Source organism: Thalassiella azotivora, from assembly GCF_054781695.1.
The window spans coordinates 1-42,720 of sequence record NZ_BAAGTX010000031.1; the positions used below are offsets into that span (position 1 = coordinate 1).

The window sequence follows — 42,720 nt, forward strand, 5'->3', positions numbered from 1 at the left end:
ACTTGGGGGACTGCACGCAGGAGGGGCAGCCGGTGTCGCACTCGCACGACGCGACGGCCCTCAGGGTCGCCCTCAGCCACGTGCCGGCCGCCTCCCAGCCGCGCTCGGCGAAGCCGGCGCCACCGGGGTGCCCGTCGTGGACGAAGACCGTCGGGACGCCCGTGTCCGGGTGCAGGGCGGTCGACATGCCCCCCACGTCCCACCGGTCGTTGGTCGCCACCAGCGGGAGCAGCCCGATGGCCGCGTGCTCGGCGGCGTGCGCGGCACCGGGGACGTCGGCCGGCTGCACCCCGTGGGCGAGGAGCAGGTCCTCGGGCAGCGTCCACCACACGGCCGTCGTGCGCAGCACCCGCGGTGGCAGGTCGAGCGGCTCCTCGCCGAGGACGTCGCCGCTGACCACGTCCCGCAGCAGGAAGGACGTGACCTGGCTGGTCACCTCCACGGTGCCCAGGTGCAGCCCGACCGGGCCCCAGTGACGCGACCGGGACGTCGCGAGGACCTGCACGTCGGTGACCTCGCGCGCCTGCGTCGTGTGGGTGACCTCGCCCGCCCGCACCAGGGCCACGTGGTCGTCGAGGTCGAGGTGCTCGACGACGAAGGTCGCGCCCTGGTGCAGGTAGACGGCGCCGTCGTGGGCGGTGTGGTGCGCGGCGGCGGCGTCGACGCTCCCGAGCACGCGCCCGGTCACGGCCTCCACCAGGCGGACGGGCGCCCCGCCCGTGCCCCTCAGGTCCGCGAGGTCGGACGCCCGCTGCTGCGCCGTCCAGTACCAGCCCGCCGGGCGACGGCGCAGCGTGCCGCGGGCGACCAGCGCGTCCAGCAGCTCGCGGGTGCCCGCGCCGAACGTCGGCAGGTCCGCCTCGGTGAGCGGCAGCTCGGCGGCGGCCGCGCACAGGTGGGGGGCCAGGACGTACGGGTTCTGCGGGTCGAGCACGGTCGCCTCGACGGGGCGGCCGAGCACCGCGTCGGGGTGGTGCACGAGGTAGGTGTCGAGCGGGTCGTCCCGGGCGACCAGCACGGCGAGCGCCTCGCCGCCGGCCCGGCCGGCGCGCCCGGCCTGCTGCCACATCGACGCCCGGGTGCCCGGCCACCCCGCCATCACGACGGCGTCCAGCCCCGCGACGTCCACGCCGAGCTCGAGCGCGTTGGTGGTGGCCAGCGCGAGCAGCGTGCCGTCCCGCAGCGCCCGCTCGAGCTCGCGTCGCTCCTCCGGCAGGTACCCGGACCGGTACGCGGCGACCCGCTGGGGCAGTGCCGGGTCGACCTCCTCGAGGAGCCGCCGGGCCGTCACCGCCACCACCTCCGCCCCGCGCCGCGAGCGGACGAACGCCAGGGTCCGCACCCCCGACACGACGAGGTCGGTGACCAGGTCGGCGGTCTCGGCCGTGGCGGACCGGCGGGTCGGTGCGTCGTGCTCGCCGCCGCCGGGCAGCAACGGCGGCTCCCAGAGGGCGAACGTGAGCGGTCCGCGCCGCGAGGTGTCCTCGTCCACCACCTCGACGGTGCGGCCGGTGAGCCGCTGCGCGGTCCCCGCGGGGTCGGACGCCGTGGCCGAGGCCAGGACGAGCACCGGCCGCGAGCCGTACCGCGCGGCGACCCGCAGCAGGCGGCGCAGCACCGCCGCGACGTGCGACCCGAACACCCCGCGGTAGTGGTGGGCCTCGTCGACGACCACGTACGCCAGCCCGCGCAGGAACGACGCCCACCGGGCGTGGCCCGGCAGCAGGGAGTGGTGCAGCAGGTCCGGGTTCGTCAGCACGTAGGAGGCGTGGTCGCGGACCCAGCGGCGCTCCTCGGCGGGGGTGTCGCCGTCGTAGGTCGCGGCTCGCACACCGGGGACGTCGAGGTCGGCCACCGACGCGAGCTGGTCGGCGGCCAGCGCCTTCGTCGGGGACAGGTACAGCGCGGTCGCCCCGCGGGCCCGTGGTGGGACGTCGGCCCGCCACGGGGGGACGCCCCCCCGCAGCGTCGTCAGCGCGGGCAGCAGGTACGCCAGCGACTTGCCGGACGCCGTCCCGGTGGCGACCACGACGTCCCGGCCGGCCCACGCGTGCTCGGCCGCCTCGACCTGGTGCGCCCACGGGCGCTGGACGCCGGACGCCTCGAGCGCCGCGACCACCGTGGGGTCCGCCCACCCCGGCCAGTCGGTGGTCCGCCCGGGGCGGGCGGGGACCTCGTGCACGTGCAGGACGCGCTCCGTGCGCCCTGGTGCCTGCAGCACCCGGCGCAGCGCTGAGGACCCCTCGACCGGCACGGTCGTCGAGTCTCGCACCGCCTGCCCCGGACGCCGGAACGCACCCGACCGGGGGACACCCTCGGGTGCCGCACGAGTGCCGACGCGGGGGGTCAGTGGTTGAATGCGGCGTACCGCAGAGCGGGTCGCCCGGGTCCACCGGGCGACGCGCCGGTCAGAGACGAAGCCCACCAGGGGAGACGCTGTGGATCTGTCCGTCACCAGCCGCGAGCAGGGTGGCCGCACCATCGTCGAGGTCGGCGGTGAGATCGACGTCTACACCGCCCCGGTGCTGCGCGAGCGCCTCAACGACCTCGTCGGCGACGGCCACCACCACCTGGTGGTCGACATGGAGCAGGTCGACTTCCTCGACTCCACCGGCCTCGGCGTCCTCGTCGGCGGCCTGAAGCGGGTGCGGTCCCACGACGGGTCGCTGCGCCTGGTGTGCACCCAGGAGAAGATCCTCAAGGTCTTCCGCATCACCGGCCTGACGAAGGTGTTCCCGATCCACGACACCGTCGAGGAGGCGGTCTCCGCCTCCGGTCCGGCGTCGTCCGGCGACAGCGAGGGCTGAGACCCGCCCGGATGGCCACGGTCGGCCTGTCCTTCACGGCGCTCCCGGAGCACGTCCGCACGGCGCGCCTGGTGGCCGTGGCGGTGGCGCGCCGGCAGGGTGCGTCGTCCGCGGTGCTGGAGAGCGTGCGGCTGGCCGTGGGCGAGGCGTGCGCCCGCGCCGTGGCCCGCAGCGTCGCCGCGCGCACCGGCCGGCCCGTCGAGGTCGAGCTGCTCGACGGTGACGACGGGCTGGAGATCCGCGTCCGCGACCACGCCCCGCCCCGTCCGCCGGACCACGTGGAGGAGCTGTCGCTGACGCTCGTGCAGGGGCTGGCGCACGACGCGGCGGTGGTCGAGGACGGTGGCAGCAGCGAGCTGCGCATGCACTGGCGGTTCTGAGCCGCCCGCGCCGGCGCGTCCGGCGGTGAGGGCCCGACACGACACGAGTGATGTGGGACGCGCCACAGACGTGTTCTCCGCCACATCCGTCTGAGTAGAGTGCGCGCAACCTCCTCCGCTGGCGGACGGGGACGCTCGGGACCGACCCCACCCGCCCGCTCCGGCCGGTGGGGAGCGTGCGCTCACCCGACGTCAAGGAGGACGGATGCTTCCGCAGTTCCCGCTCGGTGCGACGGGGCTGGCAGCCTCGATGGGCGCCGACGCCACGGTGGAGGGGGGCAACCTCACCCTCGTGGTCGTCGTGGCCGCCATCGCGCTCGTGGCCCTGGCGATGGGGGTGGTCTTCCGGCAGCAGGTGCTGTCGGCGGGCGAGGGCACCCCCGCCATGCAGACCATCGCCCGCGCGGTGCAGGAGGGCGCCAGCGCCTACCTCAACCGCCAGTTCCGCACGCTCGCCGTCTTCGTCGTCCTCGTCTTCGGCCTGCTGTTCCTGCTCCCCGGCGACGGTGACGTGCGGCTCGGCCGCAGCGTCTTCTTCGTCGTCGGCGCCGCGTTCTCCGCGGCCATCGGCTACCTCGGGATGTCCCTCGCCGTCCGGGCGAACGTTCGCGTGGCCGCGGCGGCCCGCGAGTCCGGCCGGGACGACGGCATGCGGATCGCGTTCCGGACCGGCGGCACCGTCGGCATGGCCACCGTCGGCCTCGGCCTGCTCGGCGCGTCGGTCGTGGTGCTGGTCTACCGGGGCGACGCACCCGCGGTGCTCGAGGGCTTCGGTTTCGGCGCCGCCCTGCTCGCCATGTTCATGCGGGTCGGCGGCGGCATCTTCACCAAGGCCGCGGACGTCGGCGCCGACCTCGTCGGCAAGGTCGAAGCGGGCATCCCCGAGGACGACCCGCGCAACGCCGCCACCATCGCCGACAACGTCGGCGACAACGTCGGCGACTGCGCCGGCATGGCCGCCGACCTGTTCGAGTCCTACGCGGTGACGCTCGTCGCCGCGCTCATCCTCGGCAAGGCGGCCTTCGGCGACGAGGGACTCGTCTTCCCGCTCATCGTCCCCGCCATCGGCGCGCTGACCGCCGTCCTCGGCGTGTACGTCACCCGCCCGCGGCCGGGTGAGTCCGGCCTGACCGCCATCAACCGGGGCTTCTACATCTCCGCGGCCGTCGCGGCGGTCGCGTGCGCCGTGGCCGCGTTCGTCTACCTGCCCGGCTCGTTCGCGGAGCTGACCGGCGTCGGCGAGGACGTCGCCGCCCTGGACGGCGACCCGCGGCTGGTCGCGACCGCGGCCGTCGCCCTCGGCATCGTGCTCGCTGCGGTGATCCTGTGGCTCACCGGGTACTTCACCGGCACCGACAAGCGGCCCACCCAGGACGTCGCCCGCACCTCCCTGACCGGGGCCGCGACCGTGGTGCTGTCGGGCATCGGCGTGGGCCTGGAGTCGGCCGTCTACACCGCCGTCATCATCAGCGGCGCCGTCTACGCGGCGTTCCTGCTCGGCGCCGGGTCCGTCGTCCTGTCCCTGTTCCTCATCGCGCTCGCGGGCTGCGGTCTGCTGACCACGGTCGGCGTCATCGTGGCGATGGACACCTTCGGGCCGGTCAGCGACAACGCCCAGGGCATCGCGGAGATGTCCGGGGACGTCGACGGCGAGGGCGCGCAGATCCTCACCGAGCTGGACGCGGTCGGGAACACCACCAAGGCCATCACCAAGGGCATCGCCATCGCCACGGCGGTGCTCGCCGCGACCGCCCTGTTCGGCTCGTACACCGACGCCGTCCAGGCCGCGTTGCGCGACGCGGGCGAGACCATCGACGGCATCGCCGGCGCCTACGAGGTCGTCTCGCCGAACACCCTGGTCGGCCTCATCATCGGCGGCTCCGTGGTGTTCCTGTTCTCCGGGCTGGCGATCGACGCGGTCACCAGGGCGGCGGGTGCCATCGTCTTCGAGGTGCGCAGGCAGTTCCGCGAGCACCCCGGGATCATGGACGGCACCGAGAAGCCGGAGTACGGGCGCGTCGTCGACATCTGCACCCGCGACTCGCTGAGGGAGCTGGCGACGCCCGGTCTGCTGGCCGTGATGGCGCCGATCGCGGTCGGGTTCGGGCTCGGGTTCAGCGCCCTGGCCGGGTACCTGGCGGGTGCGATCGGCACCGGCGTCCTCATGGCGGTGTTCCTGGCGAACTCCGGCGGGGCGTGGGACAACGCGAAGAAGCTCGTCGAGGATGGCCACCACGGCGGCAAGGGCTCCGAGGCCCACGCCGCCACCGTCATCGGCGACACCGTCGGCGACCCGTTCAAGGACACGGCCGGTCCGGCCATCAACCCGCTCATCAAGGTGATGAACCTCGTCGCGCTGCTGATCGCCCCCGCGGTCGTCGGCCTGTCCTACGGGGACGGCGCGAACGACGGCATCCGCCTGGCCATCGCCGGTGTCGCCGTCGTCGTCATCGTGGCGGCGGTGGTCATGTCGAAGAAGCGGACGCTGGCCGGGATGGACGACGAGCCGCCGTCCGTGCCCGGTGGCACGCCCGTCCGCGAGGCCGTCCGGGAGGCCTGACCCAGGGCCTCGCCGGGGACCCACCTCCCTGGCGGGCGTCCCTCCCTCCCTCCCTGCTCCACCACAAGATCGTCAGACGTTCCTGGTCGCCATCACGACCCGAACGGTCTGACGATCTTGTGGTTGGGGACCGGCTGGCCGGCGGGCGGACGCCGGTCGGCCCACCCGCCACGCACTGATCGTCAGACCGTTCTGGGGGTCATCACCCCCACGGGCGTCTGACGATCAGTCGCGCCCGGGGGTCGAGTGGCACGGCCCGGACGGCGGTGCGGTGACGGCGCTCGCCTAGCCTCGCGGGGTGAGCGCCGTCGACGTCCTGCTGCTGCTCGCGGCGGGTGTCGCGGCGGGGGTGGTGGGTGCCGGTGCGGGGCTGGCGTCGCTCGTCAGCTACCCGGCCCTGCTCGCGGTGGGCCTGCCCCCGCTGGCGGCGAACGTCACCAACACCGTCTCGCTCACCCTGACCGGTGCCGGCGCGATCACCGGGTCGCGGCCCGAGCTGGCCGGGCAGGCGTGGCGGGTCCGGCGGTTCGCGCTGATGGGCCTGCTCGGCGGGACGGCGGGTGCGGCGCTGCTGCTGACCACCCCGGCGGAGGCGTTCGAGGCCGTCGTCCCGGCGCTCGTCGGGTTCGCGTCCCTCGCGCTGCTGGCTCGGCCGTGGCTCGCCCGGTGGCACTCCGCCGAGCCGCGGGACCGGCACCCCGCCGTCTCCGCCGGCACCGCGCTGGTCGCGGTGTACGGCGGCTACTTCGGTGCCGCGGCGGGCGTCCTGCTGCTCGCGATGCTGGGGGCCGTCGTCCGCGAGCCCATCGCGCGGGTCAACGCGCTGAAGAACGTCGTGCTGTTCAGCGCGAACGTCGTGGCCGCCACGGGTTTCGCGGTGTTCGGGCCGGTGCGCTGGTGGGCGGCCCTGCCGCTCGCGGCCGGCTGCTTCCTCGGTGGCCTGGTGGCGCCCGCGGTGGTCCGGCGGCTGCCCGAGACCGGTCTGCGGCTCGCGATCGGGACGGCGGGTCTCGTCCTGGCCGCCGTCCTGGCCGCCGACGCCTGGGTCTGACGGCCCGCGGGAGGTCCCTCGAGGCGTGGTCCTGGTCGCGGGGGTGGGGGTGGTGAGCGCGCCCGGGCATGTGGTTAGGTTTGCCTAACCTCATCACGATCATCCGCGATCCCCCACGCCCGGAAAGGCCCGGTATGACCCTGCCTGCTGACCTCCTCGGCGACCACGACGCCGTCCCGGAGCGCGTCGTCGACGTCCGGGACGGCGACGCCGAGGACACCACCGACCTCAGGCACCTGCTCACCACCGACTCCGCCGAGAGGTACCGGCACCTCGTCCGCAAGGCCGTCGACCGCGTCGCCGACCAGGTCGCCACCGTGGACCGGCCGTTCACCGGCGTCACCCCCGCCCAGCTGGCCCCCGTGGTGGACGGCGTCGACCTCGACAGCCCGCTCGGCAGCACCACCGCGGCCCTCGACGAGCTGTCCGAGGTGTACCTGCGCGACGCCGTGTGGTTCCACCACCCGCGCTACCTCGCCCACCTCAACTGCCCCGTCGCGATCCCGGCGCTCGTCGCCGAGGCGGTCGTCTCGTCCGTGAACTCGTCCCTGGACACGTGGGACCAGAGCGCCGGCGGCACCCTCATCGAACGCCGCCTCGTCGACTGGACGACCCGCCGGATCGGCTTCGGTCCCGAGGCCGACGGCGTGTTCACCAGCGGCGGCACGCAGTCCAACCTGCAGGCGCTGCACCTGGCCCGCGACGAGGCGCTGCACCGCGGCGTGCCCGTCGAGCGGCTGCGGGTGCTGGCCTCCGAGGTCAGCCACTTCAGCGTCCGCAAGTCCGCCCACCTGCTGGGCCTGGGCCCCGACGCCGTGGTCGAGGTCCCGTGCGACCCGGGGATGCGGATGCGCCCCGACGCGCTCGCCGAGGCGATCGAGCGCTGCCGCCACGCGGGCCTCGTGCCCATGGCCGTCGTCGCCACCGCCGGGACCACGGACTACGCCAGCATCGACCCGCTGCCCGAGGTGGCCGACGTGTGCGCCCGCACCGGGACGTGGCTGCACGTCGACGCCGCGTACGGCTGCGGTCTGCTCGCGTCCCGTCGCCGCCGCCACCTGCTCGACGGCATCGAGCGCGCCGACTCGGTCACCGTCGACTTCCACAAGTCGTTCTTCCAGCCCGTCAGCTCCAGCGCCGTCCTCGTCCGCGACGGCTCGACGCTGCGGCACGTCACCTACCACGCCGACTACCTCAACCCGAAGGCCGCGGCGGTCGGTGGCACGCCCAACCAGGTCGACAAGAGCCTGCAGACGACCCGCCGGTTCGACGCGCTCAAGCTGTGGATGACGTTCCGCGTCATGGGCGCCGACGCCGTCGGCCGGCTGTTCGACCAGGCCGTCGACCGGGCCGAGGACGCCTGGCGGATGCTCGTTCACGACCCGCGCTTCGAGGTCGTCACCCGGCCCCAGCTCAGCACCGTCGTCTTCCGCGTCGTCCCCGACGCCCCTGCGGGCCACCACCTGCCCGACGACGTCCTGGACGACGTCCAGCAGCACGTCCGCGAGGCGATCGCCGCGTCCGGGGAGGCCGTCGTGGCAGGCACCCGCCGCCGGGGCCGGCGCTACCTCAAGCTCACGCTGCTCAACCCCGCGACCACGGTCGAGGACCTGGCGGCCGTGTTCGAGCTCGTTGCGCACCTCGCGCACCACCGGGTCGAGCACCTCGCCGCGACCGGGGCGCTGCCGCGCTCCGGGGACGACGACCTCGTCGCCGCCCGCTGACCGCGACACCTGCCCACCCGCCGACCGCCGCACGACCGACGGAGACCCCGTGACCACCACCCACGACCTGCTCGGCATCGGCCTCGGGCCGTTCAACCTCGGCCTGGCCGCCCTCGCCGACCCGGTGCCCGACCTCGACGCCGTCTTCCTCGAGAGCAGGGACGAGCTGTCCTGGCACCCCGGCATGCTGCTGGACGGCGTGACCCTGCAGGTGCCGTTCCTCGCGGACCTGGTGACGATGGCCGACCCCACGCACCCGCTGTCGTTCCTGGCGTACCTCAAGGACGTCGGCCGGCTGTACCCCTTCTACATCCGCGAGTCGTTCTACCCGCTGCGCAGCGAGTACGACGCGTACTGCCGGTGGGCGGCCGAGCGGATGGGCAGCCTGCGGTTCGGCCACCACGTGACGTCGGTCGAGCACGACGCGGTGGACGACGTGTACGTCGTCCGGGCCGGGACGGCCGGCGGGGAGGTGACGCACCGGGCGCGGCACGTCGTCGTCGGCACCGGCACCGTCCCGTACCTGCCGTCGGCCCTGGCCGGGGTGGACGGCGTCGTGCACACCGCCGACTACCTGCCGAGCAAGGCCGCGCTGACCGCGCACCGGGACGTCACCGTCGTCGGGGGCGGGCAGTCCGCCGCGGAGGTGTTCCTCGACCTGCTGCGCGCGACGGACTCCCTCCCGGCGGGGGAGCGGCGGCTGACGTGGCTGACGCGCTCGCCGCGGTTCTTCCCGCTGGAGTACACGAAGCTCACGCTGGAGATGACGTCGCCGGACTACGTCGACTACTTCCACGCCCTCCCCGCGCCGACGCGCGACCGGCTCGTCGGCTCGCAGCGCGGGCTGTACAAGGGCATCAACGGGTCGCTGGTCGACGAGATCTTCGACACGCTGTACGAGCGGCGCGCTCGGGGCCGGGACGACGTCCGGCTGGTCACCGCGGCGGCGGTCACCGCGGCGGAGCGGGGCGCCGACGGCCGGCTGACCCTGACCGTCCACCACACCGAGCAGGACGCCGCGTTCCGCTTCGACACCGACGCCGTCGTCGCCGGCACAGGGTACGCCCACCGCGTCCCCGACTGCCTCGCCCCGCTGGACGGGCACCTGCGCCGCGACGCCCAGGGCCGGCTCGACGTCCGCCGCGACTACAGCGTCGACCTCACCGGCGGCCGGGTGTTCGTGCAGAACGCCGAGCTGCACACCCACGGGTTCGTCACCCCCGACCTCGGCATGGGGGCCTACCGGTCGTCGTGCATCCTGCGGTCCGTCACCGGCCGGGAGGTCTACCGCGTCGAGGAGCGGGTCGCCGTCCAGGACTTCGGGGTGCCGCCGTGGGGTGAGCGGGTGCCCGGCCCCGGCTCGGAGGGGCCCGACGAGGACGCCGACGCGCCTGCGGCCGCCGAGGGGGTGCGCGCGTGAGCCCCCGGATCACGTTCCGGCCGCTGGACCTCGACTCCGGGGGCAGCACCGACGCCGAGACCCTGCACGCGTGGGTGACCCACCCCAAGTCGGCGTTCTGGCAGATGCAGGACGCCGACCTCGCCGAGGTCCGCCGCCAGTACGGCGCGATCGTCGTCAGCGACCACCAGGACGCATTCATCGGCCTCGCCCACGGCCGACCCGCCGTCCTCCTGGAGCGCTACGACCCCGCCCGCAGCGAGCTCGCCGGACGCTACGACCACCACGTCGGGGACGTCGGCATGCACGTGCTGGTGGCCCCCACCGACGAACCCGTCCACGGCTTCACCCGGGCCGTGTTCCGCGCCGTGATGGAGACCCTCCTCGCCGACCCGGCGGTGCAGCGCGTCGTCGTCGAGCCGGACGTCCGCAACGACGCCGTGCACCGCCTCAACGCCTACGCCGGGTTCGAGGTCGTCGGTGACGTCGACCTCGGCCACAAGACCGCGCTGCTGTCCACGTGCACCCGGGCGCAGTACGCCGCCAGCGACGCCGCCGTGGACGCCGCCGCCGGCGCGCCGCCGTCCGCCGTCACCACCGGCAGCGGCGCGCCGGAGCTGCTGGCCGACGTCCTCGCCGACGTCGCCCACCTCGACGAGCCGCACTGGTCGCGAGCCAACCGCCGGGTCGTCGCCAAGCTCGTCGGCGAGCTCACCCACGAGCGGCTGCTCGAGCCGGAGAAGGACCCGGCCGGGGACGCCGACCGCTGGCTCCTGACCGGCCGGGCCGACGACGACGGCGCGGTCACCACCTACCGGTTCACGGCCGAGCGGTACGCGCTCGACCACTGGCGCGTCGACCCCGACTCCATCGAGCGCCGGCGCGGCGACGAGACCCTGCCCGTGGACGCCGTCCACGCCGTCCTCGACCTGCAGGACCGGCTGGACCTCGGCCCGGACGTCCTGCCCGTCTACCTGGAGGAGGTCACCAGCACCGTCGGCGCGCTGGCCTACCGGTACGCCACGGCCCGGCACACCGCCGCCGAGCTGGCGCGCGCCGACTTCCAGACGGTCGAGGCGTCGATGACCGAGGGGCACCCGTGCTTCGTCGCCGGCAGCGGCCGGCTCGGCCTGGACGCCGCCGAGTACCGCGACCTCGCCCCGGAGGCCGCGCGCGGCGTCCGGTTGCTGTGGGTGGCGCTGCGGCGCGACCGGTCGGTGTTCGCGACCGCCTCCGACGTCACGTACGAGGCGCTCGTGGACGCCGAGCTGGACGTCGCCACGCGGGAGGCCTTCGCCGCGCGGATGCGCGCGCTCGGCCTGTCGCTCGACGACTACCACCTGTGCCCGGTGCACCCGTGGCAGTGGCGGTCCCGGGTCGCGGTGACCTTCGCCGCCGAGGTCGCGGACCGGTCCATCGTGCCGCTCGGCTACGGGCCGGACGCCTACCAGGCGCAGCAGTCGATCCGGACCCTCCTCAACCGCTCCCGACCGGAGCGCCACTACGTCAAGACGGCGCTGTCGGTGCTCAACATGGGCTTCGTCCGAGGGCTGTCCGCCGAGTACATGGCGGTCACGCCGGCGATCAACGACTGGCTCGCCGGGGTGGTCGAGCGCGACGAGGTGCTCCGCGGCACCGGGGTGACGGTGCTGCGCGAGCTCGCCGCCGTCGGGTACCGCAGCGAGCGGTTCACCGCCGCCGCGCCGAAGGGCTCGCCGTACCGCAAGATGCTCGCCGCGCTGTGGCGGGAGAGCCCCGTGCCCGCGCTCACCGGCGGCGAGCGGCTCGTGACGATGGCGTCCCTGCTGCACGTGGACGACGACGGGACGTCGCTGGCCGGGACGCTCGTGCGCGACTCGGGTCTCGACCCGGCCGAGTGGGTGCGCCGCTACCTCGACGCCTACCTCGTGCCGCTGCTGCACCTGTTCCACGCGCACGGCACGGTGCTCATGCCGCACGGGGAGAACGTCATCCTCGTGCTGGAGGACTCGGTCGTGACCCGCGTCGTCCTCAAGGACGTCGGCGAGGAGGTCTGCGTCCTGGATCCGGCCACGCCGCTGCCCGACGGGGTGGAGCGAGTCCGCGCCGACGTCCCGCAGGAACTGTGGGTGCTCTCGCTGCTGACCGACGTCGTCGACTGCTTCCTGCGGTTCCTCGGGCCGGTGCTCGAGCGGGACGGCGTGCTGTCGGCCGACGACTTCTGGCGGGTCGTGGCCGGGTCCGCGGCGGCGTACGAGGCGTCGCAGCCGCAGCTGGCCGACTCGTTCGCGCGGCACGACCTGTTCGCCGAGCGGTTCCCGCTGTCGTGCCTGAACCGGCTGCAGCTGCGGAACAACCGGCAGATGGTCGACCTGGCGGACCCGACGACCGCGATGCGGCTCGTCGGCGAGCTGGAGAACCCGCTGGCCCGGTGGTCGCCGCGATCCTGACCGCCCCTGACCGCAGGTCGGTGGAAAGGTGCGGTTCCCGGGCCGCCCCTGACCGCAGGTCGGTGGAAAGGTGCGGTTTCGGGGGCACCTCGGGCCGCAGGTCGGTGGAAAGGTGCGGTTTCGGGGGTGGCGGGGGACGGCGGGCAGGATGGGCGGGTGAGCACCTCGGCCCCGCTGCCCGCCGGACCGCCCCGGGACGTCGTCGACGCCCTGCGCGCCGACCTCGCGGCGTCCGGGTGGACCGTGGACGGCGTCGACGGGCTCCTCGGGCCCGTCGCGTCGGCCGCGCTGGCGCGCGAGCAGGCGGTCCCGGCGCGAGAGGTGACTGCTGGACGCGATGAACCGGTCGCCGTCCTGACCCGTGCCTTCGTCCTCGGCCTGCCCGTGACGCGCGGGGCCCTCGACGCCTCGCTGCCGCGGACCGGCACCGACGGCCTGGTCCGGCTCGGCCTGGTCGAGGCGGCCGGCTCCGGCGCGGGCGACGACGTCCGGGCCCTGCTCGACCTGCGTCCCTACGCGGCGGTGGACGCGACGGGGCCGAGCGACTGGTGGGTCGTCTCCGACCTCGGGGAGACGGCGACCGGCCGGCCGCTGCGCACCGACCACGTCCTCGGCGTCGGCGGCGCCTCGACGACGCTCGCCCGGGCCACCGTCCGCGGGCCCGTCGACCGGACCCTCGACCTCGGCACCGGCTGCGGGGTCCAGGCGCTGCACGCCAGCCGGCACTCGCGCTCCGTCGTCGCGACCGACCTGTCCGACCGGGCCCTGCGCGTCGCGGCGCTCACCCTGGCCCTCGCCGGGGTCTGCGACCGGGTCGACCTGCGCCGCGGCGACATGCTGGACCCGGTGGCGGGCGAGCGGTTCGACCTCGTCGTGTCCAACCCGCCGTTCGTCATCACCCCCCGCCGCGGCGACGTCCCGGCGTACGAGTACCGCGACGGCGGCCGCACGGGGGACGCCGTCGTCGCCGACCTGGTCCGCGCCCTGCCCGGCGTGCTCGCCGCCGGTGGCACCGCCCAGCTCCTCGGCAACTGGGAGGTGCACGGCGACGCCGCGTGGACCGACCGGGTGGGGCAGTGGCTGGATGGCACCGGCCTCGACGCGTGGGTCGTCCAGCGCGAGGTCCAGGACCCCGCGGAGTACGCCGAGACGTGGATCCGGGACGGCGGCCAGCGCCGCGGCGCCGCCTTCGACGACCTGTACCGGGCGTGGCTGGACGACCTCGCGGCGCGGGACGTCTCCGCCGTCGGGTTCGGCGTGCTCACCCTGCGCGTGCCGCCACCCGGGCGGCCGCCGTGGCGGTGCCTGGAGGAGCGCACGGGACCCGTCCACCAGCCGCTGGGCGAGCACCTCGGTCGCGCGCTGAGCGTGCGGGACCTGCTCGCCGGGCCGCTCGCCGCGGACGACGCCCTGCTCGCCTCCCGGTGGCGGGTCGCCGCCGACGTCACGGAGGAGCGCCACCACCGCCCCGGCGAGCCGGACCCCGCCGCGATCCTGCTGCGGCAGACCGACGGCTTCGGCAGGGTCGTGCAGGTCGGCACGACGGTCGCCGCGGCGGTCGGCGCCTGCGACGGGGAGCTGACGCTCGGCCGGATCTGCGGGGCCCTCGGCGCCCTGCTGGACGCACCCGTCGAGTCCGTGCGCGCCGACGTCCTGCCGGTGCTGCGTGACCTCGCGCACGGGGGCCTGCTCGTCCCGGCCTGAGCCGTCCGGAGCACGCGCCCACGTCACCTAGGCTGTGAAGCATGCCGAGGACCCCCGTGACGAGCCAGGGTGACTCCTCCGCGGAGGTCCCTGACGGCCGGCGGTCCCGCTGGGACGAGCACAACCGCCGCCGCCGCGAGGCGTTCGTCGACAGCGCGGTCCGTGCCGTCCGCAGGCACGGCGCGGACGTCGGCATGGACGCCATCGCCGCGGAGGCCGGGGTCTCCAAGACCGTGCTCTACCGCCACTTCGCCGACAAGGCCGAGCTGCACGCCGCCGTCCTGGACCGGATCGCCGAGCACGTCGTCGTCCCCCGGCTGCGCGAGGCGCTGGACGCCGACCTCCCCGTGATCGAGAAGGTCCGCTCGGTCGTCGAGACGTACGTCAGCCTCATCACCGCCGACCCGGCGATGTACCGGTTCGTCGTCGAGCAGCGGGGTGGCGGCGACTTCGTCGCGGCCACCGAGGAGGTCGTCGCGTCGGCCGTGGCCGAGCTCGCGAGCGCCCTGCTCGAGGCGTCGGGGCGCGACCGCGACGCCGCGGAGACCTGGGCGTTCGCGGTCGTCGGCGCGGTGCAGCTGGCGACGCGCCGGTGGATGGACACCCACCAGGAGCCCACGGCGGCCGACGCCGCCAGCCCGGGCGCGCAGCGTCTCGTGCACGACCTGGTGCGGTTCGTCCAGGGCGGGCTGGACGAGGTCCTGGGGCTGCAGCCGCAGACCTGACCATCCGTCGGGCGGACGTCGGGCGGACGTCGGGCCGGCGCAGGCCCGGCCCGTCCCGACGGCGGGCGGTGGACGCAGCGGTCACGCGGACGCGTTACCGTGCACGCGCCGGCCGGTCACGGTCGGTTGTCTCGGGGGCGGACGGAAGGGCAGACCAGGTGGCGGGCAGCAAGGGCGCCGGTGCGGGCACGCGTCGGCTGGTGATCGTGGAGTCGCCGGCCAAGGCGCGCACCATCGCGGGCTACCTCGGAGAGGGGTACGAGGTCGAGGCCAGCCTCGGCCACATCCGCGACCTGCCGCAGCCCAGCGAGCTGCCCGCGGAGATGAAGAAGGGCCCGTTCGGCAAGTTCGCCGTCGACGTCGACAACGGGTTCGAGCCGTACTACGTCGTCGACGCCGACAAGAAGAAGAAGGTCTCCGAGCTGAAGCGGCTCCTCAAGGAGGCCGACGAGCTCTACCTGGCCACGGACGAGGACCGCGAGGGCGAGGCCATCGCGTGGCACCTGCGCGAGGCGCTGCAGCCGAAGGTCCCGGTCAAGCGGATGGTGTTCCACGAGATCACCCGCGAGGCGATCCAGCGCGCCCTGGAGGCGACCCGCGACATCGACGAGCACCTCGTCGACGCCCAGGAGACGCGCCGGATCCTCGACCGCCTCTACGGCTACGAGATCTCCCCGGTGCTGTGGCGCAAGGTCCGGCCGCGGCTGTCCGCGGGCCGGGTCCAGTCCGTGGCGACGCGCATGGTCGTCGAGCGCGAGCGCGAGCGGATGGCGTTCCGGGCCGCGTCCTACTGGGACCTCACCGGCCAGTACGAGCCCGCCGGCGGCGGCACCGCGTTCTCGGCCCGGCTCGTCCAGGTGGACGGCGCCAAGGTCGCCACGGGGCGCGACTTCGACGACCGGGGGCAGCTGCGCAACGCCTCCGCCGTCCTGCTCGACGAGGCGGCCGCCGGGCGGCTCGTGACCGGGCTGCGCGAGGCCGACTTCGTCGTCCGGTCCGTCGAGACCAAGCCGTACACGCGCCGTCCCGCGGCGCCGTTCACGACCTCCACGCTGCAGCAGGAGGCGTCCCGCAAGCTGCGGTTCTCGGCCCGGCAGACGATGCGCGTCGCGCAGTCGCTGTACGAGAACGGCTACATCACCTACATGCGGACCGACTCGACGGCGCTGTCGTCGGAGGCCGTGTCCGCGGCCCGCCGGCAGGCCGCCGAGCTGTACGGCGCGGAGTTCGTCCCGGACAAGCCACGCACGTACGCGTCCAAGTCGAAGAACGCGCAGGAGGCGCACGAGGCGGTCCGCCCCGCAGGGGACTCGTTCCGCACCCCCGCCCAGGTCGCGGGCCAGCTGCGCGGCGACGAGTTCCGGCTGTACGACCTCATCTGGAAGCGCACCGTCGCCAGCCAGATGGCCGACGCGAAGGGCTCCACCGCGACCGTCCGCCTCGGCGCCACGACGACGGCGGCCGCCGGGGAGGCCGGCCGGGACTGCGAGTTCTCCGCGTCCGGCACCGTGATCACGTTCCGCGGCTTCCTCGCCGCGTACGAGGAGGGCCGGGACGAGGAGCGCGAGCGCGAGGACGGCGACGCCGAGCGCCGGCTGCCCGAGATGGCCCAGGGCCAGGCGCTGTCCCTGCGCGACCTGACGGCCGACGGGCACGAGACCTCCCCGCCGCCCCGCTTCACCGAGGCGAGCCTGGTCAAGGCGCTGGAGGAGAAGGGGATCGGGCGCCCGTCGACGTACGCCGCGACGATCTCCACCATCGTCGACCGCGGGTACGTCGCGCACCGGGGTTCCGCCCTGGTGCCGTCCTGGCTGGCGTTCGCGGTGGTCCGGCTGCTGGAGGAGCACTTCAGCCGGCTCGTCGACTACGACTTCACCGCCTCCATGGAGGAGGACCTCGACCGGATCGCCGGCGGGCAGGAGGAGCGCGCCCGCTGGCTGGAGCAGTTCTACTTCGGATCCGGCGGCGCCGCCGGGCAGGGAGCCTCCGTCGCCGCCGACCCGGGGGGCCCGCAGGGCCGGGAGGGCCTGAAGGCCCTCGTCGACGACCTCGGCGAGATCGACGCCCGCGCCATCTCCTCCATCGACATCGGCGACGGGATCACCCTGCGCGTCGGCCGGTACGGCCCGTACCTCGAGGTCCCCGACCCCGACGGCGGCGAGCCGAAGCGCGCCAACGTGCCGGACGAGGTCGCCCCGGACGAGCTGACCGTCGCCAAGGCGCGCGAGCTGTTCGAGACGCAGGGCGACGGCGACCGCGAGCTCGGTGTCGACCCCGACACGGGCCGCACGATCATCGCCCGCAGCGGGCGGTTCGGGCCGTACGTCACCGAGGTGCTCGAGGACGACGGAGCGAAGAAGAAGGAGAAGCCCCGGACGGCGTCCCTGCTGAAGTCGATGCAGCTGCCGACGGTCACGCTCGAGGACGCGCTGCGCCTGCTGACGCTGCCGCGGGTCGTCGGCACCGACCCGGAGTCGGGTGAGGAGATCACCGCGCAGAACGGCCGGTACGGGCCGTACCTGAAGAAGGGCACCGACTCCCGGTCGCTGGAGACCGAGGACCAGATCTTCGACGTCACCCTCGAGGAGGCGCTCGCGATCTACGCCCAGCCCAAGCGGGGGCGCGGCCGGACGGCGGCCCCGCCGTTGCGTGAGCTCGGTGAGGACCCGGCGTCCGGTCAGCCCGTGGTGGTCAAGGACGGCCGGTTCGGCCCGTACGTGACCGACGGGGAGACCAACGCGACCCTGCGCAAGGACGACGCGGTCGAGTCGGTCACCCTGGAGCGGGCGGCGGAGCTGCTGGCCGAGAAGCGGGCCCGGGGGCCGGTCAAGCGCGGCGCGAAGAAGGCCGCTGCGAAGAAGACCACCGCCAAGAAGGCCACCGCGAAGAAGGCCGCGGCGAAGAAGACGACCGCGAAGAAGGCGGCGGCGAAGAAGAGCGGCTGACGGGTCCGGCCGCTCAGCCGCCGCCGGAGGCGCCGGTCAGGTGGTGCAGGGCTGCCGCGGCCGCCCGGCGACCCGACACCAGCGCGCCCTGGGTGGACGCGGTGTCGCGGTGGTCGCCGGCGACGAGAAGCCCGTCCCCGAGGTCGACACGGCGGCGGTGCCGCAGCGGCGCGCCCTGGTGCGTCAGCGCCCGGGGCACGTGGTGGACGGTCACGACGTCCCAGTCGTCCACCGGGCACCGGAACAGGTGGGACAGGTGCGCCCGCACGTCCCGCTCGTGCGGCCAGTCGCCGTCCGAGCCGAGGGTGGTCGCCTGGACGAGGTGGCGGCCCGGCGGTGCGTAGGTCGGTGCGGCGTCCGACATCACCGCGGCGTTGACGACCGGCCCGGCGGACCGTCCGCGGGGGTCGAGGTGCAGCAGGCGGTACCGGGCGGGGCTGGCGCCGGTGACGGCGAACCACCAGGTCGCGAAGCCGTTCACCCGGGGCGCGGGTTCGCCGGTCAGCGCGGCGGCGTCCACGCCGTCGGTGGCGACCACGACGGCGCGGGCCGTCACCTCGCCGCGGTCGGTGGTCACGGTGCAGGCACCCGCTCCCGCGGCGCGGCGCACCCCGGTGACGCGCGTGCGCAGGTGCACCGGCGCGTCCAGTCCGGCCGCGAGCTGGTCGGGCAGGGCCTGCATCCCGGCCGCGGGGACCCCCGGCGTGGCGAGGACGAACGACCGGACCAGCAGCCGGGCGAAGGTGGCCGACGTCGTCCCGGACCACGTGCCGACCACGCCGGCGACGAACGGCTCGAGCAGCCCGTGCCGCAGCGGGCCGCGGACGCCGGCGGCGTCCCACGAGTCCGCGAGCGTGGTGTCCGGGGCGGCGAGGAGCCGGTCGACCGGGCCGAGCGCCGGGGCGGCCCAGCGGGCCGCGGCCGCGACGTCGCCGGGGCGGAGGTAGCCGCTGCGCACGGTGCGCAGCAGGTGCCGGGGGCTGCGCCGCGGGTCGGCCAGCACCACCGTCCGGTCGTCCTCGACGAGCGCCGCCCCCGCCTCGAGCGTCCGCAGCCGCAGGGCGACCACGTCCACGAGCCGGCGCACCGCGGGGTAGGACGGGTTGAGCAGCTGGAAGCCGCGGTCGCACCGGAAGCCGTCGACGACGTCCGTGCGGACCCGGCCACCGACGCCGTCCGCGGCCTCCACGACGACGACGTCGACGCCGTCGTCCCGCAGCCGGCGCGCGCACGCGAGCCCCGCCAGCCCGGCGCCGACGACGACCACGTCGGCGGTGCGGGGCAGGGCCTCCGGCACGAGGGGGCCGGTCGGGCTGGGGCTCGGCGCGGGCGTCACGCCCTCATCGTGCGGGGGCGGGCGAGCCGCCGCGCGCCGACCTGCGCGGATCGGGTGGGCGGGCGGTCACCAGCCGAGGGGCGTCGAGGTCGGAGTTGTCGACGACGAGGTCGGCGCGGGCCCTCGGGTCGGCGGCGGCGTGGTAGAGCCGCTGCCCCCCGACGTAGCGCGCGTTCGACGCGGCCGCGGGGTCGGGGTGGGAGCCGTCGCGGACGGCCATCCGGGCCACCGACACCTCGAACGGCACGTCCAGCAGGACGCTGAGGTGCCAGTGGTCGGCCAGCTCGTCGCGGTGCAGGAACAGGCCGTCCACGACCACGACGGTGCCGGGGGCCACCGTGACCGGGGGCTCGTCGACGACGGCGTCGGTGGCCAGGTCGTGGCTGCGGGTGCGGACCCGCCGGTCGCCTCCCGGGCCGAGCGGGGCGAGCAGCAGGCGGGTGAACGCCTCGTCGTCGAAGGAGTCCAGCCAGAAGCCCTCGGCGCTGTCGCGTCCCCGCGCGTACCGGCGGGCGCGGGGGTGGTGGAAGTCGTCGTGGCCGGCGCGCAGCACCGCGCGGCCGCGGGCGCGCAGGACGGCGGCCAGCTCGTCCGCGAAGGTCGTCTTGCCGGCGCCGTCCACGCCGTCCACCCCGACGAGGACGACGTCGCGTCCGGCCGGGTCGGCCGGGTCGACGGCTGCCTCCACGCGATCGGCCACGTCGGCGAGGAGCCGGCTGCGGTCACCGGTGCGGGGGTCGGTGCGGGGGTGGGGCACCGGCCGAGCCTGGCACACCCCTCACTCGACCGGCGGACCCGACAGTCGTGTGGCGTTTGCCCTCAAGCCGCGTGGCACGCTTGACGATCCTCACTCACAGGCACCCACCACCCGACCCGCACCGCCGGAGCCCACGATGACCCTCGCCGACCACCCCACCAGCCCGTGGACCACCCGGCGGACGGACGCGCCCGGTCCCGTCGCGGCGGCGCCGCTCGCTCTCGTGCCTGCCCCGCGCGTCCCGGCGGACGACGCCACCGGCGTGGTGGGCGCCGGCCCGACGGCCCCGTCGGCGGAGCCCGACGTGGCCGCGGGGGTGCAGTCCGCGGTGACGTCGTTCCTGTCCGCGGTGGAGCACGACTCGGTGAACGGCTGGGCCGCCGCGGCGGTCCTCGTCGAGCAGATGCGCTGGCAGCGGATGGAGGGCGACCGCGTGCGGCTGGCCCGGGCGCTCGCCGAGACGGCACGGTGCGTGCCGTCGTCCCACCCCCCGGTGTGAACCCCTGATGTGAACCCCTGATGTGAACCCCTGATGTGAACACCGCGTGAGCGCCCGGTGACGCCGGGTGCGGAGGCGGTTCGCTGACGGGACGCGCCGTTACGCTGACGTCGTGACGAGTGACGACGCCGGGACGCCCCCGAGCCCCCCGGCTCCCTCCGTCCCGGCCGAGCCGTCCGGCCGCCGGGGCCGTGAGCTGCCCGACCCCGGTCCCCGGGGCGCGGGGAGCGAGGCGCCGGACCACGACGTGCGCGCCGTCCTCGCCATCAGACCGTTCCGGCAGCTGTGGCTGTCCCTGGGCCTGTCGAGCTTCGGTGACTGGCTGGGGCTGCTCGCGACCACCGCGATGGCCGGTGCGCTGGGTGCCCAGTCGGGGTACGCGCAGGCCAACCTGGCGGTGTCCGGCGTCCTCATCCTGCGGCTCGCGCCGGCCATCCTCTTCGGCCCGGTCGCGGGCGTCGTCGCCGACCGGCTGGACCGCAAGCTCAACATGGTCGTCGGCGACCTGCTGCGCTGCGTGCTCTTCGTCTCCATCGCGGTCGTCGGAGAGCTGTGGTGGCTCTTCGTCGCCACCGTGCTGATCGAGATCATCGGCCTGTTCTGGATGCCGGCGAAGGACGCGACGGTCCCCAACCTGGTGCCGAAGCGGCGGCTGGAGGCGGCCAACCAGCTCAGCCTCGCGACGACGTACGGCAGCGCCCCGTTCGCCGCGCTGCTGTTCAGCGGACTGGCCCTCGTGTCGGGTCTGATGGACGACGTCCTGGGCTACGGCGGTGGCCCCGTCGACCTGGCGCTGTACTTCAACGCGCTGACCTACCTCGTCGCCGCGATGGTCATCTGGCGGCTGGACATGCCGCGCCGACCCGAGCGGACGACGACCGACGACGCCGTCGGGCTGCTCAGCTTCTGGCACACGATCCGCGACGGGTGGGCGTTCATCGGCACCACCCCGCTGATCCGCGGCCTGGTCGTCGGGATGCTCGGGGCGTTCGGCGCGGGCGGCTTCGTCATCGGCGTCGCGACCACGTTCACGGCCGACCTCGGGGCGGGGCCGGCCGGCTACGGCGTCCTGTTCGCCTGCGTGTTCGCCGGTCTGGCCGCCGGGATGTGGGTGGGCCCGCGCATCCTCGCCGAGCTGCCGCGCTCGCGCCTGTTCGGCCTGGCCATCGTGGCCGCGGGCGTGTTCCTGGCGTTCGTCGCGCTGATCCCGAACATCGTGCTCGCCGCGATGTTCACCGTCGGGCTCGGTGCCGGCGCGGGGGTGGCGTGGGTGACCGGCTACACGATGCTCGGGATGGAGGTCGCCGACGAGCTGCGCGGCCGCACCTTCGCCTTCGTGCAGTCCATGTCGCGGGTCGTGCTCGTCGCCGTGATGGCGTTCGCGCCGGCGCTCGCGGCCCTGATCGGCACGCACGACTTCAGCCTGACGCCGAGCACGACGCTGACCTACAACGGCGCCGCCTTCACCCTGATGTTCGCGGCCGCGCTGGCCGTGGCGATCGGCGTGCTCGCCTACCGGCAGATGGACGACCACCGCGGCGTCCCGCTGCTCGAGGACGTGGTGAACGCGTGGAAGCGCCGCCACGTCGCCCAGCCGCCCCTGAGCCGCCGCCCCGACCACCCCGGCTTCTTCGTCGCCCTCGAGGGCGGTGACGGGGCCGGCAAGTCGACGCAGGCGCAGCTGCTGCGGCAGTGGCTGGCCGCAGACGTCGGCCACGAGGTGGTGCTCACCCGCGAGCCGGGTGCGACTGGCCTGGGGACCCGGATCCGCGAGCTGCTGCTGCACGGCGACGCGGTGACGCCCAGGGCCGAGGCGCTGCTCTTCGCCGCGGACCGCGCCCACCACGTCGAGACGGTGGTCCGCCCGGCGCTGCGGCGCGGTGCGGTCGTCGTGACCGACCGCTACGTGGACTCCTCGGTGGCCTACCAGGGCGCCGGCCGGGACCTGGACGGCGACGAGGTGGCGCAGCTGTCGCGGTGGGCCACCGAGGGCCTGCAGCCGGACCTGACCGTCCTCCTGGACGTCGACCCGGCGGTGGGCCGTCACCGTCGCCAGGTGTCGTCGCGCGGTGAGGGTGAGGACCGGGTCGAGAGCGAGCCGGACACGTTCCACGACCGGGTCCGCGCGCACTTCCTGGAGCTCGCCCGCCGCCACCCGCGCCGGTACCTCGTCGTCGACGCCTCCCTGGACCCCGACGCGATCCACGAGCGGATCCGCGAGCGCCTCGAGCCGGTGCTGCCGCTGTCGCCCGGTCAGCTCGCCGAGCTCGAGGAGCGCGAGCGGCGCGAGGCCGAGGAGGCCGCTCGCCGTGAGGCGGAGGAGGCCGCTCGCCGTGAGGCGGAGGAGGCCGCTCGCCGTGAGGCGGAGGAGCGCCGGCGCGTGGAGGCCGAGCGGCAGCGGCAGGAGGCGGAGCGGCGTCGTCGCGAGGATCACGAGCAGGCGATGCGCCGCGCCGAGGAGCGGGCCCGGCGGGAGGCGGCCGAGCAGGCCCGTCTGGACGCCGACCACCTCGACCGGGCCGCCGCGGAGCACCGCGAGCGCCAGCGGCTCGCCGGTGAGGAGCGTGCCCGTCGCCTGGCGGCCGAGCAGCCCGCGTCCCCGCGTCGCTCGCGCCGTGACGCCCCGCCGACGGCACGGCTGCCGCGGGTGGAGGACGACGACGCCCCCACGCAGCGGCTCGACCTCACCGAGGAGATCTTCGGCTTCGGCCAGGACGACCGCAGGGGCCGGCGCCGGTGACGGTGTGGGACCAGCTCGTCGACCAGGAGCACACCATCGAGGTGCTGCGCCGGGCGGTGGCGGCGGGGGAGTCGGCGTTGCGGGGCGAGGGGACCGGCCCGGCGCACGCCTGGCTGTTCACCGGTCCGCCCGGGTCGGGCCGGTCCGTGGCGGCGCGGGCGTTCGCCGCGGCCCTGCAGTGCGGCACGGCGGGCTGCGACGAGTGCCACGCCTGCCGGACGGTGATGGCCGGGACGCACGCCGACGTGCAGGTGGTCGCCACCGAGCAGCTGTCGATCAAGACGGAGTTCACCCGCGAGCTGGTGCAGTCCGCCCAGCGGCGCCCGTCCCAGGGGCGGTGGCGCGTCGTCGTCGTCGAGGACGCCGACCGGATGCAGGAGCGCGCGGCGAACGTGCTGCTCAAGTCGATCGAGGAGCCGCCCCCGCGGACGGTGTGGCTGCTGTGCGCCCCCAGCCCCGAGGACGTGCTGGTGACGATCCGGTCGCGGTGCCGCCCGGTGCGGTTGCGGCTGCCGTCCGTCGACGCGGTCGCCGAGCTGCTCGTCCGGCGCGACGGGGTGGACCCCGCGATGGCCGCCTACGCCGCCCGCGCCGCCCAGTCGCACGTCGGCATGGCCCGTCGCCTCGCCCGCGACGAGGGCGCGCGCAACCGTCGCCACGAGGTGCTGAGGATGGCGTTCGGTTCCGGCGGGGTGGCCGGGGCCGTGACCCGGGCTGCTGACCTCATCGACGTGGCCGCGGAGGAGGCGACCGCCGCGACCGCCGAGCGGGACGCCGCGGAGCGCGCCGCGCTGCTGCACTCGCTGGGCGCCGACGGTGTCGCGACCCCGCCGCCGGCCGTGCGCTCCCAGCTCGCGCAGCTGGAGAAGGAGCAGAAGACGCGGGCCACCCGGTTCCGGCGCGACGTCATCGACCGGGCCCTGCAGGACCTGGCCTCGGTGTACCGGGACGTCCTCGTCATCCAGCTCGGCGCGCAGGTCGACCTCGTCAACGCCCAGATGCGCGACCAGCTCCTCCGCCTGGCCGACGCCGCCACCCCGGAGGCGACGCTGCGGCGCCTGGACGCGATCGCCACCGCACGCGAGCGGATCGGCGCGAACGTCAGCCCCCAGCTCGCCGTCGAGGCGATGGCCCTGCAGCTGCTCGGCTGAGCGTCCACGGCCCCACGTCGAACGGGACGCCGCCGGCTCAGCCGGCGGGTCGCACGAGGCCGCGACGTCGTTGCCGGAGCGTGCGAGCCAGGTCGCGCACCGCTCGAGTGTGCAACGGTGTCGCGCCGGCCGCCCACTCCTCGGCGACGTGGGACGTGGCCGCCAGAGCGTCGTCCAGGGTCCGCTCCGCGGCTCTGGCCGGTAGCCCGACCTCGTCGGCGAAGCGCAGGAGGTGCCGGCGGGAGAACCCGGCGGTCCGACCCTGCAGGGACAGGGCGAAAGTGGTGTCCCCGTAGGGGACCGTCGACGGGACGTCGTAGGCGGGGGAGACCCGCCACTCACCCTGGTCGGTCCCCAGGACGGACAGGTTCTTGGCGTGCACGTCACCGTTGCCGGTCAGCCAGGCGAAGCACAGCTGGCGGAACAGCGCGCGCGTCGCCACGACCCGCGCGGCGCACAGCCGTGCCAGGGCCTGGACCGCGTCCTCCGCGGTGACGGCGTACTTGTCCGCCGGGTAGATGCCGAGGGCCTGGGCGGCGTCCTCGACCGGTAGTGACGTGGTGGTGCCGTCCGCGGTCAGCACCCGGTCGAAGCGGGTGACGAGGAGACCGGGACGTCCGGTGCGGTCGCGAACCAGCCGAGCGTCGACGACGGGGAACCGTGCGCGGCGAGCGAGTCGGATGAAGTACTCCTCGTTCTCCACGACGTGCGGGTACTCGGGGGGATCGACCTTGAGCAGGTACCGCCGACCGGCGCTGCCGACCGGGACGGAGAGCACCCGCGCGGATGCCTTGTCCTGGACGCCGGCGAGGGCGACGGGGTCCACGACGCCCGCGGCCTCGAGGACCTCGGAGAAGGTCACCTCGTCGAAGGACCGGTCGACGACCACCAGAGGCTCCGGTTCCGCGACCGGCTGCCCCTCGAGGACGACGCGCACGTCGCCGACGGTGTCGCCTCCCACGGCGAGCAGCAGCGAGAGGTCGTCGTCCGCCGACGTCTTCACCGCGCGACGCAGGCTGGACAGCCGGCGGCCCTCGGGGAGGAGACCGGCGAAGAAGGGCGGGACCGCGCCCGCTGCTGTCACGACCGGCTGCTCGGTGAGGGGGAGGGTCGTCGCGACGGGCGGACCGCCGCGTTCGAGGTGGTCGTCGTGGTACCGGAACTCCACCGAGCCGTCGACCCGGCGCAGGGTCGCTGCGCGGTGGGCGCCCTTGTACACGTCGGCGACGTGGACGCGCCTGACGTCCTCGAGTGGTGCGGACGCCGGCGTGGAGCGAGGTCCTGGGCTCACGACCGGATCTCGGTCCGCAGCTGCAGCCCCAGGGCACCCAGCACCGCGAGGAGCTTGTCGAGCCGCACCGTCGCCTTCCCGTGCTCGAGACTTCGTACGAACCTGACCGACGTTCCAGCCAGGTCGGCGAGCTCCTCCTGCCCGAGCCCGAGCTCGCGCCGGCGGGTTCTGACCGCCGCGGCCAGGTCTCCCACACCGTCGTCCATGGAACCTCCTGGTCGGCACGATCGTGCCGATCTGTCCACCCTAGTGCGCACACGGACATTGCACACGCGAAAAACGGCACGATCATGCCGCTTCGGTTCGATCGGGCGACACGTGGCGGCGGACCCACGTCAGACAGGCACGATCGTGCCGGAGGACGTCGTGTCCTTACGATGCACCCGTGACCGGACGCGGGAGGGTGGGGGCGCTCCTCGTCGCGCTCGCGGTGGCCGCGGCGCTCGTCGCGGGGCTGACCTGGTGGCGCGGTGCGTCCGACGTCCCGACCGGCGAGGCCCGGGACCTGCCGCCGCTGCCGGCGGTCGAGCCCACGGCCGGGGAGCCGGCGTCCGACCCGGCGCTGGCCCGGTTCTACGACCAGCAGCCCGCGTGGCGGGAGTGCGGGGACGGCGTCCAGTGCACCGAGGTGACCGTCCCGGTCGACTGGGACGCCCCCGACGGCTCGACGATCGGCGTGGCGGTGGCGCGTCGTCCGGCGACGCAGCCCGACGACCGGCTCGGCGCGCTGCTCTACAACCCCGGGGGCCCCGGCGCGTCCGCGGTCGACTACGTGATCCGGTTCGGGGAGAACCTCACCACCTCCGCGGTCCGGGAGCGCTACGACCTCGTCGGCTTCGACCCGCGCGGCGTCGGGCGGTCCGCGCCCCTGGACTGCCTCACCGACGCCCAGCTCGACACCTACCTGGCGTTCGACGCCGACCCGGGGACCCCGCAGGGACTGCAGGAGGTGCGGGACGTCGCCGACGTCCTCGCCGCCGGGTGCGCCGCCAGCGCGGGTGACCTGCTCGGCAACGTCGACACGGTCTCCGCGGCCCGGGACATGGACGTCATCCGCGCCGTCCTCGGGCAGGAGCGGCTCGACTACCTCGGGGTCTCCTACGGCACGCTGCTCGGCGCCCACTACGCGGACCTGTTCCCGCAGCGCGTCGGCCGGTTCGTCCTGGACGCCGCACTCGACCCCCGCAGCAGCTACACCGACTTCATCGTCGGCCAGGCGGCCGGGATGGAGCAGGCGCTGAGGGCGTACGCGACCTGGTGCCTGGACCAGCGGGACTGCCCCCTGAGCGGTTCGGTCGACGACGCCGTCGGCCAGGTGCGCGCGCTCGGCGAGCAGGTCGACGAGCAGCCGCTCCCCACCGGTGACCCGGCCCGGCCCCTGACCGCACCACTGGCCCTCACCGGGGTGATCACCCCGCTCTACGAGGACTCGACCTGGCCTCGGTTGTCCGAGGCGCTGGAGGCTGCCCTGGCGGGGGACGGCGCCCCGCTGCTCGCGCTCGCGGACCTGTACGCCCAACGCGGCCCCGACGGCACGTACGCGGGCAACCTGCTCGAGGCCCTGCCGGCCGTCACGTGCCTGGACTACCCGGTGGACGACGACCCCGCGGCGATGCGGGCGGCGGCCGACCGGCTGCTGGAGGCGTCCCCGACGTTCGGCCCGATGCTCGCGTACGGGGAGCTCACGTGCGCGCAGTGGCCCGTGGGCGCCGTCCGCTCGCCGGGGCCCCTGACGGCCGAGGGTGCCCCGCCGATCCTCGTGGTCGGCAACACCGGCGACCCCGCCACCCCGTACGCGTGGGCCGTGGCCCTCGCCGACCAGCTCGAGTCGGGGACGCTGCTCACCTACGAGGGTGAGGGCCACGCCTCGTACACGCGTGGCTCCCGGTGCGTCGACCGGGCCGTGGACGCCTACCTGCTCGAGGGCACCGTCTGGGGGCCGCCGGCCACCTGCTCGTCCTGAGCCACCGGCGCGGTGGGAGCACCCACCCGGGCTTGCTATCCTCGTGCACCGTGCCGGGCAACCGGCGCTGCCGCCTTAGCTCAGTTGGCCAGAGCGATTCACTCGTAATGAATAGGTCGTGGGTTCGATTCCCACAGGCGGCTCCGATCGAGCACGAACGGGCCGGACCCCAGGGGTCCGGCTCGTTTGGCGTTCCTGGGTGATCTACGCCGAGCATGTCGACGCAGTTCCGGTCCCTGACAGGGACCGGAACTGCGTCGGTGGTGCGCTCGGCGCTGTCAGGAAGCGGAAGATCCGGCGCGTCGAGGGGCGTTGGATCTTCCTCGTTCACGTCGTGGGGTTTCCCGACCGGGGGCAGGGGTACGCCGTCGGGGACAGGGCGAGCGAAGTGAGCCGCTGCCGTGGCTGCCCGCGGTGCGTGGCTGACGGAGGGGAGCATGAGTCATGGCACGGAGACGATCCACGGCTGCGGCGGTAGGGGTCGCGGCGCTGCTCCTCGCCAGCTGCGGCGGTGACGAGACCGTCGTCGGCGAGGCCGCGGACGAGCAGGCGGACGCAGTCGCCATCCTCGGGGAGCCGGTGACCATCCAGGCAGAGGTGCAGGAGTTCGTGACCCCCCGTGTGTTCGTCGTCGGCGAGGGCACCGTGGTCATCGGCGGCGGGGACGTCCCGTTCGCGGTCGGCAACGAGGTCCAGGTGACGGGGACGGTGCGCCAGCTCGTTGTGGTGGACGTCGAGGAGGACCTCGGCATCGACTTCGCCGACGAGGAGGACGAGTTCCTCGCCGACTACGAGCGCCAGCTCGTGGTGGTCGCCGACGAGGTCGAGGTCCTGGAGATCTGACCTCCCGTCCCGGAGACGTCAGCCGGCGGACTCGCGGACCAGCACGTCGGTGCCCGGACCCGCCAGGTCCGCCAGTGCGACGTCGCGCCCGCTGAGCGCGAGGAGCAGCGACAGGGCAGGGCCGCGGACGAGTGGTCCGTTCCCGAGGACCAGGTCGGCGTCGGTGGCGACGACGCGGGTGCGCGCGACCACCTCCTTCGCGCCGCCGACCGCCGCGGGTGTGCGCGCCTGCAGCAGCAGCGCACGCGCGACGGCCTCCGGCGGGTAGGTGCGTCGCAGGCCGAGCGGCCGGCGGACGTCCTCACCGTGGACGACCTCCTCGACGAGCCGGCTGTCCAACGGCGCGGGTGCACCGGACGTGCGGTGCGCGACCTCGCCGAGTCGGCGCAGGGTCTCTTGCGGGTCCTGCCGGCGCTGCCGCTCCACCCCTCGGGCGTTGAGGCGGTGGAAGTCGAACCCCGCCCCGACGAGACGCGCTCCGAAGCTCACGGGGGTGGTGCGGGCGTTGTCGACGAGGTGCGCCACGACGTCGTGGACGGTCCACCCCGCGCACAGCGACGCACGGGCCCAGTCGGCGGCACCCAGACCCGCCAGGTCGCCCAGCAACGCCGTCCGCTCCGCGTGCACGAGGGCCCAGACGTGCCGCCGCTCGTCCTGCCGTGCCCGTCGTCCTCTCATGCCGCATCCGACCCCGGTGGCGGGTCGAACTCATCGCCCCGCGCGACCGGGCGAGGCTCAGGTCTCCAGGTCCGGCGTGTACCGGCCGTACCGCGCGGCGCCGTTCATCCGCGCTCGGTGCAGCAGGGCGGCCTGGGCGGCGACGCGGTTGGTGTCGTCGCCCTTCCACGCCCGCAGCACGGGTCCCTGCAGGGCCCGGCCGAAGGAGAAGCTGAGCTGCCACGGCTGCGGTTCGGCGCGGTTGAGCGCGTCGAGCCGGGCGGTCGCCTCCTCGTCGGTCATCCCGCCGGACAGGAACACGATCCCGGGGACGGCGGCGGGGACGGTGCGCCGCAGCACCGTGAGCGTGGCGTCGGCGATCTCCTGGGACGACGCCTGCCGGTCGCAGTCCGTGCCGGGGACGACCATGTTGGGCTTGAGCAGGGTGCCCTCCAGGTCGACGTCCGACTCGGCGAGCTGGGCGTAGACCTCCCGCAGCGTCCGCTCCGTGACGTCCGCGCACGTCGCCAGGTCGTGGTCGTCGTCCATCAGGACCTCGGGCTCGACGACCGGCACGAGCCCGGCCTCCTGGGCGAGGGCGGCGTACCGGGCGAGCGCGTGCGCGTTGGCACGCAGGCACGCGAGCGTAGGTCGCCCGTCGCCGATCCGGATGACGGCCCGCCACTTGGCGAAGCCGGCGCCGAGCTCGACGTACTCGGCGAAACGCTCGCGCAGGTGGTCCAGGCCCTGGGTCACGACCTCGTCGGGGTGACCGGCCAGGGGAGTCGTGCCGGCGTCCACCTTGATCCCCGGCACGATGCCCGCGTCCGCGAGCACCTGCGGGAACGGTGTGCCGTCGTCCGCGCTCTGACGGATCGTCTCGTCGAAGAGGATCACCCCGCTGACGAACTCCGCGAGCCCCTCGGTGCCGAACAGGATGCCGCGGTAGGAGCGGCGCACCTCCGGGGTGGGTTCGACGTCGATCGCAGCCAGCCGCTTGGCCATCGTGGGGTGGCTCTCGTCCGCGGCCAGGATCCCCTTGCCGGGTGCGACGACTCGCCGCGCGGTCGCTCTCAGGTCGCTCTGGACCATGCCGTCCGCCTCCTCCGTGGGGCGGCGCGCGCCGGGTGCTCCCGACGGTCGACCGCCTGGACCTGCCACCACCCTGCGCGCGCGGGGGCTCCCGGGTCAGGGGCGAACGTCCCGGTCGGGCGGGGTCGCGCTGCGGTGAGGTCCTAGGTCCCTGGTGGACGCCCGAGCCGGACCAGGAACCTACGGGGACGAAGGTTACGCAACCGTAGGTGGAGGAACCGTGTCGGACGCCCGCTCGCTGCCCGTCGTCATCCAGGGAGGGATGGGGGTCGCCGTCTCGTCGTGGCGCCTCGCCCGGACCGTCTCCCGCCTCGGCCAGCTCGGGGTCGTCTCCGGCACCGCGCTCGACACGGTCCTCGCCCGCCGCCTGCAGGACGGCGACCCCGGCGGTCACGTGCGTCGCGCCCTGGAGCACTTCCCCGACCCGGCGATGGCGATCCGGGTCCGCAGCCGGTACCTGCTGCCCGACGGCCGCCAGGGTCGCCCGTACCGGCCGGTGCCGAAGCTCACGCTCGACCAGTCCCGCGACCTGCAGGAGCTCACCGTCGTCGGCGCGTTCGTCGAGGTGTGGCTCGCCAAGGACGGCCACGACGGGGTCGTCGGCGTCAACCTGCTCGAGAAGGTCCAGATGGCCACCCCCGCCACGCTGCTGGGTGCGCTGCTGGCGGGCGTGGACGTCGTCGTCATGGGCGCGGGCGTGCCGCGCGAGATCCCGCGGCTGCTCACCGACCTCGCGGCCGGCCGGCCCGGTGGCGTGGGCGTCGACGTGGCCGGCGCGAGCGAGCAGCACCGCGTCGAGGTCGACCCCGCCGGGCTGCTCGGCGTCCCTGTGCCGCCGCTGCGCCGCCCGGCGTTCCTGGCGATCGTGTCGGCCACCGTCCTCGCCCAGTACCTCGCCCGCGACGAGCGGACCCGGCCCGACGGCTTCGTCATCGAGGGCGCGGACGCCGGCGGCCACAACGCCCCGCCGCGCGGCAAGGCGACGTACGACGCGGACGGCCAGCCCGTCTACGGCCCGCGGGACGTCGTCGACCTGGCGACGGTGACCGACCTCGGCCTGCCCTTCTGGCTGGCCGGCGGGCACGGCACCCCGCAGCGGCTCGCCGAGGCCCTCTCCGCCGGGGCGCACGGCGTCCAGGTCGGCTCGCCGTTCGCGCTCGCCGACGAGTCGGGCCTGCGACCGGACCTGCGTGACCGGGTCCGCCGGGACCTGGCCACCGGGGCCCTGGCCGTCCGCACCGACCCCGCGGCCTCGCCGACCGGCTTCCCGTTCAAGGTCGCCCGGGTGGCCGGGACCCTGTCCGACCCGGAGGTCTCGGCGGCGCGACCGCGGCTGTGCGACCTGGCGTACCTGCGCACCCCGTACCTGACCGAGGAGGGCGGGGTGGGGTACCGCTGCCCGAGCGAGCCGGTGCACCTGTACCAGCGCAAGGGCGGGGACGTCGCCGACACCGTCGGCCGGGCCTGCCTGTGCAACGCCCTCACGGCGGACGTCGGCCTCGGGCAGGAGCGCCGCGGCGGGTACGTCGAGCAGCCGCTGGTCACCCTGGGCAGCGACCGGTCCGCGCTGGCCGAGCTGGCCGCCGTCCACCCCGCCGGGTGGACCGCCGCGGACGTCGTGACGTGGCTGACCGCCGACCTGCCGGCGCGCGCGGCGAGAGAGCCGGTCGCCTCCGTCTGAGCGGACGCGGGGACCAGCGTCAGGCGCCGGTGCCTCGGGGGAGGCCGAGCGTCGAGAGCAGGTCCTCGTGCACCTGGACCCACACGGTGTGGCAGGAGTCTCGACCCGGTGCGTCGACCCACGCGTGCTGACCGGCCTGCACCCGGGCGAGGGCCGCGAGGTACCGGTCGGCGTGGCCGTCGAACCGGCTCAGCGCCCCCGCCAGCGACCCGCCGACGTCGCTCAGCGCCCGGCCCGCGGACTCCAGCCGGCTCAGGACGCGGTCGTCCCACCGGTGGTCGCTGTGGTCGTTGCGCGCCAACGGGTCCCACGGCTGCGGCAGCACCTGCCAGTCGGTGCACGCCTGGGTGAACCGGGCGTTCCACGGCACGAACCGCGCGTGCGCGTCCTCGACGACCCCGCGGGTGCCGGTCTCGTCGAGCTCGACGGCGAGCCGGCGCCCGTCCTCGGCTCGGCCCGCGTCCGTGGGCGTCCACCCGGTCGGTCCACCCGGTGCGACCGGGCCCACGTCGCGGACCCACCCGCGGGCCTGGGCGTCCAGGAGGTGCTCGGTGACGTCGTCGGGGTCGAGGTCGTAGCGCGCGGCGACCGCCGGGGCGCTCGCCCAGCCCAGGACCCGGACGCCGTGCAGCGCGAGCAGGTCGGGCGCCGACACGTGGGTCATGGCGCGCCCGCCTGCCCGGCGGACAACCGGTGCACGAGCCGGTCCAGGCGCTGCTGCGCCGCCTGGCTGGAGCGCAGGCCGAGCGCCTCACCGATCCGCGCCCACGTGATGCCGCGGGCGCGGGCCAGGAAGAGCAGCCCGGCCTCCGTGCCGTCGAGTTCCTGGCGCGCCGCGGACAGCAGCCGCAGTCCCGCGAGCACGTCGTCGTCCCGGGGGTCGTCGCGCTCGTCGCCGTGGCCGTCGTCCCGCCCGCGGTCGGGGCCGTCCGCCCGCCACAGGGCGAAACGCGCGAGGTCACCGGCGTCGGCGGGCTGGGACGGCGCCAGCCACGGCCGGTGGGGGAGGTCCCCGGCGCCCCGAGCGGCCAGGTGCGTCCGCGCGCTCCGCTCGGCCGCCGCCTGCTCGTGGTCCTCGCTCACCACGCCAGGCTGTGCCGTCAACACAGCGTTGTCAACGATCCGTTGATACGGGGCGGGTGGTGCCGGGGGCCGACCCGAGTGGTCGACCCCCGGCACCACCCGGTGGACGGGCTGGGCTCAGGACCGCCGCGCGAACACGTCGATCGTGCCGTTCGTGTCACCGGCGGCCAGGTTCGTGGCGAACGAGGTGAACGCCACCACCTGCGTGTTGCTGCTCAGCGTCGGCGCGGAGCTGACGCCGTTGGCCGCCGCGCCGTTGCCATCGACGCTGACGAGCGTGTTCTGCGCACCGCGGGCGGCGTCCAGCCGGGCGACGAAGACGTCCTGCACGGCCCCGTTCGGGTCCGACGAGACGAGGTTCGTCGCCTTGCTGGCGAACGCCACCACCCGACCGTCGTGGTTGATCGACGGCGCGAGGCTGTCGCCGTTGCCGGGGTCGTTGGTGGTCCCCGACGCGGTGCCGTTGACCACCCGCGTCGTCTGGCCCCGCACCACGTCGCGGTGGAACACGTCGACCCGGCTGTTGGTGTCCCCGGACACGAGGTTCGTGGCACGCGAGTCGAAGGCGACGGCGCGGCCGTCACCGCTCACCGCCGCGTTCCGGCTCGAGGAGTCCGCCTGCGCACCCGAGCTCGACACGCTGGCCCGCGACTGCACGCCCGTGCGGGTGCCGACGAAGACGTCCGTCGTCCGGTTACGCCGTCCTGCTCCTGGAGTGCCTGCACGACCTGGCCCGACCGGTCGAGGCGCTCACCGCCGCCCGCAAGGCGCTGGTCGACGGTGGCGCGGTGCTCGTCGCCGACGAGAACGTGGCCGAGGCGTTCACCGCGCCGGGCGACCTGGTGGAGCGGTTCATGTACGGCTGGTCGGTTAACCACTGCCTGCCCGCGGCCCTGCACGACGAACCGTCCGCTGGCCTCGGGACGGTGCTGCGGCCGCAGGCCGTCGCGGACCTGGCAGCGGAGGCCGGGTACGCGTCCGTGAGCGGTGTGGACGTGGACGCGGGCTTCCTCCGGGTCTACCGCCTGACCCCCTGACGGCCCCAGCTGCAGCGGACGTCACCAGCAGAGGCAGAACGGGTGCCCTGCGGGGTCGGCGTAGACCTGGAAGCCCTCCGCCGCTCCCGGGTCGTCCGCCGGCTTCAGCAGGGTCGCCCCGAGCTCGGTGACCCGACCGTGGGCGGGTGCGAGCTCGTCGACGTACAGGTCGAGGTGCAGCTGCTGCGGCGGCGACCCGTCCGGCCACAGCGGCGGGACGTGGTCCGGTGCGTGCTGGACGGCCAGCCGCGGCTCGCCGTCCACCACCACCGTCGCCCACGAGCCGCCGTCGTCGGCGTCCACCGACCCGCCCAGCACGTCCGCCCAGAACCGGCTCTCCGCCTCGACGTCCGCCGCGTCGAGTACCACGATCGTCCGCTTGATCCTCATGCAGACCACACTGGCACCGACCACCGACGTCCGGTGCGTCGCGCAGTGTCCGGGAGGTGGTGGACCGGTGGGGGCACGGCTGAAGGGCAGGCGTCGCGAGGTCGCGCGCCTGCTCGCCGGCGTGACCGACGCCGCCGCGGACGACGACGCCGTCCGCGCGGCGCTGCTGGTGGGGTCGTACGCCCGCGGCGCCGAGCGGGTCGGCAGCGACGTCGACCTCGTCCTCCTCGTCGACGATCCCCGCTTCGACGCAGGGCAGTGGCTGCAGCGGCTGCGGCCGGCTGCTCGCCAGGTACGACGTCGCTGCTGGGGGGTATTGGTTGAGCACCGGTACCGCCTGCGCAGCGGTCTCGTGGTCGAGCTCGGCGTCGCCCCCTCGTCGTGGGCCTCGCTGCCGCTGGATGCCGGCACGGCGCGGGTGCTGGGGGACGGTCACGACGTCCTGCACGACCCGGGTGGGCTCCTCGCCCCCGCGGGGTGGACGGGCGTGCGTGGGCGCGGTGGGCCGGAGACGGGTTCAGGAGGGCAGGTCGGCCAGGAAGCGCTCGTAGTCCTCGACGACGCCCGGGGCGAGCAGCGCCCGCGGCCAGAAGGTCGCGGTCAGCGCACCCACGAGCCTGACGTCCTCGACCACCGGGCGGGCGAGGGAGTGGGGAGCGGTGAAGCGCTCCACGGTGAGGTCGGCCCCCAGCAGCGAGCGGTACACGCGCTCGGTCTCGTCGACGTCGACGTTGCGGTCCAGCGAGCCGAGCAGCAGGTGCACGGGGACGTCGCGGCCGGCGACCGCTCGCAGGTCCTCGGTGGCGTCGGAGCGGACGTTGAGACGGGCGAACTCCCACCGACGCGCGGACATCGGCTCCTCGTCGGTCGTGCCGCGCAGGTACTCCTCGTACGACGCGCCGTTCAGGAGCAGCTCACGGGTGCGGTCGCTGTCGGCGAGCGCGGCCTGCCGCTCCTCGCTGCCGGCGCCGGCGTCGTCGAGGTCCGTGAGCAGGTCGTAGCGGCCCTGCCGCAGCCAGCTCACCGCCGGCCCGACGGCCACCACCGCGTCGACGTCGTCCCGGCTGGCGACGACCTTCGGCAGGACCCAGCCGGCCTGGCTGGCCCCCCACAGGACCACGCGGCCGGTCGGGACCCCGGGTTCCCGGTGCGCCCAGTCGAGCGCGGCGCCGACCTCCTCCGCGCGGTCCGTCATGGTCTGCGCCAGCCAGTCCCCCTCCGAGCCGCCGACGCCCGGCTTGCTCCAGGACAGGGTGGCGTACCCCGCGTCGGCGGCGCCCTCGAACCACGGCGCGTAGAGCCCGCCCAGCGTCGCGTCGGCCGGACCGTCACCGTGCACCATCACGACCAGGCCGCGGGCCTCGCCCGTCCGGGGGGTCGTCAGCACGCCGTCGAGGCGCCCGTCGGGGCCGGGGATCGTGACGGGCCGCTGGGTGAACCGGAAGTCGTGACCGACCAGGACGGCGCCGCCCAGCACCAGGACGACCGCGAGCAGGACGACGACGAGCCGGACCAGACGTTTCTTTATTCGCACGGTCGTACCGTAGAGGATAGATTCGGTGTGGGGACGACGGGTGCGGCTCCGCCTGCCGAGGTGCGGCCCGCGGCCCGGGTGAGGGGATGACGAGGTGCAGGCTCGACTGTCCGCGAGGACCGTGCTGGAGGCGTTCCTGCCCGCACGGGGCGAGGTTCCGCTCGGGCCCGTCTACGACGCCGCGAACCAGGCCGGTGTCGGCGACCAGACCCTGCGCCTGGCGATCCGGCGGATGGTCGCCGCCGGTGACGTGACCCAGAGCGGGCGCGGACGGTCCGGCGCCCTCGCCCTCACCGAGCAGGGGCGCGACGCGTTCCGCAGGGACCGGGCGGGCCTGGCGCTCGCCGCCGCCCAGGACACCGGGGAGCTGGCGTGGGACGGCCGCTGGCGGCTGGTGGCCCTGAGCGTCCCCGAGCGCGACCGGAGGGTCCGCGACACCGCCCGGCGGGACCTCCTCGACGTGGGGGCGGTGGCCGTGTCCACCGGCCTGTACGTCAGCCCGCACGACCTGGACGACGTCCTGCCGGCCGCCACCCGGGCGCACCTCACGACCGCCACGGCGACCGACCTCGACGTGCGCGGGACGAGGGACCCCCGCGCGATCACCGAGATGCTGTGGCCGGCCGCCCCGGTGCTCGAGGTGTACGAGGCGACCCGGCAGGCGCTCGCCGCGGACCGCGACGACGGCTCCACCCCCGTCCTCGTGCGCCGCCTGCTCCTCGCCGACGCCCTGGAGCGGTCCATGCGCCACGACCCGCTCGTCCCACCCGAGCTGCGCGCCGGACCCTGGCCGCCGAGCGCGCTGCGCCTCGCGTGGGCCGAGCGGTGGGAGCAGCTGAGCGCGCGAGACGACTACCGGCTCTACGACGGCTGGTAGCCGCCGACCGAGCCGCGGACCGAGCGGCCGAACGACCGCCGACGAGCCGGGTGACGCCCTGGCAGAGCGTGACGGCGACGCGGCAGCGAGGATGAGCCGGTGGTCGACACCCCGTCGCGGACCGCGACGACCGAGCAGGACGCCCCGGACCCCCGCCGCTGGCGAGCGCTGGTGGTGTGCCTCGTCGCGGGTTTCATGACCCTGCTGGACGTCAGCATCGTCAACGTCGCCCTGCCCTCCATCGAGCGCGCCGTCGACGCGAGCGCGTCGGACCTGCAGTGGGTGGTCTCCGGGTACGCGCTGACGTTCGGGCTGCTGCTCGTGCCCGCCGGTCGCCTCGGGGACGCGCGCGGGCGCCGTACCGTGTTCGTCGCGGGGGTCGCGCTGTTCACCGCCTCCAGCCTGGCGGCCGGGCTCGCGCCGAGCTCCGAGGTGCTCGTCGTCGCCCGGCTGCTGCAGGGTGTCGGTGGCGGGCTGCTCAACCCGCAGGTGTCCGGTCTGATCCAGGAGCTGTTCCGCGGCGCCGAGCGCGGCAAGGCCTTCGGCGCCCTCGGCGCCACGATCGGGGTCTCCACGGCCGTCGGTCCGCTCGCCGGCGGGCTGATCATCGGGGCGCTGGGGGAGGACGCCGGCTGGCGGTGGATCTTCTTCGTCAACCTGCCCATCGGGCTGGCCGCGATCGCGCTGGCCTACCGCCTGCTGCCCGCGCCGCCGGCCCGGCCGCGCCGGCGTGAGGACCTCGACCCGGTCGGAGTGGTCCTGCTCGGCGCCGCCGTCCTCGGGCTGCTGCTGCCGCTGGTGCAGGCGGAGGCCGGTGCGAGGGCCGGGGCGACCTGGCTCGTCGTGGCCGCCTCCGGCGCCGTGCTGATGGGCCTGTTCGTGCTGTGGGAGCGGCGCTACGCCGCCGGTGGCCGCACGCCCCTGGTGGACCTCGAGCTGTTCCGGCTGACCGGCTACAGCGCGGGGGCGACCATCGCGACGCTGTACTTCTCCGGCTTCACCGCCGTCTTCTTCGTCCTGACCCTGTACGTGCAGAACGGCCTCGGGTACTCGGCGCTGATGGCCGGGGTGGTGCTCACCCCGTTCGCCGCGGGGTCCGCGGTCACCTCCGCGGTCGGTGGCCGGTACGTGACGCGGCTGGGCCGGCCGCTCGTGGTCGCCGGCCTCGTCCTCGTCGTCGTCGGGCTCGTGCTCACCGACGTCGTGGTGCAGACCGTCGGCGACGACGCGCTGGTGTGGTGGGTGTCCGGCCCGCTGCTGCTCGCCGGGCTCGGCAGCGGCCTGGTCATCTCCCCGAACATCACCCTCACCCTGTCCCAGGTGCCGGTGGTCCGGGCCGGGACCGCTGGCGGTGTCCTGCAGACCGGCCAGCGGATGGGGACCGCCGCCGGCATCGCCCTGGTCGGGGCGGTCTACTTCGGGACCGCGGCCGGCGGCGACCTCACCGAGGCCGCCGTCGTCGCGCTGCGCGTGACCACCGGTCTCGTCGTCGTCGCGCTCGTCGCCGGGGTCGCCGACGTCCTGCTCGGACGGCGGCGCGAGGCCGGCGCCCGGGACTGACGAACCGACCGGACGTATCAGGGCGAGCCGCCCGCGCTCCTGTCGGCGTCCCTGGGAGCCCACCCGCAGGAGCAGTGCCGTGCCCGCCACCACGCGACTCGACGCCCACCCGCTCTCCACGCAGGCGCCGCCTGCATGGTCGGACGACGCCGGGGACGTCGAGCGCGCCGCCCGCGCGCTGGCCGGTGGGCGGGCCGTGGCGCACCCGTTCGCGACGATCTACGCGATCAGCTCACGGCCCGAGCAGACCGTCGTCCGCCGGGTCAACGTCCTCAAGGGACGGCGCCCCGACCAGGTGGGCAGCGTCACCACCACGCCCGACCGGCTGGCGGACCTGCTCACGGCCGCCCGGCCGACGTCCGCCCGACCCGACGCCAGCGTCGCGGCACCGCCCGCACCCGACGAGGCGCTCGCGGTCGTGCGGACGCTGCTCGCGCTCGGCCCGTGCGGCTTCCGGGTGACCGCCCCCGACGGCGTCCCGGCCCACCTGGTGGCCATCGACGCGACGGCGGGCACGCCTCGCCGCACCGTCCAGGTCATCCAACCCGGCGACCTGTGCCCGTCGGTCCGGTTCGTCGACCGCTGCCTGGCGCTGACGGGTCTGGACTACCTGCACGTCACGTCCGCCAACCGGTCCCGGCACGCCACCGGCACGGCGGAGGAGCCGCCGCACCACCGCGCTGACGACCTGGCCCGCGACCTCGGGTGCACCGACCTGCACGTGCTGCGGCACCCGGACGAGCACGCGGCCCGGCGCGACCACCCCCTGCACGCCCCGACGTCGACGACCGTCCTGTCGCTGCACCGCGCCGTGACCTCGCAGCGGGGACGGCGGGCCCTCGTCGTCGACCGACACGGGTCGCTGTCCGTGCGGACCCTGCGCGCGCTGCTGCTGCCGATGGGGTGGGACGTCGTCCTCGCCCCGGCGGCGGAGCGCCGGCTGACCCGCCGCTGGTACGGCCCGACCGACCCGACCTGAGCCGCCGTCCCGCTCAGCCGGGACGCCGGGGCGTCGCCGACGCCGCGGTCGCCACCCCCGCGGCCACGGCGACCGCGCCCAGCCCGACCAGCCGCGACAGCCGCGCCGCCCGCGGCACGTCGCCGGGAGCCACCGGTCGACCGCGACCGAGGACGCCCCGGTCCTCGACGGTCCCCGCGTAGGCGTTCACCCCGCCGAGCCGCACGCCGAGGGCCCCGGCGAACGACGCCTCGACCGGTCCGGCGTTCGGGCTGGGGTGCTGGCGGGCGTCCCGCCGCCACGCGGCCAGGGCGGCGCGGGTGCCGCCGGACCCACCCGGTGCGAGGACGGCGGCGAGCAGCGCCGCGCAGCGTGCAGGGACGAGGTTGGCGACGTCGTCCAGCCGTGCGGACGCCCACCCGAACCGCGCGTACCGGGGGCTGCGGTGGCCCACCATCGCGTCCAGGGTGTTGACCGCGCGGTACCCGAGCAGCCCGGCAGGACCCGCGACGGCCCCCCACAGCAGTGGCGCCACCACCGCGTCGGAGGTGTTCTCCGCCACCGACTCCACGGCCGCGCGGGCGACCCCGCAGGCGTCCAGGGTCGTCGTGTCGCGGCCGACGAGCCGCGCCACCTGCCGCCGCGCGCCCGGCAGGTCGCCGGCGTCCAACCGGGCGTGGACGGCGTCCGCCTCGCGCACCAGGGACCGGCCACCGAGCACCGTCCACGTCGCCGCCGCCGTCACCGCCATCTCGAGCAGGAACCGGCCGCGGACCGCCCGCTGCGCGGCGGCGCCGGCCCCGGCCGCCGCGCCGACCACGACGGCGGTGAACACCGCGCCCCGCACCCGGTCGTCGGCGTGCACGCGGCGCTCCAGCGCCCCGGCGGCCCGCCCGAGGCCGGCCACGGGGTGCCAGCGCCGGGGGTCCCCGAGCGCCGCGTCCAGCGCGTAGCCGACGAGCAGCCCGGCGGCGCGGGCGCTCACCGCGCCACCGGCGCGGGCGCGGCCAGGTCGGGCAGGACGGCGTCGAGTGCCGCCAGCAGCGCGTCCGTGGTCGCCTCGTCCCGCACCGCCACCCGCACCCAGTGGGCACCCAGGCCGGGGAACGTGTCGCCGCGCCGGACGGCGAAGCCCCTCTCCCGCAGCCCGTCCCGCAGCCCCAGGGGCCCCCGGACCAGGACGAAGGGGGTCACCGGGTCACCCACCACCGGCAGGCCGCGCTCGCGGAGCCCCGCGACCAGCGGGGCCCGCCACCGGCTGACGGTGGCGGCCCGGGTCAGCGCCTCGTCCGCCGCCCGCGACCCGCAGCACGCGACGGTCGCGGCGACGGCCGCGGTCGAGACCGACCACGGCGGCTGCTGGGTGGCCAGGTCGGCCACCACCGCGGGGTCACCCAGCGCGTACCCGGCCCGCACCCCGGGGATCGACCACGTCTTCGTCAGGCTCCGCAGCACGACCAGCCCGGCGGCCCGGGTCGCCGCGAGCGACTCGCGCTCACCCGGGACGGCGTCCGCGAACGCCTCGTCCACGACCAGCACCCGCCCGGGGCGCAGCAGCTCGAGCAGCGCGCCGGCCGGGTGCAGGACGCCCGTCGGGTTCGTGGGGTTGCCGACGACCACGAGGTCGGCGTCCGGAGGCACGAGCCGCGGGTCGAGCGCGAAGCCGTCGGCCTCCCGCAGCAGCACCCGGTCGACCCGGTGACCGGCGGCGCGCAGCGCGGCCTCCGGCTCGGTGAACTGCGGGTGCACGACGACCGGACGGCGCCACCCGCGGGCCCGGGCGACCAGCGTGAACGCCTCGGCACCACCCGCGGTGGGGAGCACCTCGTCGACGGGCCGGTCGTGCCGGGCCGCGACCGCCGCACGGGCGGGTCCGGCGTCCGGGTAGGCGTGGACGGCGTCCAGCGAGGACCGCAGCGCGTCGTCCAGCCAGCCGGGGCGGGGGCCGGGGTGGACGTTGACCGCCAGGTCGACGAGTCCCGGCCCGACCTCCCGGTCGCCGTGGTGGTGCAGGTCGACCTCGTCACCGACCGGCTCGTCCTCGCTCACGGGTCGGCAGGCTACGTCGCCGCCCGGGGACGCCGTCCACGCAGTCCGCTCGGCGAGCGGGCGCCCGGGTGGCGCCCCGGTGGGCGGGCGGTGAGGGTGACGGGGTGCAGACGTTCCTGCCGTTCCCCGACTTCCGGCGCAGCGCCGAGGTGCTCGACGCGCCACGGCTGGGCAAGCAGCGCGTGGAGACCCTGCAGGTCCTGCGCGCCGTCACCATCGACGACTACGGGTGGGGCAACCACCCCGCCGTCACGATGTGGCGCGGCCGCACCGAGGCGCTGGTCCTGTACGGGCTCGAGTGCGTCCGGGCCTGGGTCGGTCGCGGGCACGCCGACACCACGGCGGACCAGATCGCCGAGTTCGCGCCCGGGGTGCGCGCCGGCGACCAGCGGCGGCTCGCGGACGAGGGGGCGCTGCCGTCGTGGGTCGGCGACGAGCGGCTGCACCGCAGCCACCGCTCGGCGCTGCTGCGCAAGGACCCGGCGTTCTACCGGCCGCTGCTCGGCGACGACCCGGACGACCTGGAGTACCACTGGCCGCCCGCGGACGACCTCCCGGCGACGCCGCTGGACGGGCGCCCGGTGTGGGTGGTCCGCCCCGACGACGACGCCACGCTCGGTCGCTTCCTCTCCGACGGGGTGGTCGGGCTGGGCGCCGGGTCGGGCCTGGCGGTCGACGTCACGGGGATGGACGACGCGGCGCTGCGGGCCGCCCTGCGCGAGCACGCCCCGGGACGGCGTCCGGGCAAGGCGCTGCGCCAACTGCGGGCGCTCGCCGGGCAGGTCCGCCCCGGCGACGAGGTGGCCGTCCCGGTGTCAGGGGGGACGGCGCTGCTCACCGGCACGGTGGAGGGCGGCTACGGGTTCGACCCGCTCGTCGAACCGCTGCACCGTGTCCCGGTGCGCTGGCGCGAGGTGGTCGACCGGGCTGCCGCCCGCCCGCACGGAGCGCTGCAGGACCCCCGCGCGCTGTTCGCCGTGCACCTCGTCCAGTGACCGTGGGTGCACGGTCGGTGGCACTTCGTCCGGTTCGCCGGACTGGTGGTGACACGTCGTGATCACCTGCCTAGGATGCCGCGGGTGCGACCCACCCGGACGGAGCAGGCAGGCACCTTCGACGACGACGCGACCGGCGGCCCGGGGCGCCGCCGCGACCGACGACGCGGCCGCGTGCTGCGACGCGTCGCCGTCGCGACGACCGCCGCCGTCGCGCTGACCGGGGCCGGCCTCGCCTTCGCCGCCCCGTCGTCCGCACCGTCCGACGTCGTGGCGACGGCCGCGGAGCTGTGGCCCCTCGGGGACCGCGGCGCGCGGACGTCCCGGGACGACGAGCGACTGCCCGTGGTCGACCTCGACCTCGGCCCCGAGTTCGCTCCCGCGCCGCTGGCGTCCGACGGCTCGTCGGGCCGCGGAGGAGCCGGCGGCTCGTCCGGTGCCGGCGCGCCCGGCGCGACCGCGGAGGCGACGCCCCTGCCGAGCGCTGAGCCGACCGCCGACCC

The 42,720-nt window shown here is 75.4% G+C and carries 34 protein-coding genes, 1 tRNA gene and 3 pseudogenes; 24 read left to right on the forward strand and 14 right to left on the reverse strand.

Translation table 11 applies throughout. The features are described 5' to 3' along the window. Nucleotides 1–2,272, reverse strand: a 2,272-nt coding sequence (locus ACYVQV_RS17310) for a DEAD/DEAH box helicase (RefSeq protein ID WP_461024568.1), incomplete at its 3' end; no start/stop codon positions are given. A gap of 166 nt (nt 2,273–2,438) precedes the next feature. Between ACYVQV_RS17310 and ACYVQV_RS17315 the strand changes: the two genes are divergently transcribed. The 10 genes from ACYVQV_RS17315 (at nt 2,439) to topA (ending at nt 17,724) form a co-directional block, all read left to right on the forward strand. Next, nucleotides 2,439–2,807, forward strand: a complete 369-nt coding sequence (locus ACYVQV_RS17315; RefSeq protein WP_461024569.1) for an STAS domain-containing protein — start codon at nt 2,439–2,441, stop codon at nt 2,805–2,807. Between the two features lie 11 nt (nt 2,808–2,818). After that, nucleotides 2,819–3,187: an ATP-binding protein gene (locus ACYVQV_RS17320; RefSeq protein WP_461024570.1), complete on the forward strand. Its 369-nt coding sequence runs from the start codon at nt 2,819–2,821 to the stop codon at nt 3,185–3,187. Nucleotides 3,188–3,437: 250 nt separating this feature from the next. Continuing rightward, nucleotides 3,438–5,747, forward strand: a complete 2,310-nt coding sequence (locus ACYVQV_RS17325) for a sodium-translocating pyrophosphatase (protein WP_461024600.1) — start codon at nt 3,438–3,440, stop codon at nt 5,745–5,747. 298 nt (nt 5,748–6,045) lie between these two features. Beyond that, nucleotides 6,046–6,798 (forward strand): sulfite exporter TauE/SafE family protein, encoded by a 753-nt coding sequence (locus ACYVQV_RS17330; protein WP_461024571.1) that lies wholly within the window; start codon nt 6,046–6,048, stop codon nt 6,796–6,798. Between the two features lie 134 nt (nt 6,799–6,932). Then, a complete protein-coding gene (locus ACYVQV_RS17335) occupies nt 6,933–8,522 on the forward strand; it encodes a pyridoxal phosphate-dependent decarboxylase family protein (RefSeq protein WP_461024572.1) in 1,590 nt (529 codons plus the stop codon). A 49-nt stretch (nt 8,523–8,571) separates the two neighbouring features. Then, on the forward strand, nt 8,572–9,942 hold the full coding sequence (locus ACYVQV_RS17340; protein ID WP_461024573.1) for a lysine N(6)-hydroxylase/L-ornithine N(5)-oxygenase family protein: 1,371 nt from the start codon (nt 8,572–8,574) through the stop codon (nt 9,940–9,942). Then, complete coding sequence (locus ACYVQV_RS17345; RefSeq protein WP_461024574.1) at nt 9,939–12,350, forward strand: GNAT family N-acetyltransferase; 2,412 nt, start codon at nt 9,939–9,941, stop codon at nt 12,348–12,350. The genes ACYVQV_RS17340 and ACYVQV_RS17345 overlap by 4 nt, the downstream gene beginning before the upstream one ends. A gap of 156 nt (nt 12,351–12,506) precedes the next feature. After that, on the forward strand, nt 12,507–14,054 hold the full coding sequence (locus tag ACYVQV_RS17350; protein WP_461024575.1) for a DUF7059 domain-containing protein: 1,548 nt from the start codon (nt 12,507–12,509) through the stop codon (nt 14,052–14,054). 41 nt (nt 14,055–14,095) lie between these two features. Continuing rightward, nucleotides 14,096–14,779 (forward strand): TetR/AcrR family transcriptional regulator, encoded by a 684-nt coding sequence (locus tag ACYVQV_RS17355; protein WP_461024576.1) that lies wholly within the window; start codon nt 14,096–14,098, stop codon nt 14,777–14,779. A gap of 158 nt (nt 14,780–14,937) precedes the next feature. Beyond that, a complete protein-coding gene (gene topA, locus ACYVQV_RS17360; RefSeq protein ID WP_461024577.1) occupies nt 14,938–17,724 on the forward strand; it encodes a type I DNA topoisomerase in 2,787 nt (928 codons plus the stop codon). A gap of 13 nt (nt 17,725–17,737) precedes the next feature. On the opposite strand, the gene ACYVQV_RS17365 is transcribed toward topA, so the two are convergent. Together ACYVQV_RS17365 and ACYVQV_RS17370 are read right to left on the reverse strand one after the other, a co-directional pair. After that, on the reverse strand, nt 17,738–19,060 hold the full coding sequence (locus tag ACYVQV_RS17365; RefSeq protein WP_461024578.1) for an FAD-dependent oxidoreductase: 1,323 nt from the start codon (nt 19,058–19,060) through the stop codon (nt 17,738–17,740). Nucleotides 19,061–19,064: 4 nt separating this feature from the next. Then, the gene (locus ACYVQV_RS17370) at nt 19,065–19,817 is read right to left on the reverse strand and encodes a nucleoside/nucleotide kinase family protein (RefSeq protein ID WP_461024579.1); all 753 of its coding nucleotides are present in this window, start codon (nt 19,815–19,817) and stop codon (nt 19,065–19,067) included. A gap of 136 nt (nt 19,818–19,953) precedes the next feature. On the opposite strand from ACYVQV_RS17370, the gene ACYVQV_RS17375 reads away from it, so the two are divergent. The 3 genes from ACYVQV_RS17375 to ACYVQV_RS17385 all read left to right on the forward strand — a co-directional run bounded on the left by ACYVQV_RS17375 (nt 19,954) and on the right by ACYVQV_RS17385 (nt 24,207). Next, a complete protein-coding gene (locus ACYVQV_RS17375; RefSeq protein ID WP_461024580.1) occupies nt 19,954–20,316 on the forward strand; it encodes a hypothetical protein in 363 nt (120 codons plus the stop codon). 112 nt (nt 20,317–20,428) lie between these two features. After that, nucleotides 20,429–23,056: a dTMP kinase gene (gene tmk, locus ACYVQV_RS17380; protein ID WP_461024581.1), complete on the forward strand. Its 2,628-nt coding sequence runs from the start codon at nt 20,429–20,431 to the stop codon at nt 23,054–23,056. Beyond that, on the forward strand, nt 23,053–24,207 hold the full coding sequence (locus ACYVQV_RS17385) for a DNA polymerase III subunit delta' (protein ID WP_461024582.1): 1,155 nt from the start codon (nt 23,053–23,055) through the stop codon (nt 24,205–24,207). Before tmk ends, ACYVQV_RS17385 begins: the two co-directional genes overlap by 4 nt. 37 nt (nt 24,208–24,244) lie before the next feature. Here ACYVQV_RS17385 and ACYVQV_RS17390 read toward each other — a convergent pair whose 3' ends face one another. Further along, nucleotides 24,245–25,498 (reverse strand): type II toxin-antitoxin system HipA family toxin, encoded by a 1,254-nt coding sequence (locus tag ACYVQV_RS17390; RefSeq protein ID WP_461024583.1) that lies wholly within the window; start codon nt 25,496–25,498, stop codon nt 24,245–24,247. Next, a complete protein-coding gene (locus ACYVQV_RS17395; RefSeq protein WP_461024584.1) occupies nt 25,495–25,704 on the reverse strand; it encodes a type II toxin-antitoxin system Y4mF family antitoxin in 210 nt (69 codons plus the stop codon). The genes ACYVQV_RS17390 and ACYVQV_RS17395 overlap by 4 nt, the downstream gene beginning before the upstream one ends. Before the next feature lie 179 nt (nt 25,705–25,883). Here ACYVQV_RS17395 and ACYVQV_RS17400 point away from each other — a divergent pair, with 179 nt between their 5' ends. The 3 genes from ACYVQV_RS17400 (at nt 25,884) to ACYVQV_RS17410 (ending at nt 28,304) form a co-directional block, all read left to right on the forward strand. Continuing rightward, the gene (locus ACYVQV_RS17400) at nt 25,884–27,461 is read left to right on the forward strand and encodes an alpha/beta fold hydrolase (protein WP_461024585.1); all 1,578 of its coding nucleotides are present in this window, start codon (nt 25,884–25,886) and stop codon (nt 27,459–27,461) included. Nucleotides 27,462–27,530: 69 nt separating this feature from the next. Beyond that, nucleotides 27,531–27,604, forward strand: a tRNA-Thr gene (locus ACYVQV_RS17405). Nucleotides 27,605–27,905: 301 nt separating this feature from the next. Next, a complete protein-coding gene (locus tag ACYVQV_RS17410) occupies nt 27,906–28,304 on the forward strand; it encodes a hypothetical protein (RefSeq protein ID WP_461024586.1) in 399 nt (132 codons plus the stop codon). Between the two features lie 18 nt (nt 28,305–28,322). Here the strand turns inward: ACYVQV_RS17410 and ACYVQV_RS17415 are convergent, their stop codons facing one another. After that, nucleotides 28,323–28,982 carry a maleylpyruvate isomerase family mycothiol-dependent enzyme gene (locus tag ACYVQV_RS17415; protein ID WP_461024587.1) on the reverse strand — a complete coding sequence of 220 codons (660 nt, stop codon included), beginning with the start codon at nt 28,980–28,982 and terminating at the stop codon, nt 28,323–28,325. Nucleotides 28,983–29,039: 57 nt separating this feature from the next. Then, nucleotides 29,040–30,053 carry a class I fructose-bisphosphate aldolase gene (locus ACYVQV_RS17420; RefSeq protein WP_461024588.1) on the reverse strand — a complete coding sequence of 338 codons (1,014 nt, stop codon included), beginning with the start codon at nt 30,051–30,053 and terminating at the stop codon, nt 29,040–29,042. Between the two features lie 262 nt (nt 30,054–30,315). Between ACYVQV_RS17420 and ACYVQV_RS17425 the strand changes: the two genes are divergently transcribed. Continuing rightward, the gene (locus ACYVQV_RS17425) at nt 30,316–31,734 is read left to right on the forward strand and encodes a nitronate monooxygenase (protein WP_461024601.1); all 1,419 of its coding nucleotides are present in this window, start codon (nt 30,316–30,318) and stop codon (nt 31,732–31,734) included. Between the two features lie 19 nt (nt 31,735–31,753). Here ACYVQV_RS17425 and ACYVQV_RS17430 read toward each other — a convergent pair whose 3' ends face one another. The 3 genes from ACYVQV_RS17430 to ACYVQV_RS17440 form a co-directional block, all read right to left on the reverse strand. Next, nucleotides 31,754–32,398 carry a transcriptional regulator gene (locus tag ACYVQV_RS17430; protein ID WP_461024589.1) on the reverse strand — a complete coding sequence of 215 codons (645 nt, stop codon included), beginning with the start codon at nt 32,396–32,398 and terminating at the stop codon, nt 31,754–31,756. Further along, nucleotides 32,395–32,817, reverse strand: a complete 423-nt coding sequence (locus ACYVQV_RS17435; protein WP_461024590.1) for a hypothetical protein — start codon at nt 32,815–32,817, stop codon at nt 32,395–32,397. The genes ACYVQV_RS17430 and ACYVQV_RS17435 overlap by 4 nt, the downstream gene beginning before the upstream one ends. 117 nt (nt 32,818–32,934) lie before the next feature. Further along, on the reverse strand, nt 32,935–33,408 hold the full coding sequence (locus ACYVQV_RS17440; RefSeq protein WP_461024591.1) for a hypothetical protein: 474 nt from the start codon (nt 33,406–33,408) through the stop codon (nt 32,935–32,937). 197 nt (nt 33,409–33,605) lie between these two features. On the opposite strand from ACYVQV_RS17440, the gene ACYVQV_RS17445 reads away from it, so the two are divergent. Then, complete coding sequence (locus ACYVQV_RS17445) at nt 33,606–33,854, forward strand: hypothetical protein (RefSeq protein ID WP_461024592.1); 249 nt, start codon at nt 33,606–33,608, stop codon at nt 33,852–33,854. 21 nt (nt 33,855–33,875) lie between these two features. Here the strand turns inward: ACYVQV_RS17445 and ACYVQV_RS17450 are convergent, their stop codons facing one another. Beyond that, nucleotides 33,876–34,244 (reverse strand): VOC family protein, encoded by a 369-nt coding sequence (locus tag ACYVQV_RS17450; protein WP_461024593.1) that lies wholly within the window; start codon nt 34,242–34,244, stop codon nt 33,876–33,878. Between ACYVQV_RS17450 and ACYVQV_RS17455 the strand changes: the two are divergent. Continuing rightward, nucleotides 34,243–34,491 (forward strand): annotated as a pseudogene (locus ACYVQV_RS17455) (nucleotidyltransferase domain-containing protein); the annotation flags it as partial. The gene ACYVQV_RS17450 and the pseudogene ACYVQV_RS17455 overlap by 2 nt on opposite strands. Nucleotides 34,492–34,761: 270 nt before the next feature. Here the strand turns inward: ACYVQV_RS17455 and ACYVQV_RS17460 are convergent. Further along, nucleotides 34,762–35,778, reverse strand: a complete 1,017-nt coding sequence (locus ACYVQV_RS17460) for an alpha/beta hydrolase family protein (protein ID WP_461024594.1) — start codon at nt 35,776–35,778, stop codon at nt 34,762–34,764. 94 nt (nt 35,779–35,872) lie between these two features. Here ACYVQV_RS17460 and ACYVQV_RS17465 point away from each other — a divergent pair, with 94 nt between their 5' ends. The 3 genes from ACYVQV_RS17465 to ACYVQV_RS17475 all read left to right on the forward strand — a co-directional run bounded on the left by ACYVQV_RS17465 (nt 35,873) and on the right by ACYVQV_RS17475 (nt 39,194). Beyond that, nucleotides 35,873–36,655 carry a PaaX family transcriptional regulator gene (locus tag ACYVQV_RS17465; protein WP_461024595.1) on the forward strand — a complete coding sequence of 261 codons (783 nt, stop codon included), beginning with the start codon at nt 35,873–35,875 and terminating at the stop codon, nt 36,653–36,655. Between the two features lie 99 nt (nt 36,656–36,754). Next, a complete protein-coding gene (locus ACYVQV_RS17470; RefSeq protein ID WP_461024596.1) occupies nt 36,755–38,215 on the forward strand; it encodes an MFS transporter in 1,461 nt (486 codons plus the stop codon). Between the two features lie 79 nt (nt 38,216–38,294). Further along, nucleotides 38,295–39,194, forward strand: a complete 900-nt coding sequence (locus tag ACYVQV_RS17475) for a hypothetical protein (protein WP_461024597.1) — start codon at nt 38,295–38,297, stop codon at nt 39,192–39,194. Nucleotides 39,195–39,207: 13 nt separating this feature from the next. Here the strand turns inward: ACYVQV_RS17475 and ACYVQV_RS17480 are convergent, their stop codons facing one another. Further along, a complete protein-coding gene (locus tag ACYVQV_RS17480) occupies nt 39,208–40,158 on the reverse strand; it encodes a cobalamin biosynthesis protein (protein ID WP_461024598.1) in 951 nt (316 codons plus the stop codon). Then, a pseudogene (cobC, locus tag ACYVQV_RS17485) lies at nt 40,155–41,189 on the reverse strand (Rv2231c family pyridoxal phosphate-dependent protein CobC); the annotation flags it as partial. The gene ACYVQV_RS17480 and the pseudogene cobC, both read right to left, overlap by 4 nt. A 137-nt stretch (nt 41,190–41,326) precedes the next feature. Between cobC and ACYVQV_RS17490 the strand changes: the two are divergent. Next, complete coding sequence (locus ACYVQV_RS17490) at nt 41,327–42,217, forward strand: MSMEG_6728 family protein (protein ID WP_461024599.1); 891 nt, start codon at nt 41,327–41,329, stop codon at nt 42,215–42,217. An 84-nt stretch (nt 42,218–42,301) separates the two neighbouring features. Beyond that, nucleotides 42,302–42,720, forward strand: a pseudogene (locus ACYVQV_RS17495) (hypothetical protein); the annotation flags it as partial.

What these genes read in the sequence shown, in the direction of transcription:
- ACYVQV_RS17320 (WP_461024570.1), top strand. Translation starts at nt 2,819, where the DNA reads ATGGCCACGGTCGGCCTGTCCTTCACGGCGCTCCCGGAGCACGTCCGC.
- ACYVQV_RS17325 (WP_461024600.1), top strand. Translation starts at nt 3,438, where the DNA reads ATGGGCGCCGACGCCACGGTGGAGGGGGGCAACCTCACCCTCGTGGTC.
- ACYVQV_RS17335 (WP_461024572.1), top strand. Translation starts at nt 6,933, where the DNA reads ATGACCCTGCCTGCTGACCTCCTCGGCGACCACGACGCCGTCCCGGAG.
- ACYVQV_RS17355 (WP_461024576.1), top strand. Translation starts at nt 14,096, where the DNA reads ATGCCGAGGACCCCCGTGACGAGCCAGGGTGACTCCTCCGCGGAGGTC.
- ACYVQV_RS17375 (WP_461024580.1), top strand. Translation starts at nt 19,954, where the DNA reads ATGACCCTCGCCGACCACCCCACCAGCCCGTGGACCACCCGGCGGACG.
- ACYVQV_RS17395 (WP_461024584.1), bottom strand. Translation starts at nt 25,704, where the DNA reads ATGGACGACGGTGTGGGAGACCTGGCCGCGGCGGTCAGAACCCGCCGG.
- ACYVQV_RS17410 (WP_461024586.1), top strand. Translation starts at nt 27,906, where the DNA reads ATGGCACGGAGACGATCCACGGCTGCGGCGGTAGGGGTCGCGGCGCTG.
- ACYVQV_RS17415 (WP_461024587.1), bottom strand. Translation starts at nt 28,982, where the DNA reads ATGAGAGGACGACGGGCACGGCAGGACGAGCGGCGGCACGTCTGGGCC.
- ACYVQV_RS17420 (WP_461024588.1), bottom strand. Translation starts at nt 30,053, where the DNA reads ATGGTCCAGAGCGACCTGAGAGCGACCGCGCGGCGAGTCGTCGCACCC.
- ACYVQV_RS17425 (WP_461024601.1), top strand. Translation starts at nt 30,316, where the DNA reads ATGGGGGTCGCCGTCTCGTCGTGGCGCCTCGCCCGGACCGTCTCCCGC.
- ACYVQV_RS17430 (WP_461024589.1), bottom strand. Translation starts at nt 32,398, where the DNA reads ATGACCCACGTGTCGGCGCCCGACCTGCTCGCGCTGCACGGCGTCCGG.
- ACYVQV_RS17450 (WP_461024593.1), bottom strand. Translation starts at nt 34,244, where the DNA reads ATGAGGATCAAGCGGACGATCGTGGTACTCGACGCGGCGGACGTCGAG.